This is a genomic window from Streptomyces sp. NPDC001714 (assembly GCF_042892755.1).
Lineage (GTDB): Bacteria > Actinomycetota > Actinomycetes > Streptomycetales > Streptomycetaceae > Streptomyces.
In genome coordinates, this window is the sequence record NZ_JBIAUL010000001.1 from 912222 (window position 1) to 968687 (window position 56466).

The following is a 56466-nucleotide window of genomic DNA, read 5'->3' on the forward strand; positions in this document are numbered from 1 at the left end:
AGTTCACCGGCCGCGATCTCGCCGCCGCGCAGGTCGGTGAGGATCACCGTGCCGGAACGATCCACCAGGATGGCGTCGCCCGCGAGCCTGCGGTGCGCGATCCGGCGCGACTGCAGGGCCTGCACCTGGTGCCAGGTGTGGCGCAGCAGTTCGTCGGTGATCTCCTCGTCGGCCAGCGAGTCGAGGGTGCGGCCGCCGGTGTGCTCGTAGACGAGCATCACGGCGTCGGGGCCCAGCTCGGAGGTGGCGATCAGCTTGGGCGCGTTGGCGCCGGCGGCGATCGCCGCGTACGCCAGCAGGGCCTCCTGCTCCAGGGCCTGGCGCAGGGACTGGAGGCTGGAGCGGGTGGCGAAGCCGCGCAGGGTCAGGTTGCGCCAGGCGCGGTAGAAGAAGCCCTGGGCCTGCTGTTCCCGGTCGACGACCGTGACGTCCAGCGGCGGGCCGTCCTCCAGGGTGACGAAGTAGCGCCGGCCCCGGTCGCCGTTCTCGGTGTCCAGGGCCTCCTCGCGAGCCGCGCCGACCGGGTGGAAGCCGACGTGCCTGAGGCCCGCCAGCAGGGTCCGTCCGGTGGGGCGGACGTTGGGGGAGCCGACGGCGTACAGCGTGCCGTAGGCGACGGTCCAGCCGATCAGCACCGTGAGGATGATCGAGAACGGTGTGGTGTAGCCGGTGACGAGCATGGAGAACGCGTCGAGCAGCAGCACGATCCACAGCACCGCGCGCCATCTCGGCCGCCGGGACATGCCGACGGCCGTCATGTAGGCGATGACGGGTGCGAGATAGCCGTGCACCGGGTCGGTGAGGGCGTGGATGTCGCCGGGGGAGGGCTGGGTGAGCGCCTCCTGGATCGAGCCCGGGGCGGCCCGCGCGACCCACAGGTCGGTGGCGAGGGTCACGCCGTGCGCGAGGACGGCCGCGAGCACACCGTCGGCGATGCGCAGCCCGTCCCGCTTGATCAGCCGCTCGATCGCGAACGCGACCGGCACCAGCAGGATCGCGATGCTGGAGGCCAGCCCCGCGAACCTGATCAGCAGGTCGGGGGCCTGTCCGGTGCCCTTGTTGATGTCCTGTTCGAGCCCGGAGGTGGTGCCGTGCGCGAACGCGGCGATGCCGAGCAGCACGGCGATGGCGAGCACGCCGACCAGGAGCCGCATGAGGTCGGAGGGGCGGTGCACGCGCGCGGGGAGCAGCGGTTCGTCGCCCTCCACCTCGTCGGCGTGCGCCTCGTCGCACCCGTGTTCCGCCTCGGCGGCGTCGGGGTCCGCGGCGTCCGACGGCGTGGTGTCCGGGTGCGCGGGCTCGGATCCGGGCGCGTCCGGGCGTGCGTCGGTGTCAGAGGTGCCCGCCCCGCCCTCGGGGTGCACGCCCTGCTGCTCGGTCGTCTCTTCTTGATCTCGTATCACCAGTCACCGCCCGCACGATGGTGGCATGCTCCGCCGACACCCGGGGGCATCAGGGTGCAGATGCGGGGGCGCACAGTCTGCCGCAAGCGCCGCGAGAGGGCGAGGCGGAGGCCCGCCGCGGACCGCGCCGGTTGTCGGTGGGGTGCGGCAGGATGGGGCGAATGAGCGAGCAGAGCCTTCCCGAGGACACCCGAGAGGGGTACGCGGACGAGCTGCCCGAGTACGCCGAGCGGGTCCTGGAGGTCGCCGAGCGGATCCCGCCCGGGCGCGTGATGACGTACGGCGACGTCGCGGAGTGGCTGGACGAGGGTGGGCCGCGCCAGGTCGGGCGGGTGATGTCCCTCTACGGCGGTGCCGTTCCGTGGTGGCGGGTGGTGCGCGCCGACGGGGTCCTGCTCCCGGGGCACGAGCTGGGGGCACTGGACCACTACCGAGCCGAGGGCACCCCGCTGAAGGAGGCGAGCAAGGCCGCGGAGGGCCATGTGCCGCGGCTCGACATGAAGCGGGCGCGGTGGGACGGCGGCGCGGACGCGGGGGCTCACACCTGACAGCTTCCGCCATCGGAGGCCCTCGGGGGGAACCTGCGGCCCGAACGAGGGACACCGGGGACGTCCGTGGCATGGCGTACGTTCGTGAGATGTGCGGCGCACGTGCCGCGAGCGCCGCACGAGGCGGACGGGAAGAAGCGGAAGCCCTGCTTCCGTCCGGTTCGTCGGCGTAGCGTCGGCTGCGCGTGACCCGCTCACCCCGCGGCCACCCCTGCGCACCCGCGACCGCGCACCGACCAGCACACCCACCAGGACCGGCGAACCACGTGAGCTCCTCTTCCTCCACCAGGCGCCTGCCGCACCTCCAGGTGCGGCAGGGGAACCGTGGCGCTTACCGACTGGTCCGTACCCCGCCGGCCGACGTGGATCCCCCTCGTCTGGACGCCGCACAGCGCGCCGTGGTTGACCACGGGTCCGGCCCGCTCCTCGTCCTCGCGGGTCCCGGCACCGGCAAGACCACCACCCTGGTGGAGTCCGTGGCCGCGCGGATCGCCCGCGGCGCGGACCCCGAGCGGATCCTGGTGCTGACGTTCAGCCGCAAGGCCGCCGTCGAGCTGCGCGACCGCATGGCCCTGCGGGTCGGCGCGGCCCGTGCGCCCCGGGCGACCACCTTCCACTCGTACTGCTACGCGCTGGTCCGCGCCCACCAGGACAGCGGCCTGTTCGTGGACCCGCTGCGGCTGCTGTCGGGCCCAGAGCAGGACGTCGCCGTCCGCGAGCTGCTGGCCGGGCAGCCCGACCTGGAGCGGCTCGGGCTGGACCATGTGCGCTGGCCCGACGAGCTGCGCGCCTGCCTCACCACCCGGGGCTTCGCCGACGAGGTCCGCGCGGTTCTCGCCCGCAGCCGCGAACTGGGCCTGGACCCGGCCGCCCTGGACGCCTTCGCCCGCCGTATCGGCCGCCCCGACTGGCGGGCCGCGGCCGCCTTCCTCGCCGAGTACCTCGACGTCCTCGACCTCCAGGGCGTCCTCGACTACGCCGAACTCGTCCACCGCGCGGTGCTGCTCGCCCACCGCCCCGAGGTCGCCCTGGACCTCGCCGGCCAGCACGACGCCGTGTACGTCGACGAGTACCAGGACACCGACCCGGCCCAGGTGCGCCTGCTGCACGCCCTGGCCGGCGGCGGCCGCACCCTGGTCGCGTTCGGCGACCCGGACCAGTCGATCTACACGTTCCGCGGCGCCGACGTGAACGGCATCCTGGACTTCCCGTCGGCCTTCGCGCGCGCGGACGGCCGTCCCGCCCCGGTGCAGGTGCTGCGCACGTCCCGCCGCTCCGGGGCCGGCCTGCTGGCCGCGACCCGGCTGCTGACCCGGCGGATGCCGCTGACCCGGCTGCCCGCCGACAAGGTGCGCGCGCACCGCGAGCTGACCGCCGCGCGGGACGGCGGCCGCGTCGAGGTCTACACGTACCCGACGTCCGGCACCGAGCTGGACAACATCGCCGACATCCTGCGCCGGGCGCACCTGGAGGACGGCGTCCGCTGGAGCGACATGGCCGTCCTGGTGCGCGCCGGGTCCCACACCATCCCGACGATCCGCCGCGCCCTCACCGCGGCCGGCGTGCCCCTGGACATCGACGGCGACGACGTGCCGCTGCGCCACGAACCGGCGGTGGCGCCCCTGCTGGCGGCGCTGCGGGCGGTGGCGATGGCGGAGGCGACGGGATCCCGGGCGCAAGCCCCTGCGGACAGCCCCGTGGACGCCCGCAGGGAAGCCCCCGGGGAAGCCTCGGGGGGAGCGGCCGGCTGCTGGCTGGACACCGAGACCGCGCTCACCCTGCTCACCTCCCCCCTCGCCGGCATGGACGCGGCCGACCTGCGGCGCCTCGGCCGTGCCCTGCGCGACGAGGAGCGGGCGGCCGGCAACGCTTTCCCGCCGCCGTCGGACGAACTGCTCGCGCGGGCGCTCGCCGAGCCCGAGCGCCTGGCCGTGCACGACCCCGGGTACGCGCGCGGGGCCCAGCGGCTCGGCGCGCTGCTCGGCCGGGCCCGGGAGCGGCTGACGGAGGGCGGTACGGCCGAGGAGGCGTTGTGGGTCCTGTGGAACGGCACGCCCTGGCCCTCCCGCCTGGAGCGCTCCGCCCGGCGCGGCGGCGCCGCCGGCCGCAATGCCGACCGTGACCTGGACGCCGTGTGCGCCCTGTTCGCCACCGCCGCCCGCGCGGAGGAGCGCAGCGGCGGCCGGGGTGCGCTGAACTTCCTCGCGGAGATCGAGGCCGAGGACATCGCCGCCGACACCCTCGCCGGCCGCGCGGTACGCCCCGACGCCGTACGCCTGATGACCGCGCACCGCGCCAAGGGTCTGGAGTGGCGCCTGGTCGTCGTGGCCGGCGTCCAGGAGGGCCTGTGGCCGGACCTGCGCCGTCGCGGCTCGCTCCTGGAAGCGGACCGCATCGGCCGCGACGGACTCGCCGAACCGCTCACCCCGGGCGCGCTGCTCGCCGAGGAGCGCCGGCTGTTCTACGTCGCGGCCACGCGCGCGCGTGAACGCCTCGTCGTCACCGCCGTGAAGGCCCCCGCGGACGACGGCGACCAGCCCTCCCGGTTCCTCACCGAACTGGGCGTCGAACCCCAGGACGTCACCGGCCGGCCCCGCCGCCCGCTCGCGGTGGCCGCCCTGGTCGCCGAGCTGCGCGCGACCACCGTCGACCCGCGTGCGTCCGACGCGCTGCGGGAGGCCGCCGCCCGCCGCCTGGCCCGGCTGGCCGCGCTCGCCGACGAGGACGGCCGCCCCCTGGTGCCGTCCGCCCACCCCTACCGCTGGTGGGGCATGTTCGAGCCGACCGAGAGCAAGGTGCCGCTGCGCGACCGCGACCAGCCCGTCGTGCTCTCCGGCAGCGCCCTCGACCAGCTCGCCAACACCTGCTCCCTCCAGTGGTTCCTGGGCCGCGAGGTGAAGGCCGACGCGCCCGCCACCACCGCGCAGGGCTTCGGGAACGTCGTGCACGTCCTCGCCGACGAGGTCGCCTCCGGACGCACGCCCGCCGACCTCGCCGTCCTCATGGAGCGGCTGGACTCGGTGTGGAACGCGCTCGCCTTCGACGCGCCCTGGAAGTCGGCGCAGGAGAAGGACAACGCGCGGGTGGCGCTCGAACGCTTCCTGAAGTGGCACGTCCTGGACCGCACCGCACGCACCCCGGTCGCCAGTGAGCAGGACTTCGACGTCACCCTCGAAGCGGGCGACTACGAGGTACGGATCCGCGGCCAGATGGACCGCGTGGAGGCGGACGGCGAGGGCCGCGCGTACGTCGTCGACTTCAAGACCGGCAAACAGGCACCCAGCTCGGCCGAGGTGGCCCGGCACCCGCAGCTCGCCGTCTACCAGCTCGCGGTTCGCGAGGGCGCCGTCGACGACGCCTTCGACGGCGTACGGCCCGAGCCCGGCGGCGCCGAACTGGTCCACCTCAGGCAGGGCGCCGCCCAGCGCGACGGCGGCGAGACCCTGCCCAAGGTGCAGGCACAGGAGCCGCTGGAGGGGGAGTGGGTCGGAGAACTGCTGGCCTCCGCCGCCGGCAAGGTCCTCGACGAGCGGTTCGCGCCGACCACCGGCCAGCACTGCACCCACTGCGCGTTCCGCGCCTCGTGCAGCGCGCGGCCGGAGGGGCGGCACGTGGTGGAGTGAGCGCGTGGAGTGACCGCGTGTTGTGAGTGCTGTGTCCGTGTTGTGAGCGCTGTGTCATCGGTTGCGCTGTTTCACCGAGTGCCAGTGGTTTTATCGATTGTCAGTGCCCGCCGCTAGCCTCTTTCCTCATGTCCGCCCGTATCACCGACCCCGAGCAGCTCAAGGAGCTCCTGGGCATCCCGTTCACCCCGGAGCAGACGGCCTGCATCACCGCGCCGCCCGCCCCGCAGGTGATCGTGGCCGGGGCCGGCTCGGGGAAGACGACGGTGATGGCGGCCCGCGTGGTCTGGCTGGTCGGCACCGGGCAGGTGGCCCCGGAGCAGGTCCTCGGCCTGACCTTCACCAACAAGGCGGCCGGCGAACTCGCCGAACGCGTCCGCAAGGCACTCGTCAGGGCCGGCGTCACCGACCCCGACGTCATCGACCCCGACCACCCGCCCGGCGAGCCGGTCATCTCCACCTATCACGCCTTCGCGGGCCGGCTGCTGACCGACCACGGCCTGCGCATCGGCCTGGAGCCGACCTCCCGGCTGCTCGCCGACGCCACCCGCTACCAGCTGGCCGCGCGCGTGCTGCGCGAGGCCCCCGGCCCCTACCCGGCCCTCACCCGCTCCTTCGCCGACCTGGTCAGCGACCTGCTCACCCTCGACTCCGAGCTCGCCGAACACCTGGTACGCCCCGAGGACCTGCGGGCCTGGGACGCCGGACTGCTGAACACCCTGGCAGGCGTGAAGCTCGGCAACGCCGACCTGCGCAAGGTCCCCGAGGCGGCCGCCGCGCGCCGCGAACTGGCCGAGCTGGTCGTCCGCTACCGGGCCGCCAAGCGGGAGCGGGACCTGCTCGACTTCGGCGACCAGATCGCGCTGTCCGCGGCGCTGGCCGGCATCGCCGAGGTGGGCAGACAGTTGCGCGACGAGTTCCGGGTCGTCCTCCTCGACGAGTACCAGGACACCTCTGTCGCCCAACGCGTGCTCCTGGCGGGCCTGTTCGGCGCCGGCACCGGCCACCCCGTGACCGCGGTCGGCGATCCCTGCCAGGCCATCTACGGCTGGCGCGGCGCCTCCGTCGCCAACCTGGACGACTTCCCCGAGCACTTCGCGCACGCCGACGGCCGCCCCGCCACCCGCCGGGCGCTCAGCGAGAACCGCCGCAGCGGCGGCCGCCTCCTCGACCTCGCCAACGGCCTCGCCGAGCCGCTGCGCGCCCTGCACGCGGGCGTGGAGGCCCTCCGCCCCGCCCCGGGCGCCGAGCGGGACGGCACGGTCCGCTGCGCCCTGCTGCGCACCCACGCCGAGGAGATGGACTGGATCGCCGACTCGGTCGCCCACCTCGTCCGCACCGGCACGGCGCCCGGCGAGATCGCGGTCCTGTGCCGTACGGCGACCGACTTCGCGGAGATCCAGGGCGCCCTCGTCGCCCGTGACGTCCCCGTCGAGGTCGTCGGCCTCTCCGGGCTGCTGCACCTGCCCGAGGTCGCCGACCTCGTCGCCGTCTGCGAGGTGCTCCAGGATCCCGGCGCCAACGCCTCCCTGGTCCGGCTGCTGACCGGCCCGCGCTGGCGCATCGGCCCCCGCGACCTCGCCCTCCTCGGCCGCCGCGCCCGGCGGCTGGTGGCCCACGCGCGCGTGGGCGACGCCGACGACCCGGACCGCAGGCTCGCCGAGGCCGTCGAAGGGGTCGACCCCGCCGAGGTGATATCCCTCGCGGACGCCCTGGACACGTTCCTGGAGCTGCCGTTCGACGGGGACCGGCCCGGACAGGGGGACGACGGGCTGCCGTTCTCGCCGGACGCGCGCGTGCGCTTCGCCCGCCTCGCCACCGAACTGCGCGAGCTGCGCCGCTCCCTGTCCGACCCGCTGATGGACGTCCTGCACCGCGTCCTCGCCGTCACGGGCCTGGAGGTGGAGCTGTCCGCATCCCCGCACGCGCTGGCCGCCCGCCGCCGCGAGACGCTCTCCAACTTCCTGGACGTCGCCGCCTCCTTCGCGGCCGGCGACCAGGAGGCGACCCTGCTCGCCTTCCTCGGCTTCCTGCGCACCGCCGCCCAGTACGAGAAGGGCCTCGACAACGCCCTGCCCGGCGGCGAGAACACCGTCAAGGTGCTCACCGCGCACAAGTCCAAGGGCCTGGAGTGGGACGTCGTCGCCGTCCCCGGACTGGTCAAGGGCACCTTCCCGAGCAGCCAGGGCCGCGAGAAGTGGACCGCCCAGGCGAAGGTGCTCCCGCACGCCCTGCGCGGCGACACCGCCACCCTGCCCGACGTCGAGGCCTGGGACTCGCGGGGTATGAAGGCCTTCCACGAGGCCATGAAGGACCATCAGCACACCGAGGAGCTCCGCCTCGGCTACGTCACCTTCACCCGCCCCCGCTCCCTGCTCCTCGGCTCCGGCCACTGGTGGGGGCCCAGCCAGAAGAAGCCGCGCGGCCCCTCCGACTTCCTGCAGGCCCTCCACGACCACTGCGCCACCGGGCACGGCGAGATCGAGGCCTGGGCCGACGAACCCGGGGAGGACGAGGAGAACCCGGCCCTGCACACGGCGAGCGCCGACCAGGTCTGGCCGCTGCCCCTGGACACGGCCGCCCTGGCCCGCCGCCGCGCGGCCGCCGAGATCGTCCTCGCTCACCTGGACGCCCTCACCTCCGAAACCGACGGAGGCGCTCCCGCCGACCACGATGCCATCGCCGTCGACGACCCGGACTGGCCACCGCCGCCCGAGGACGAGGAACCCGACCCCTACGGAGACGCCTTCCCGGACGCGGACTCCGCCGACTGGGACTCCTGGAGCACCGACCGCCCCACCGTCCCGCACCAGGCCGCGCCCGCCGACCCCACGCCCCCGCGCACGCCGGCGCACGAGCGCGCCCCGGAACCTGAGCACATCCTCCCGGCCCCCGAGGAAGTCCCCCTCACCGCCGAGGAAGCCCGCCTGACCCCCGAGGAAGCCCGCGCCATCGCCTCCTGGGACCGTGACCTCGACGCGCTCACCGGCGAGTTGCTGCGCGCCCGGCGGAACGTCACCGACGTCCCCCTCCCCGCCACACTCTCCGCGACCCAGCTGATGAGGCTGGCCGAGGACCCGGACGGGCTGGCACAGGAACTCGCGCGCCCCATGCCACGCCCCCCGCAGCCGGCCGCACGCCGTGGGACCCGGTTCCACGCCTGGGTCGAGGCGCGCTTCGAGGAGCTCACGCTGCCCATGCTGGAGCCCGACGAGCTGCCCGGCAGCGACGCCGAGATCGCCGACGAACGCGACCTCGAAGCCCTCAAGGAGGCCTTCGAGCGCACCGAGTACGCGCACCGCACGCCCTACCGCGTCGAGGCCCCCTTCCAGCTCGCCCTCGCGGGCCGGGTCGTCAGAGGCCGTATCGACGCCGTCTACCGGACGGACCACGGTGACGGGGCGACGTACGGGACGACCTACGAGATCGTCGACTGGAAGACCAGCCGCACCCGCCCCGCCGACCCGCTCCAGCTGGCGATCTACCGGATCGGCTGGGCCGAGCAGCAGGGCGTGCCGCCCGAGTCGGTCACGGCCGCGTTCGTGCACGTACGCACGGGCGAGGTCGAACGACCGGACGGCCTGCCGGACCGGGCCGCCCTGGAAAGGCTGATCGTCGGACAAGCTGAGTGTGACGAACAGCCCGCCGAGGATGTCGGTCCGGGCCGATAGGCTCGTGACCATGAGCCAGACCCCGGACAGCGCCGTCCGTACGTACATCGAGCAGCACCGCGCCGCTTTCCTCGCCGACCTCGCCGAATGGCTGCGCATCCCCTCCGTGTCGGCCCAGCCCGACCACGCTCCCGATGTACGCCGCAGCGCCGACTGGCTCGCCGCCAGACTGACGGAGACCGGCTTCCCGACCGCCGAGGTCTGGGAGACACCGGGCGCCCCGGCCGTCTTCGCCGAGTGGCCCGCGGGCGACCCGGACGCGCCCACGGTCCTCGTCTACGGCCATCACGACGTGCAGCCCGCCGCCCGCGAGGACGGCTGGGACAGCGAGCCCTTCGAGCCGGTCGTCCGGGACAACCGGCTCTACGCCCGCGGGGCGGCCGACGACAAGGGCCAGGTGTTCTTCCACACGCTCGGCGTCCGCGCCCACCTCGCCGCCACCGGCCGCACCGCACCCGCCGTGCACCTCAAGCTGCTGATCGAGGGCGAGGAGGAGTCCGGCTCGCCGCACTTCCGGGCCCTGGTCGAGCAGCACGCCGAGCGGCTCGCCGCAGACGCCGTGATCGTCTCCGACACCGGCATGTGGTCCGAGGACACCCCCACGGTGTGCACGGGCATGCGCGGGCTCGCCGAGTGCCAGATCGTCCTGCACGGCCCCGACCAGGACATCCACTCCGGTGCCTTCGGCGGTGCCGTCCCCAACCCCGCCACCGTCGCCGCCCGCCTGGTCGCCGCCCTGCACGACGAGCACGCGCGCGTGGCGATCCCCGGCTTCTACGACGGCATCGTCGAGCCCAGCGACCGTGAGCGGCAGCTGTGGGCCGAGCTGCCGTTCGACGAGGAGAGCTGGCTGCGCGAAGCGCATTCGTACGCCACCGAGGGCGAGGCCGGGCACACCACCCTGGAGCGCGTCTGGGCCCGTCCCACCGCCGAGGTCAACGGCATCGGCGGCGGCTACCAGGGCCCCGGCAGCAAGACGATCATCCCGTCCTCGGCCCTGCTGAAGCTGTCGTTCCGGCTGGTCGCCGGGCAGGAACCCGAGCACATCGAGAAGGTCGTCCGGGCCTGGGCCACCGAGCGGATCCCCGCCGGGATCCGCGCCGAGATCACCTTCCTGCCCGCCACGCGCCCGTGCCTGACCCCCCTCGACCACCCCGGCCTCCAGTCGCTCGCCCGCGCCATGGGCCGGGCCTTCGAGGGACCGATCCGGTTCACACGTTCAGGTGGCTCGGGGCCCGCCGCGGACCTCCAGGACGTCCTCGGCGCACCCGTCCTCTTCCTCGGCATCTCCGTCCCCTCCGACGGCTGGCACGCCCCGAACGAGAAGGTCGAGGTGGACCTCCTCCTCAAGGGTGTCGAGACCAGCGCCTACCTGTGGGGCGACCTCGCCGAGAACTGGCGCCGTGCCCCCTGACCCACCGACGCCGGAGCGGCACCGCCGGCGGGGCACACTGGAAGGGCCGCCCCGCCCGCCCCGCCCCCGCCCCACCCGTTCTCCTCCCGCCCTTCGTCCCGCTGAACCGCCCGCTGAAACATCCGTTGCACTGGGGGAGTTGGAAGCACCCGTGACCACCTGGACCGACCACACCGCCGACCGACCCATCTCGCTCACCGCCCCGAGCGGCATCGACCGCGCCGCCCACCACCGGCTCGACGAAGCCTGGCTCGCGGCGGCGTGGAGCCACCCCGACACCCGTTGCTTCGTGGTCTCCGGCGGCCAGGTCCTCATCGACGAGACGCCCGACGGCCGCACCGAACTCGTCATGACGCCCTCCTTCGAGGCCCCCCTCACCGAGGCGCACCGCTACTTCCTGGGCACCGACGAGGACGGCGTCAGCTACTTCGCCCTCCAGAAGGACGCTCTGCCCGGCCGCATCGACCAGTCCGCACGCGCCGCCGGCCTGCGCGAGGCCGGACTCCTGCTGTCCCCCCGGGACACCGGCCTGATGGTGCACGCGGTCGGTCTGGAGAACTGGCAGCGCACCCACCGCTTCTGCTCCCGTTGCGGCGAGCGCACGGTCATCGCCGCCGCCGGTCACATCCGCCGCTGCCCCGCCTGCGGCGCGGAGCACTACCCGCGCACCGACCCCGCCGTGATCATGGCCGTCACCGACGAGGACGACCGCATCCTGCTCGGCCGCCAGGTCCACTGGCCCGAGGGCCGCTTCTCCACGCTCGCCGGCTTCGTGGAGCCCGGCGAGTCCATCGAGCAGGCGGTGCGCCGTGAGGTCTTCGAGGAGGTCGGCGTCACCGTCGGCCCGGTCGAGTACGTCGCCAGCCAGCCCTGGCCGTTCCCGTCCAGCCTCATGCTCGGCTTCATGGCCCGCGCGACCTCGACCGAGATCAACGTCGACGGCGACGAGATCCACGAGGCCCGCTGGTTCTCCCGCGACGAACTGGGCGCCGCCTTCGACTCCGGCGACGTCCTGCCGCCGTACGGCATCTCGATCGCCGCCCGCCTGATCGAGATGTGGTACGGCAAGCCGCTGCCGACGAGGAGCTTCGTCTGAGACGGCCGTCATGACCGCAGAGGGGTACTGGAACCACAACGTCCACTACCACCCCGTGGTAGTGGACGCGGTGCCGGACGGCTGCCGCACCGCCCTGGACGTCGGCTGCGGCGACGGCCTGCTCGCCGCCAAGCTCGCGACCAGGGCGGAGTCGGTGACCGGCGTGGACCGGTCGGCGGAGATGATCAGGCAGGCGCAGAAGCGGGACGCGGAAAACGTCACCTTCCTCGAAGGTGACTACCTCGACGGTGCCCTCCTTGACGAGGGGGCTTACGACTTCGTGAGCGCGGTCGCCGTCATCCACCACGCCCCCTTCGACGACGCGATCGAACGGCTGGTGGGGCTGCTCGCGCCCGGCGGCCGGCTGGTCGTCGTCGGCATGGCCTACAACCGCACCCTCCTGGACTGGGTGATCAGCGGCTGCGGAGTCCCGGCGAGCCTGGTGACCGCGCGCCTGCGCGGCGGCAAGCGGGCCCCGTCCGGGATGCCCGTCGAGGACTCGATCATGAACTGGGGAGAGGTCCGGCAAGCCACCGCACACCTGCTCCCCGGCCGCCGCTACCGGCGGCGGCTGCTGTGGCGCTACACACTGGTATGGGACAAGCCGGTCTGAACATGCGAAAGCGGCCCCTAAAACGAGTCAGGGGCCGCCGCGTGCCGGGAGACCTACGCGCTGATCTTCTGCTTGACCTGGGCCAGCGACGGGTTCGTCAGCGTCGAGCCGTCGGCGAAGAGCACCGTGGGGACCGTCTGGTTTCCGCCATTCGCCTTCTCCACGAATGCGGCCGAATCCGGGTCCTGCTCGATGTTGATCTCGGTGTACGCGATGCCCTCGCGGTCCAGCTGGCTCTTCAGCCGGCGGCAGTAGCCGCACCACGTGGTGCTGTACATCGTCACAGTGCCCTGCATCTCGCTCGCACTCCTTCGGCAGGTCGGGGAAGGTCGTCCAGGAGGGGAACGTACGCGACCCGCTCGCCATTCCCGCGGCACGGGCCCCGAGCGACGCCTGCCGCATTAGTACGACTGCACGGGGCCGCCTGTGGACAACCGGCACAGCCGTCTCCGGCGACCTGGCAGCATGGCCATGTGACAGCAGCAACGCACTCCTCCCTCTTCCCGCCGGTACCGGACTCTGCCGACGCGGTGCTCGAAGGGCTCGACCCCGAGCAGCGCGCGGTGGCGACCGCCCTGCACGGGCCGGTGTGCGTGCTGGCCGGAGCCGGTACCGGCAAGACCCGGGCGATCACCCACCGGATCGCCTACGGGGTGCGGGCCGGGATCCTCCAGCCCTCCAGCGTGCTCGCCGTCACCTTCACCAACCGGGCCGCCGGGGAGATGCGCGGCCGGCTGCGGCAGCTCGGCGCCCAGGGGGTGCAGGCCCGCACCTTCCACTCGGCGGCCCTGCGCCAGCTCCAGTTCTTCTGGCCGAAAGCGATCGGTGGCTCCCTGCCCCGGCTCGTCGACCGCAAGATCCAGCTCGTTGCCGACGCGGCCGCCGCCTGCCGCATCCGCCTCGACCGGGGCGAGTTGCGGGACGTCACCGCCGAGATCGAGTGGTCCAAGGTCACCCAGACCGTTCCCGCCGACTACCCGCTGGCAGCCGTGAAGGCCGGCCGCGAGGCCCCCCGCGACCCCGCCGAGATCGCCCAGCTCTACTCGGTATACGAGGACCTCAAACGCGACCGCACGGTCATCGACTTCGAGGACGTCCTGCTGCTGACCGTCGGCATCCTGCAGGACCGGCACGACATCGCCGACCAGGTCCGCGCCCAGTACCAGCACTTCGTCGTCGACGAGTACCAGGACGTCAGCCCGCTCCAGCAGCGGCTGCTGGAACTGTGGCTCGGCGACCGCGAGAGCCTGTGCGTCGTCGGCGACGCCAGCCAGACCATCTACTCGTTCACAGGAGCAACCCCCGACCATCTGCTCGACTTCCGCACCCGCCACCCCGGGGCGACCGTGGTCAAGCTGGTCCGCGACTACCGTTCCACACCCCAGGTCGTCCACCTCGCCAACGGCCTGCTGGCCCAGGCCCGCGGCCGGGCCGCCGACCACCGCCTGGAGCTGATCTCCCAGCGCCCTGCCGGGCCCGAGCCCGTCTACACCGAGTACACCGACGAGCCCGCCGAGGCCGAGGGCGCCGCCCGCCGCATCCGGGAGCTGGTCGACGCCGGGGTTCCGGCGGCCGAGATCGCCATCCTCTTCCGGACGAACTCCCAGTCCGAGACCTACGAACAGGCTCTCGCCGACGCCGGGGTGCCCTACCAGTTGCGTGGTGCAGAGCGGTTCTTCGACCGGCCCGAGGTGCGCAAGGCGGGTGTGGCCCTGCGCGCGGCAGCCCGCTTCGGTGGCAACGACGCGCTGCTCGACGACACCGTGGACCTGCCCTCACAGGTGCGCGCGGTCCTCTCCGGAGAGGGCTGGACCACCGAGCCGCCGGCCGGCTCCGGTGCGGTCCGGGAGCGCTGGGAGTCACTGGCTGCCCTGGTCAACCTCGCCCACGACGTCGCCGCCGCCCGGCCCGCCGCCACCCTCGCCGACTTCGTCGCCGAACTCGACGAGCGCGCGGGCGCCCAGCACGCCCCGACCGTCCAGGGCGTCACCCTCGCCTCCCTGCACGCGGCGAAGGGCCTGGAGTGGGACGTCGTCTTCCTGGTCGGCGTCGCCGAGGGCATGGTGCCGATCACCTATGCGAAGACCGACGAACAGATCGAGGAGGAACGCCGTCTCCTCTACGTCGGCGTGACCCGCGCCAGGGAACGGCTCCATCTCTCCTGGTCCCTCTCCCGTACCCCCGGCGGCAGACCCGGCCGCAGGCCCAGCCATTTCCTGGACGGTCTGCGCCCGGGCTCCACCGGCACCGTCGGCCGTGGCGGCGCCGGTGGCGGCGGTGTCGAACGCGGCTTCACCGGCGCCCCCGTGGCCGCACCCCGGCGCACACAGCGCACCCCCGCCCGCTGCCGGGTCTGCGGACGCACGCTGACCGACGCCGGCGAGATGAAGCTGATGCGCTGCGACGGCTGCCCGTCCGACATGGACGAGGGCCTCTACGAGCGGCTGCGCGAATGGCGCGCCGACCAGGCCCGGCTCAGCGGCCAGCCCGCCTTCTGCGTCTTCACCGACAGGACGTTGATGGCCATCGCCGAGAGCGCTCCGGACGACGACCGCGAGCTGGCCCGCATCCCCGGTGTCGGCATGCGCAAGCTCAACCGTTACGGCGCCGATGTTCTGGCCATCTGCGCAGGCCAGGAGCCCGAGGGAGAAGAAGCGCGGGACTGATGCGAACTCGTCGAAAAAATAGTTTGCGCATGCCCCAGCAATCCCCATAGGTTCTAGGCACGGAAGCGGCGGCCTTCTCGAAGGCCGCGTTCCGTGTTGTACTTGCATATCCGAGTGGATCGGCTCAACACCGGTCCCCTAGACGCCGAGAGGAGGCGAGTCCAGTGATCAGCATCAAGACCAGCATCATCAGCGCGGCCAAAATGACCGATCTCTCGGCCGTCTCCGTGTGCATGCTCGGCGTCTCGAACCTGGGCACCGGTCTGTCCGGCATTCCTGCCGTGCGTCCGGCGTCCTCCGTTTCTCTCGCGGGTCTTCCCGTCCGTGAGCGCAATGAGCGACCGACGAAGGCACTGGAAGCAGTAGCGGCACGGGCCCAGGCCTATGCCTTTACGGCAGCCGGTGCCGGAAGCCGGAAGCAGACGACGCAGCACCACCTGATGTGGGCCTTCCGTGGGCCAGAACCCTGGAGTGATCCAGCCTGATCTATCAGGCCGGCGCCTTCAGGGCCGCGGAACCCCATCCGGGATCCGCGGCCCTTCTGTTTTCCCCGAACGGGGAGAGCGGACCGAAGGGGCCTCGGGACAAGAGCAGAACCCGGTACCAGCCGCCAACCGGTCCAACCCGACCGGCACGACCAGACGAGGAAGAACAGCCGTGCAACTCGAAGCGCACGCCCCGTCCGTACCGCCTTCCGAAACGATCCCCCCGCCCGGCCTCACGGAGGACTCCACCTTGATCCCGCTCACCGCGCTCACCGCGCTCGACGACGCCATCGAGAACCTCGGTGTACCCGTCCCCTGCCGCTCCTACGACCCGGAGGTCTTCTTCGCCGAGTCGCCGGCGGACGTCGAGTACGCCAAGTCCCTCTGCCGTACCTGCCCGCTGATCGAGGCCTGCCTCGCCGGGGCCAAGGAGCGGCGTGAGCCCTGGGGCGTCTGGGGTGGCGAGCTGTTCGTCCAGGGCGTCGTCGTCGCCCGGAAGCGGCCGCGTGGCCGCCCGCGCAAGAACCCGGTCACGGCATGAACATCCACGGAACGATCGACCGCCCCCTCACGCACGATCCCAAGAAGCAGGCCCCGATGAAGCCGTCCACCAGCGAGCCCGCAGGCTCCGCGATTCCAGACTTCACCACCGCCGGTACCGCCACCGGCTCGCGTCAGAACAGGACCCGAGAGATGCAACTCATCCCAGAAGCCCTGGCTCGTGCGCATATGCACGAGCGACTGCACGAGGCCGAGCAGGAACGCCGGGCCGTGCGCCTGGCGACCGCTCGCCGGATGCAGCGCCGGGCCGAGCGCGCCTCGATGCGTGCCCGCCGTGCGCTCGCCATCGCCGTGATGCAGTAACCCAGTACACCTGAAGCGGTGGTCTCCCGGCCTCGGGAGGCGAAAGCTCCCCGCGGGGGCCGGTCCGGCCGAACGGACCGGCCCCCGCGGTGCGTTGCGCCCGCTGATCCACCCGCGGCGGAGTTATCGTCACCAGGTGACGAGTCTTCCCGGAGGCAGTGATCACGGCGGCTCCGCCACGGAGCCCCGGCCGCTCGTGTGCGCCCGCTGCGGCACCCCGGCCGACGGCCCCCCGCCCGTCACCTGGACCTGCTCCGTGGAGAACGGCGTCCGCCAGTTCTTCTGCGATGCCTGCTCCAGGGACAACCTCAGAGCGATCGAGGGCCGGCTCGACTCGTCCTGGTGGTGAACACCGCCCCTACTGCGCCTCCACGGCCGCCTCGGCCGCTTCCACTTCCCCGGGTTCTTCGCCCGCCACGGCCTTTTCGACGTCGGCGACCTCGGCGAGCTCATCGAGTTCTTCGAGCTCATCGAGCTCCTCGGTTACGAACCCGGGCAGCCATGCCTCGAGTTCCTCCCGCAACCGTACCGTCGCGCCCAGCTGGCACAGCACGCCGATGGTGCTCAGGGTCACCCGGTGTATCAGGAGGTAGGCCGGCGGCAGGTTGAGCTGCTTGCCCAGCTGGTGGGCGGGGTTGCGGGGGTCTGCGATGCGGGCCGCCTGGCTGCGCATCCAGTTGCGGGTGAAGGTGAACTCGTCGACCTGGGCCGGTTCGATGATCGGCAGCAGGTAGTCCAGGACGGCGTCGGGGTCCAGCTCTATGGACTCCTTGACGAACCCCTCCGCGCACAGCAGCTCGTAGACCGCTTCGGCGTCACCGTCCAGCGTCATCCGCAGGGAGTCGCCGATCGGGCTGGGCAGGCCGCCGGAGAGACGGTCGACGGTGCCGAAGTCCAGCACACCGAGGCGCCACTCCTCCTCGTCCTCCGGCTCACCTGGCAGCAGGCGGAAATTGCCGGGGTGCGGGTCGGCGTGCAGCAGACCGGTGCGGGCCGGGCCCGAGAACAGGAAGCGGGCCAGGAGCTGACCGGCCCGGTCGCGCTGCTCCTGCGTACCCCCCGAGATGATCTCGGAGAGCGGTATCCCGTCGATCCACTCCGTGACCAGCACCTGGTCGCACTGGTGCACCACCGCCGGCACCACCACGTCGGGGTCGCCCTCGAACTCCTCCGCGTGCGCCGCCTGGGCCTGCGCCTCCAGGGAGTAGTCCAGTTCCTCGGAGACCCGGTCGCGCAGCTCCGCGATCAGCGGCTTGATGTCCATACCGGGGATCAGCGGCCCCAACAGGCGGGCGAAGCGACTCAGTTGGCTCAGGTCGGACAGCAGGGCCTCGCCGGCTCCCGGGTACTGCACCTTGACCGCCACCGCCCGGCCGTCCTGCCACACGGCCCGGTGCACCTGACCGATCGAGGCCGCCGCCGCGGGCTTGTCCTCGAACTCCAGGAACAGCTCCCGCCAGTCCTCCCCGAGACGCTCGGTGAGTACCGCGTGCACGGTCCGGGTCGGCATCGGCGGCGCGGCGTCCTGGAGTTTGGTGAGGGCCGCCCGGTAGGGGCCGGCGATCTCCTCCGGGAGAGCCGACTCGAAGACGGACAGCGCCTGCCCGAACTTCATCGCCCCTCCCTTCAACTCGCCCAGGACCTTGAACAGTTGCTCCGCCGTGCGCTGTTGGAGCTCCCGGCTGACGATCTCCGCGGACTCGCCCACGATGCGCTTGCCCAGACCCCAGGTCGCCCGGCCGGCGAAGCCGAGCGGGAGCGCGGCGAGCTTGGCGGTCCGGGTGACCGCCTTCCGGGGAAGATCAGACATGCGCCCTCCAAGTCCCAGTCGGCCGTGCCGCGTCCGCGTGCTCTCGTCGCTCCGCCGACGGCCGTTGCACCACCATTGTCGCGTGTGGATCCCCGTTGGTTGAGGAGTGTTCCCCCTTAGCTTTCTCCGCCGCTCCGCACGGGCATGCGGGGTGCGGCCAGACCGGCCGCGCGTGCCAGTGCAGAACCGGCACGGACGCCTCCCAGCGCGCCCCCGTGCCGGCCGGCGACTCCCCGTCGAGGAAGGCCAGGGCGTGCGCGGCGGCCAGCCCGGCCACGGCCGCCGCCAGCGTCAGATCACAGGCGCCCACCCGGCGGGCCTGCCCTGACCGCCACTGGGTGATCAGGCGCGGCCAGGCCGGATCCCGGTCCGTGCGGTGCTCGTGCAGGCAGCCGGCGCAGCCCGTCCCACCGGGCAGGACGAGGGGGCCGACCACGCCCGTGCCCTCCACGACACCCGCGTAGACATGAGGGGTCCCCGAGGCCATGAGCGGCTCGGCGGCACGCGCGTCCGGGGCGTGCACCAGGACGTCGTCGCGCGGGGCGATGATCACCAGTGCCAGGCCGGGCTCCTGCGCGGCCGGGTCCGGTCGGCGGGGCGGGCGGTCCGGGGCCGCCCGGCGGACGACGCCGCGCGCGGCGTCGGCGCGGCGCTCGCCGACCGCCTCCGCGGGCAGCCCGCCGGGCGCCACGTCCCATGGCTGGACGCGGCCCACGTCCCGCACGTCGACCTCGCCGACGCCCGCGCCCGACAGCAGTGCGGCCAGTGTCACACCGACCCGGCCCGCGCCCTCCACCCGCACCCGCAGCGCCCGCCGGGCCGCCAGCCGGTCGATCGCGCCGCCCGGCTCCGGAGTGATCAGGGAGAGCGAGGCGAGATCGGGACGCAACCGCTCCACCACCTCCTGCTTCTCGCGCAACGCCTGTGACGCCGGCCCGCCGCCCTGTGCGTCGTCGACCAGCCCGGCCCGGGACAGCCGCTCCACCAGGGCGTCGACATGGCCGTCCGGCAGGTCCATGCGGCGCCCCTCTTCACGCAGCAGCTCAAGCCCCCGCGCGCCGTTGAGCAGGTCCAGGAAGCTCCCGGTCGCGGTGTCCATCGGGCCCAGTGTCATCGCGTGCGCGGGAGTCATCCCGAACTGCACGGTGTTGAGATCGCGCCAGCCGCGCCGCAGCGCGGGCTTCACCAACGGATGCATGACAGGCCCCCGTAGCTGTCGAAAGGTCACAGAACGTCCCCGTGCGTCGGTGGAGCCGGTCCTGCTCCGCCGACGAGTGCCAGCATGCCCGGGCCGCCCGGCGGGCGCCGAAAGTTGTCCACAGGCGGTGGGTATTCGTCGTACAAATCAGACGCATGGTGGGGGATCGGCATCGAACCGTCCCGGACCCGGGACTTCCTCCGTGTGCAGCGGGTAACGTCGGGGCGTGCCCGCCGACCCACTGCACCGCGCCGGAAAGCCACAGCGCAGCACGACGAGCCAGCCGCCCAGCGGCTTGGGGGCGAGCGCGATCGAGGTTCGCAGGAGCACCCGGCGCCGCCGGACCGTTTCTGCGTACCGCGAGGGCGATCGCACCGTCGTGCTGATCCCCGCCCGGATGTCCGAGGCGGAGGAGAAACGCTGGGTGACCGTCATGCTCAACAAACTCGCTGCCCAGGAGAGCAAGCGAGTGCTGGGCGACGCCGAACTGGCCGAGCGCGCCGAGCGGCTGTCTGCCCAGTACTTCGGCGGCCGGGCCCGCCCCGTCTCGGTGCGCTGGGTCACCAACCAGAACACCCGCTGGGGCTCGTGCACCCCCTCCGAGGGCAGCATCCGCCTCTCACACCGGCTCCAGGGCATGCCCGAGTACGTCGTCGACTACGTGCTCTGCCATGAACTGGCGCATCTGCTGGTGCCGGGGCACGGCCCCCGGTTCTGGCGGTTGCTGGAGTCGTATCCGCGGACCGAGCGCGCCCGCGGCTACCTCGAAGGGGTGGTCGCCGCCGACCGGCTGCCCCACGTGCCCGGCGCGCGCGATGAGTGACGCACCCCGGGAGCGCTCCCTCCGGGGGCGCCGAGCGCGGTTGTGTACCGGGTCTGTACCGACTTCTTCCGATGTCCGAGTTAGCCGTTAGCCTGGCGCGACGCACTCACATTCGGGATGGGGGACGGTCGTAACGCATGGCCAGGGAATTCCAACGCGGCCACAAGGCCAGGATCAGTGACCTCACGGCCGGCACGGATCTGTACGTAGGCGTGCAGATCTCCGGCCCCGGACTGACCTTCGACATCAGCTGCTTCGGCCTCGACGCCGACGAACGGCTGTCGGACGACCGCTACTTCGTCTTCTTCAACCAGCCGAAGTCGCCTGAGGAGTCCATCCAGCTGCTGGGTACGCAGGCGGGTGACACGGAGTCCTTCCGGGTCACACTGGACCGGATCCCGCCGCAGATCCAGAAGCTGGCGTTCACGGCGACCATCGACGGCGCCGGGCAGATGTCGCAGGTGGCCCCCGGATACATCCGGATCGTCGCGGGCGGCGAGGAGGTGGCCCGGTACTCCTTCAACGGCTCGGAGTTCTCCACCGAGCGCGCCGTCATGCTCGGTGACTTCTACCTGAAGGACGTGTGGCGCTTCGCCGCCGTCGGCCAGGGATTCGACGGTGGTCTGGAGGCGCTGCTGAAGAACTTCGGCGGCGAGGTGATGGAGGAGGAGCCGCCCGCCGCGCCGGAACCGCAGCAGCCGCAGACCGGGTCCGCGCCCGGCTTCGCGCCGCCCGCGTTCGGGGTTCCCTCCGCGCCCGCGCCCACCCCGCCGCCGGCTCCCGCGCCCGCCCCCCAGGGCTTCACCCCGCCGCCGGCCCCCGGTCCGGTGCCGGGTTCGAATGTGCACCATGCGCCCACCGTCATCGCCCCGTTGACCCCGCCGGCGCCCGGCATGGTGCCGCCTCCGTCCCCGGCGCCCGCGCCCTACGGTCAGCCACCCGCACCGGGTGCGCCCATGCCGCCGCCCGGCTACGGCCGGCCCCCGGCGCCCCCGCAGGCTCCGGGCCCGCCGCCCGGATACCCGCAGGCGCCCCAGGCCCCGACCCCGCCCCCGGGCTACGGTCAGCAGCCGCCGTTCGGTCAGGTCCCCGGGCAGCAGAGCTACGCGGTCCCCCAGGGCGCCCCCCAGGGTGGTGCCGGGGTCGGCGCCGCGCTCCAGAAGTTCAAGGAGACGCCCACCGGGCAGCGCTGGACCCCGCAGAACAGCAAGCTCATCCGCGCCGACCTGGGGATGGGCGGGCAGCCGGTGCTGGCCAGGCAGGGCAGCATGGTGCTGTACCAGGGCAAGGTCGACTTCAGCTACAAGGGCGCCGGGTTCGCCGGCCGGATCGTCGGCAACGCCACCGGCCAGGAGATGCAGCTGATGCGCTGCACCGGCAACGGCCAGGTTTTCCTCGCCGAGAACTCCGCCCATCTGCACCCCATCGAGCTCCAGGGCGACGCCATCTGCGTCTCCGCCGAGAGCGTCCTCGCCTTCGACGAGAGCCTCCAGTACGAGGTCCGCCGGATCGAGGGGCACGGCATCCCCGGCGGCGCGCTGTTCACGATGCAGTTCCAGGGCACCGGCACGCTCGTCGTCAAGACGCACGGCACACCCGTCGTGCTGCCCGTCACGCCGACGACGTTCGCCGACTGCAACGCCGTGGTCGCCTGGTCGGCGGCCTCCCAGGTGATCGTCTCCAGCCAGGTGCGGATGCGCCGCAACGCCTATCCGGGCGACACCGGCGAGAGCGTCAACCTGCAGTTCCGGGGCGCGCCCGGCAACTTCATCGTCGTCCAGCCGTACGAGGTCTGAGGGAGCCCGTCATGAACCAGCCGCTCGCGGGCTACGCCCCCGCACCCGTCACCGCCCGCATGGAGAACCACGGCGACCACATGCTGAAGGTCGCCATGCAGACCGGGAACGACCTCCTCGCGCGCGTGGGGTCGATGGTCGCCTACGAGGGCTTCGTCCAGTACGAGCCCAACCCGCCGGCCGTGCGCCAGATCGCCCGGGACTGGATGACCGGCGAAGGCGCGCCGCTGATGAAGTGCTCCGGCGACGGTCTGCTCTACCTCGCCGACTACGGCGCGAACGTCGTCGTCATCAACCTCAACGGCGACGGCATCTCCGTGAACGCCACCAACCTGCTCGCCTTCGACGCCCATCTGACGTGGGGCGTGGAGCGGGTCAAGGGCCTGGCGAAGTTCGCCGGTCAGGGCCTGTGGAACACCAAGATCTCCGGGCAGGGCTGGGTCGCGCTGACCTCCCGGGGCAAGCCGATCGTCGTCGACTGCGGCGGCGGCGAGGACGAGACGTACGTCGACCCGGACGCACTGGTCGCCTGGTCCCCGAACCTCAAGGTGAAGGGCAAGCGCAGCTTCAAGGCGCAGTCGCTGATCGGCCGGGGCAGCGGAGAGGCCTTCCAGATGGCCTTCTCCGGTCAGGGCATCGTCGTCGTCCAGCCCAGCGAGGACAGCACCGACCGCCTCCGGTTCCGGGGCTGAGGGGGAGTCAGGAAACCATGCAGAGCCCGCTTTTCGCCTTCAACGACTCCCAGGCCCGGGACCGCTACAGCCTCCAGAACAAGCAGATGCTGCGGGTCGTCCTGGAGGGCCACGACGACATCCTCGCCCGCAAGGGCACGATGGTCGCCTACCAGGGACTCGTCGAGTTCGACGCCGAGTACCAGGGCCACAACCAGGCACGCGCGCGTGCGTACACCGGCGAGGGCCTGGACCTGATGCGCTGCCACGGGCAGGGCACGGTCTACTTCGCCAACCTCGCCCAGCACATCCACGTCCTGGACGTCGAGCAGGACGGCCTGACCGTGGACAGCGGCTACGTCCTCGCCATGGACTCCTCGCTGCACTACGAGGTCGTCGCCGTCGACAGCCTCTACGGCATCTCCGGTTCGGGGAAGTACCAGCTCAACATCACCGGACGCGGCCAGGTCGCCCTCATGACCTCCGGCGCGCCGCTGCTGATGCAGGTCACGCCCGACAAATACGTCAACTGCGACGCCGACGCGATCGTCGCCTGGTCCACCGGGCTGCGCGTCCAGATGCAGGCCCAGACGCATTCCTCGGGTGTGTGGCGGCGCCGCGGCAGCACCGGGGAGGGCTGGGAGCTGAGTTTCATGGGAAGTGGCTTCGCGTTGGTCCAGCCGAGTGAACTGCTGCCGCCGCAGCACGCCCAGATCGGCCAGGGCGTCGCCGCCCAGTTCGGCATGGGCCAGCAGGGCGCGCGCGGGATGAACCAGGGCAACGTCTGGAGCTGAGGGCCACGACGGCCCGCAAAGTAAGGGGCGCCCGCCCTGGCGGACGCCCCTTACGCATGCGTCGGTATCTCTGAGATCCCAGGTCAGAGCCGCGCGCGGGTCCTTTCCAGCAGCCGTACGACCGAGTCGTCGGCGACCGCCGGCACCTCGTCGTAGGCGAACCAGCGCAGGTCGAGGGACTCGTCGCTGATCGCGTGGGCGGCGCCGCGCGGGGCGAGGGCCGCGTACTGGACGTCGAAGTGCCAGTGGCACGGCGCCGGGATCGGGTGCCGGTCCAGGCGGACCGGGCCGCCCGGCAGCAGTGTCAGCCCGGGGATGCCGGACTCCTCGGTCGCCTCCCGCAGGGCCGCGGCCGCCAGCGTGGCGTCGTCCGGCTCGCAGTGGCCGCCCATCTGCAGCCACATCCGGAGCTTCCTGTGCAGGGTCAGCAGCACCCGCCCGTGCTCGGGGTCGACGACCAGCGCACTGGCCGTGACATGACCGGCGTGACAGGCCTTCCACATGCCGTCCGGGTGCGCCGCGAGGTGGTCCAGGTAGGCCTGGCGCAGCTCGTCCTGGTCCTCGTACCCCTTGAGGACGAGGACCGCGTCGTCGTACAGGCTCACTCGGTGTCGTCGCCCTTGTCCTGGTCGCCGACCTGGTCGTCCTTCTTGCGCAGGTCGGGCTTCTCCGCGGCCTCGCCGAGCATCTTGTCCAGCTCGGAGAAGTCCAGCTGCTCGCGGTGGACGAAGCCGTCCGGGTCGTCCAGGTCGGACGCCGTCGGCAGCATGTCCGGGTGGGCCCAGAGGGCGTCCCGGCCGTCGACACCGCGCGCGTCGGTGAGCGAGGCCCACAGGCGGGAGGCGTCGCGCAGCCGGCGCGGGCGCAGCTCCAGGCCGATCAGGGTGGCGAAGGTCTGCTCCGCGGGGCCGCCCGTGGCACGGCGGCGGCGCAGGGTCTCGCGCAGCGCGTCGGCGGACGACAGGCGCGGCTTGGCGGCCGCGTGGACCACCGCGTCGACCCAGCCCTCGACGAGCGCCAGAGCGGTCTCCAGACGGGCCAGGGCAGCCTTCTGCTCGGGCGTGTCCTCCGGCTGGAACATGCCCTGCTGAAGGGCGTCCTGCAGCTGCTCGGGGTTCTGCGGGTCGAACTGGCCGACCACGTCCTCCAGCTTGGCCGTGTCGACCTTGATGCCGCGCGCGTACCCGTCGACCGCGCCGAACAGGTGCGAGCGCAGCCACGGCACGTGCGAGAAGAGCCGCTGGTGGGCCGCCTCGCGCAGCGCCAGGTACAGCCGCACCTCCTCCTTCGGCACACCGAGGTCCTTGCCGAACGCCTCGATGTTCACCGGCAGCAGCGCGGCCTTGCCGGCCGGGCTCAGCGGCAGGCCGATGTCGGTCGAGCCGACGACCTCGCCCGCGAGCACCCCGACGGCCTGCCCGATCTGGGTGCCGAACATGGCGCCGCCCATCGAGCGCATCATGCCGATCAGCGGGCCCGCCATGGCCTGCATCTCCTCCGGCAGGACATCGCCCATCGCGGCGCCGACCCGCTCGGCGACCGGGTCGACCAGCTCCTGCCAGGCGGGCAGCGTGGCCTCGACCCACTCCGCGCGGGACCACGCGACGGCCGAACCGGAACCGGACGGCAGCGACGTCGCGTCGTCCAGCCACAGGTCGGCCAGCCGGACCGCCTCCTGGACCGCGGTGCGCTCGGCGGGGCCGACGCTCGCGTCCTTGACGCCGTCCGAGGTGCCCTGGGAGACCGTCTGGCGGGCGATCTGCTTGGCCATGTCCCAGTTCACCGGGCCGCCCTCGTACGAGAGCATCTGGCCCAGCTGCTGGAAGGCCGCGCCCAGGTCGGTGGGGTTCAGCGAACCGAACATGGCAGCGAACGGATTGTCGGCGCCGGGGCCGCCGAAGCCGCCGGCACCGGGTGTGCCGAAACCGAACGGGTTGACCGGTCCCTGCCCACCACCGCTCTGCTGGTCCTTCTTCTTGCCCTCGTCGCCGTCTTCCGGCTCCTCCGGCGGAAGGCCGAAACCGAATGGGGTGTCACTCACGGGAATCCTCGGCTGGTAAGGCCACCGGTTCTCTCCGGCGGCGCGGCTGCCCGACAACACCACCCAGCGTAGACACCCCGACCCGATCGGGCCTCGGTGCTTCGCCGACAGTCGGCCTGCGGCAGGATGGATGCCACCTGGTACGTACGCGTCACTCACGCTCGTACTGAAGACAACCGCTGGAGACGCCCGGTGAGTTCCCCAGATCCGCAGGTTCGCGCAGCGCGAAACCACTCAACCCCTCCCGCGGTGCGCGGGCCCGTCGTCGCCGTCACCGGCGCCGCGACCGGGGTCGGCGCGCTGCTCACCGAGCGGCTGGCCGCGTCCGGGGAGATCAAGCAGGTCATCGCCATCGACGAGCGGCGCGGGGAGTGCGCGGGCGCCCAGTGGCACATCCTCGACGTACGGGATCCGGCCATCGCGGACAAGCTCCGCGGGGCCGACGTGGTGGTGCACCTCGCGCTCGACCTGGACCTGGAGACCGATCCGGCGGCGCGCACCGCGTACAACGTGCGGGGGACGCAGACCGTGCTGACCGCGGCGGCCGCGGCCGGCGTGCACCGCGTGGTGCTGTGCACGTCCGCGATGGTCTACGGCGCGCTTCCGGACAACGAGCTGCCGTTGTCGGAGGACGCGGAGCTGCGCGCCACGGCGGAGGCGACCGGTGTGGGCGACCTGCTGGAGATCGAGCGGCTCGCGCGCCGGGCGCCCCGCGCGCATCCTGGGCTCAATGTCACCGTCGTGCGCCCCGCGGTGCTGGTCGGGGGCACGGACACCGCGCTGACCAGGTACTTCGAGTCGCCTCGGCTGCTTGTCGTCGCCGGGTCGCGGCCCGCCTGGCAGTTCTGTCACGTCGAGGATCTGTGCAGTGCGCTGGAGTACGCCGTCCTGGAGAAGGTCGAGGGGGAACTCGCCGTCGGGTGCGACGGGTGGCTGGAGCAGGAGGAGGTCGAGGAGCTCAGCGGGACGCGGCGGATGGAACTGCCGTCGGCGGTCGCGCTGGGGGCGGCTGCCCGGCTGCACCGGATCGGGCTGACGCCGTCGCCGGCCGGGGATCTCGCGTACACGATGTATCCGTGGGTGGTGAGCGGGAGCCGGCTGCATGACGCCGGGTGGCGGCCGGGGTGGACGAACGAGGAGGTGCTGGCCGAATTGCTGGAGGAGGTGGCTGGGCGGCACACGGTGGTGGGGCGGCGGTTGGGGCGCAAGGACGCGACGGCGGCGGGGGCCGCGGGGGCGACGGTGGCGTTGCTGGGGGCGGCGGCTGTGGTGCGGCGGGCGCGGAAGGCTCGGCGGCGGATCTGAGGGCGGGTTCTCGCCCCCGCCGCCCCTACCCGTCCCGTCCTCCAGGGGGTGGCCCCCCTTCGACCGCCCGTTCCGGGGGCTGCCGCCCCCGCACCCCCGCATCGGCCTGAAGGGCCTCGTCCTCAGACGCCGGACGGGCTGGGGGGGGTGGGGGCGCGGGCCGGTCTTCGTCCTCAGACGCCGGACGGGCTGGGGGTGGGGGCGCGGGCCGGTCTTCGTCCTCAGACGCCGGGCGGGCTGAGATGTGGTGCCGGCCGGTTGTCGCTCTCAGGCGTCGGACGGGCTGGAGAGTGAGGGGGCGGGTCGGCCCGTGTCCTCAAGAGGCGCTGTAGGAGTCTCCGAAGTCGCACGCGCGTGTGCCTGGTGTTGGTCGTATTCCGTGTGGTCCTGGGCTTGCGGCAGGATGGGGGTATGGCTGCTGTGAGTGATCATCCTGGGGAGCGGGGCGCTGACGATCCCGTGAAGCTGATCGGGATTCGGGAGAGTGCGCTCTCCGTGGACGAGGTCTTCGCGGCCGTGGGGGACGACGCGGCCGGGGGGATCGCGCTGTTCGTGGGGACGGTGCGGAATCACGACGGGGGTGCCGACGTGGACGCGCTCGGGTATTCGTGTCACCCCAGTGCCGAGAGCGAGATGCGGCGGATCGCCGAGAAGGTCGTCGCCGAGTACCCGGTGCGGGCGCTGGCCGCAGTGCATCGGGTGGGGGACCTGCGGGTGGGTGATCTCGCCGTGGTCGTCGGTGTGTCGTGTCCGCATCGGGGGGACGCCTTTGAAGCTTGTCGAAAGCTGATCGACGACCTCAAGCACGAGGTGCCCATCTGGAAGCACCAGAAGTTCTCGGATGGGACGGAGGAATGGGTCGGGGCCTGCTGAAGGCGCCCTGTCCGGCCTCCGCTTGCGTAACCGTACCCCTCGCGTGAGCGTTGTCAGTGCGGGTGATTAATCTGCTGATCAGTCAGTCGCGGACGCTCATGGGGTTGGGAGGTCGGCATGGCGGCGCTCGTCTGGTTGGTGATTCCGCTTGTGGCGGCGGTCGGTGCCGGTCTGTGGGGCAGCTGGGCCAACCGGACCAGGAGAGCGCGCAGCGACGGGCCGGAACTCGACGGGTACGCACGCTTCCGCGAGGCCATGGAGAAGTCCCGCTCGGGCAGCTGAGACGGGTGCGACAGGTGGCCCTGACGGTGCGCTGACAGACCCGTCCCGTACTGTCTTCGCATGCCACGCCGCACCGCGACGATGCTCGCCTCCACTCTGATGCTGATCGCGCTCCTGTGCGCCGGAGTGCTCATCAACGTTCCGTACTCGGAGATGTCTCCCGGCCCGACCGTGAACACGCTCGGGGACCACGACGGCGAGCCGGTGCTGCAGATCTCCGGTCACAAGACCTATGCGACCTCCGGGCATCTGAACATGACCACGGTGAGGGTCACCAGTGCCGACTACAAGATGAACCTCGTCGAGGCCGTCTACGGGTGGCTCTCGCACGACACCAAGGTCGTGCCGCACGACACGCTCTACCCGGACGGAAAGACGGAGCAGCAGTCCACCCAGGAGAACGCCGAGGAGTTCAGCCAGTCCCAGGAGAGCGCGAAGGTCGCCGCCCTGAAGGAGCTGGGCGTCCCGGTGAAGTCCTGGGTGATCGTCTCCACGGTCCTCAAGGGTTCGCCGGCCGAGGGCAAGCTGCACGCCGGTGACGTGATCAAGGCCGTCGACGGCACGGTGGTCAAGCAGCCGACCGACGTCGCCACCCTGGTGACCAAGCACAAGCCCGGCCAGGACGTCGTCTTCACCGTGGTGCCCGCCAAGGAGCAGGCCGCCGCCGAGAAGGCGAACAAGACGGCCACCAAGACGGAGAAGGTCACCGTCACCACGACCACCTCCGACGACAGCGGCGAGAAGCGCGCCATCGTCGGGATCTCCGCCGGGACCGATCACACGTTCCCGTTCTCCATCGACATCAAGCTCGCCGATGTCGGCGGACCGAGCGCGGGGCTGATGTTCTCGCTCGGGATCTACGACAAGCTCACCCCGGGCAGCCTCACCGGCGGCAAGTTCGTCGCCGGCACCGGCACGATCGACGACGACGGCACGGTCGGCCCGATCGGCGGCATCTCGATGAAGACCATCGGCGCGCGCAGCAAGGGCGCCCAGTACTTCCTGACCCCGGCCGACAACTGCGCCGAGGCGGCCAAGGGCACCCCGAGCGGGCTCACCCTCGTCAAGGTGAAGACCATCGACGACGCCCTCGGCGCCCTCAAGGACATCCGCAGCGGAGACACCGGCGCCCTGCCGAAGTGCACCACCAAGGGCTGAGACGGCGTACACGGCCGGGGGCGCCCTTCCTGACGAGGGGCGCCCCCGGTGCCGTCCGGTGCGCCTTCCGGTGAGCCGTCCGGTGTGACGTCCGCGGCCGTCGGCCGCGGACGAGGCGGTCTCAGTCCTCGAACGTCGCCTTCAGCGCGTCCGCCAGGCCCGGCACCAGGTCGGGGCCGGTGAGGACCTCCGTCGGCGAGTCCTTCTCGCGCAGCCGTACCGCCGAGTCGCGGCTGCCGTCGCGCAGCACGGCGACCGTCATCCGGACCTCCTGACGGTCGGGATGGCTCGCCACCCACTTGGCCAGCCTGGCCTCGCTCAGCCCCTCGGGGACCTGGGACTCGGCGGACGGCGGCAGCATCAGCCGCTCCACCGTGAGCGCGCAGCCGACCACCGCGTCCGGCCAGGCGATGGTGCCCAGGAACTCGTCCAGCGCCTTGTCCGTTGGCACTTCGTCCTGCTCGATCGGGGTGAGACCGGTGGTCGCGGGCTCGTCCTCCAGACCGAGCTGGGCGGCGAGAGCCGGTTCCTGGGTCCGCAGCCGTGCGGTGTCGACGAGGGCGAAGAGGCGAGCGGGCTGGTCCCAGCCGAGGCCGGAGGTGTACTCGTCGATCTCGAGCACGGCCCGGGTGAGCGGGTTCGCTGCCATGGGAGTGTTGGACATGGTCACAATCCTGCCTCGTTCATGGCCGGAACCGGGAACCGAGTAAGCCGTGAGTAAGTTGCATAGGTGTGGCCCCGCGATCACGGGGGACATGTCCGGCCCGCGAACAAGAGGGCCTGACGCAACAACAGCGGATCAACAGCGGATCAAACAGCGAACTTCGAGGTGCGCACCTTGGCTTTCCAGATGCCGGACCGCGGCGGAGGCCCGACGGGGCCACGGATCAGAGCGACCGGACGTCCGTCCCGGCGGGTCCGGACCCTGCTCCTGACACTGGGCATCCTTGCCGTGCTCGGTATGGCGTTCACCATGTTCGCGGGATTCTGGACGGACTGGCTCTGGTACCGGTCGGTGCACTACTCCTCGGTGTTCACCACCACCCTGTGGACCAAGATCGGGCTGTTCTTCGTCTTCGGTCTGCTGATGGCCGCCGCCGTGGGCTTCAACATCTGGCTGGCGCACCGGCTGCGCCCCCCGCTGAGCGCCATGTCCATGGAGCAGCAGAGCCTCGACCGCTACCGGATGGGCATCGCGCCGTACAAGAAGTGGCTGCTGCTCGCGGTCACGGCGCTGGTCGGACTGATCGCCGGCGCGTCCGCGGCCGGCCAGTGGCGCACCTGGCTGATGTGGGTCAACGGCGTGCCCTTCCACCAGAAGGACCCGCAGTTCCACCTCGACGTCTCCTTCTACGCCTTCGACCTGCCCTGGTACCGCTTCCTGCTGGGCTTCGGCTTCGCCACCGCGATCCTCTCCCTGATCGCCGCCGCGCTCACCCACTACCTGTACGGCGGGCTGCGCGTCACCAGCCCCGGCGCGCGCGCCACCGGTGCCGCGACCGGCCACCTCTCGGTGCTGCTCGGCATCTTCGTCGCCCTCAAGGCGGTCGCCTACTGGCTCGACCGGTACGGACTGGCGGTGAAGTCCAGCGACTTCAAGGCCACCGACAACTGGACCGGCCTGAGATACGTCGACGCGAACGCGTATCTGCCGGCCAAGACGATCCTGTTCTGCATCGCGGTCATCTGCGCCCTGCTGTTCTTCGCCACCCTGTGGCGGCGCACCTGGCAGCTGCCCGTCATCGGCTTCGGCCTGATGGTCCTGTCCGCGATCCTCATCGGCGGCCTCTACCCGGCGATCGTCCAGAAGTTCCAGGTCCAGCCCAACGAGCAGGCCAAGGAAGCCCCGTACGTCCAGAAGAACCTCAAGGCGACCCGCGAGGCGTACGGCATCGACGACACCCAGGTCACCGAGTACACGGGCAAGAGCACCGCCACGGACAAGACCAAGCTCCGCGACGACGTCGACTCCACGGCGAGCATCCGGATCATGGACCCGAACATCGTGTCGCCCACGTTCCAGCAGCTCCAGCAGATGCGGAACTACTACGCTTTCCCGACCAATCTGGACGTTGACCGCTACACCAAGGACGGCAAGGCCCAGGACACCGTCATCGGGCTGCGCGAGCTGAACCTGGCCGGCATCCCGAAGAACAACTGGATCAACGACCACTTCCGCTACACCCACGGCTACGGCGTGGTCGCCGCCAAGGGCACCGAGGCCGACAACCAGGGCCAGCCGGTCTTCACCGAGTCCGACCTGCCGTCCTCGGGCGACCTGGGCACGTACCAGCAGCGCGTCTACTACGGCGAGAAGACGACCACGTACTCGATCGTCGGCGGTCCCCAGAAGGAGATCGACTACTCCGACAACAGCGGGGAGGAGACCACCAGCTACCAGGGCAAGAGCGGGGTCAGCCTCTCCAGCCCGATCAACCGGGCCGCGTACGCGGTGGCGTTCAACGAGCCGCAGATCCTCTACTCCGGCGCGATCGGCAAGGGCTCGCGGATCCTGTACAACCGCACGCCCAAGGAGCGCGTCGAGGCGGTCGCCCCCTGGCTGACCATCGACGGCGACGCCTACCCGGCCGTGGTGAAGGGCCGCATCCAGTGGATCGTCGACGCCTACACGACGTCGAACGGCTATCCCTACGCCTCCCGTACGACCCTCGGTGACACGACGGCCGACTCGCTGACCGCGACCAACAACTCCCGCGCCGTGGTCGCCCAGCAGAACCAGGTCAACTACATCCGCAACTCGGTGAAGGCGACCGTCGACGCGTACACCGGCGAGGTCAAGCTCTATCAGTGGGACACCGAGGACCCGGTGCTGAAGACCTGGATGAAGGCCTTCCCCGGCACGGTGCAGCCGAGGAGCGCCATCTCGCAGGACCTGATGGACCATCTCCGGTACCCGCAGGACCTGTTCAAGGTGCAGCGCGAGTTGCTCACCCGCTACCACGTGACGGACGCCCAGACGTTCCTGACCGGCAGCGAGGTGTGGCAGGTGCCCGACGACCCGACCAACAACTCGGGCGACGCGGTGCCGCCGTACTACCTGAGCATGAAGATGCCCGACCAGAGCGCGCAGGCGTTCTCGCTGTCGACGACGTTCACGCCCAACGGCCGGGACAACCTCAGTGCGTTCATGTCGGTCGACTCCGAGGCCGGTTCCAAGGACTACGGCAAGATCAGGATCCTGAGACTGCCGACCAGTACGACCGTCGACGGACCCAAACAGGTCCAGGGCAAGTTCAACTCCGAACAGGACATCGCCGCCGCCATCAAACTCCTCAAGGGCGGGGACTCCGACGTCGAGTACGGCAATCTGCTGACCGTGCCACTGGACGGGGGCCTGCTGTACGCGGAACCGGTCTACGTACGCGGTGCCGGGGTCAAGTACCCGTTCCTGCGCAAGGTGCTGGTGACCTACGAGGGCAGGACCGCCTTCGAGAACACCCTCGACGAGGCGCTGAACAAGGTGTTCGGGACGACCAGTTCGGACACGGGGTCCTCGGACACCGGGACGACCTCGCCGCCGACGTCGTCCGGCAACCCCACCGTCCAGGAGGCGCTGGACGATGCCCAGAAGGCCTTCGAGGCGGGCCAGGAGGCTCTGAAGAAGGGCGACTGGACGGCGTACGGCAAGGCGCAGGACGAGCTGCAGGACGCGCTCAAGCGGGCCGAGGAGGCGCAGTCCAAGGCCGGCAGGACCAGCGGCGGCGGCGCGACGGCGAGCAGCAGCCCGAGTCCGAGCCCGAGTGCGAGCGGCAGTCCGAGTCCCAGCGGGAGCTCCAGCCCGAGCGGATGACGCCAAGCTGGTGATCAAGCCCGCCCGCGCCGTGATACGGTTTCAACACAACGGCGCGGGGTGGAGCAGCTCGGTAGCTCGCTGGGCTCATAACCCAGAGGTCGCAGGTTCAAATCCTGTCCCCGCTACTGAAGTCGAAGGCCCGGATCCTCTTTGGATCCGGGCCTTCGCGTGTGTGGGCGGACGGATGGCCGGACCGCCCGCGGTGTCCGGACGGGCGGCGAACGCATGTACCGATGGACCGGGCCGCCGTGCCGCTGTGGGGAGTTGGCAGGGATGTGTTTGACTTGTCGTTCTGTGGGCATGTCGACAAAACGCTGAAGTGACCTCACGGTCTGCGGTATACGTGGTGTACCCAGGTTGCAGGTGGTGCGACGATGAACGTTATGGGGGACAAGGCAACTCTGTTCGAGACAGGGCGATTTGTGCAGCCTTCGGGCGAGGAGCCGACCCGCGACGAGGCCGCCGAGGCCGCTGAGGAGGCACGTCACCGGCTCCAGGCCGAGGCCGGTGACGTCGAGTCGATGAGTGTGCTCGGTGCCATGCTGCTGCGCCGTGGCGACCTCGACGGAGCCGAGCCGCGGCTGCGCGCGGCCACCGCCGCCGGTGACCGGGCCGCCGCCAACAACCTCGGTGTCCTGCTGCACCAGCGCGGCTACCCCGAGGAGGCCGCCGGCTGGTGGCGGATCGCCGCCGTCGCCGGATCCGCGGCCGCCGCCCACGCGCTGGGCCGCCACCACCGCGAACGCGGCGACGAACCCGCGGCCGAGTACTGGCTGCGCCAGTCCGCCGAACAGGGCCACGCGCTGGGCGCCTACGCACTGGCCGACCTGCTGGAGCACCGGGGGGACACGGACGCCGGACAGTGGATGCGGGCCGCGGCCGAGCGGGGGCACCGCGAGGCGGCGTACCGGCTGGCGCGCGCGCTCGACCGCAGAGCGGCCGTGAGCGAGGGCGAGACCGGGTCCGGCAACGGTGTCGACACGGAGAGCTCGGCCGGGTCGGCCCCGGACGCCGACGAGGCCGAGCAGTGGTACCGGCAGGCCGCCGCCCGTGGCCACCGGCGGGCCGCGCTGCACCTCGGCGCGATCCTGGAGAAGCGCGGCGAGCTCAAGGAGGCCGGGCGCTGGTACCTGACCTCCGCCAAGGACGGCGAGGCCCGGGCCGCCTGCGCGCTGGGCTTCCTGCTGCGCGACGCCGGTGACACCGAGAGCGCCGCCGTGTGGTGGCTGCGGGCCGCGCAGGACGGCGACGGCAACGCGGCCAACGCGCTCGGCGCGCTGCACGCCGAGCGCGGCGAGACGCAGACCGCCGAGCGCTGGTACCGGGCGGCGATGGACGCCGGTGACGACAACGGGGCGTACAACCTCGGGCTGCTCTGCGCCGAGCAGGGGCGGACCGCGCAGGCCGAGCAGTGGTACCGGCGGGCCGCGTACGCCGGGCACCGCGAGGCCGCGAACGCGCTCGCCATCCTGCTGCTCCAGGTCGGCGACACGAGCGGCGCCGAGCCGTGGTTCTCCAAGGCCGCGGAGGCGGGGAGCGTGGACGCCGCCTTCAACCTCGGGATCCTCTACGCCGGACGTGGCGAGGACCGGGTCGCGCTGCGCTGCTACGAGCAGGCGGCCGCCGCCGGGCACACGGAGGCGGCTCTGCAGGTGGGCATCGCACGCCTCCGGGAGGGCGACGAGGCGGCCGCCGAGCGCCATCTGCGGTGCGCGGCGGGCGGAGGCAGTGCCGAGGCCGCCTACCGGCTCGCCGCCGTGCTGGACGCGCGCCGGCCGGCGGTGTCCGAGCACGAGCTCGGGGAGTCGTCCCTGAACGTGAAGACCGAGTGCGAGGAGTGGTACGAGCGGGCCGCCACGCAGGGGCACCGGCGCGCCCAGGTGCGGGTCGGGATGCTGGCCGCCGCACGCGGCGACGTGGTGGAGGCGGCGCGCTGGTACCGGACGGCGGCCGAGGCCGGGTCGCGCAACGGCGCGTTCAATCTCGGGCTGCTGCTGGCCCGGGAGGGCAGCGAGCCGGAGGCGGCCGTGTGGTGGGAGCGGGCCGCCGACGCGGGGCACGGACGGGCGGCGTTGCGGCTCGCCCTGGTCTACGCGCGTCGGGGCGAGCTGGCGGTGGGACAGCGGTGGGCCGACCGGGCGGTGGCGCTGGGTCCTGCGGAGGTGACCGAGCGGGCGGGACGGCTCCGGGACGCCCTGCGGGAGGAGCTGTCGGCGTAGGCCGATGCGTTTCCGCAGGTCAGGGCGGCTGATCGGTATTGATTTGCTTCTGCGCGCGTCCCTCACGTAATGTTGCGTTCATCGACGCGGGGTGGAGCAGCTCGGTAGCTCGCTGGGCTCATAACCCAGAGGTCGCAGGTTCAAATCCTGTCCCCGCTACTGAAGGCCGAGGGCCGGAGTCCGGAAAACGGACTCCGGCCCTCGGTGTTTGCGTCCGGGTGTCCCGGAAGCCCGCAGGGCAAGACGTAGGCCCCGGCACTCATCAAGAGTGCCGGGGCCTACGGGAACGTTCGTTCGTCAGACGGCCGCCGCGCAGTCCGGGCAGAGGCCGCGGTACGTCACCTCGACGTCGGAGACCGTGAAGCCGAACCGCTCCGAGGTGGGCAGGTCGGCCATCGGGTTGCCGGTCGGGTGGACGTCGCGGATCGAGCCGCAGCGGGCGCAGACCAGGTGATGGTGCGGCCGGTGCGCGTTCGGGTCGTACCGCTTGGCGCGCTTGTCCGTCGAGACCTCGAGGACCTCGCCGAGCGAGACCAGCTCACCCAGCGTGTTGTAGACGGTCGCCCGGGAGATCTCGGGCAGCTTGACGACGGCCCTGGCGTGGACCTCGTCGGCCGTCAGATGGACGTGCTCGCCGTCGAGTACCTCGGCCACGACGCGTCGCTGCGCGGTCATCCGCCATCCGCGTCCACGCAGCCGTTCCAGAAGGTCACTCATGGCATTCAGCCTAACAGCAGGGGCCCCCTTTTCCGAACAGGTGTGACTTTGGAACCCTGCTCGACTTGGACTTAGTCCAACGTGGGATCGAGTTCGGGGCCGGCAAAGCGACAGGAATAGTGGGTATGGCGCAGGAGACAGGTGTGGCGCAGGGGCCGCTGACCGCGGAGGCGGGCGCGCCGGTGGCCGAGCAGGAGCGGCTGATCGAGAACCTGGCCGGCTTCATCGCCAGGGTGTCGCGCGACGACATCGCCGAGCGCGCGATCGGCACCTTCCGTTAGGCCGACGAAGACTTCGGCAAGCGGCTGGAGGCCCGCAGTCCAGGCCCTCCGTGGCTGACCGTCCAGTACCCGTACCGGACCGCTTGTCGTGGGTGGGCGGGCCGGATCCCCGGGAGGTCGGGGTCCGGCCCGTTCGGCTTGTCCGGAGACGCTAGACGGGTTCCGGCGCGCGGGCCGGGGCCCAGCAGCGGATGATGTCGCGGACCGAGACGATGCCGGCCGGTTCGCCGCCGTCCAGGACGATCAGATGACGGAAGCCGCCGTGGGCCATCGCCCGGGCCGCCTCCTCCAGCGTCCAGGTCGGGGTGGCGAACACGACGTCGTTGGTGGTGTGGGCGTGGATGGGCTCCGTGTCCGGGTTCTGGCCGAGGCCCACGGAGTTGAGGATGTCGCGTTCGGTGAGGATCCCGATGCCGCCTGCGTCCGGGTCGTGGACGATCGCCGCGCCCACGCGGCGCGCGGACATCAGGGCGGCTGCCTGGCGGAGGGTGTGGGCGGGGCCGACGGTGAGGACCACCGTGCTCATGGCGTCACGGACGAGCATGAAAGTGCCACCTCCTAGGGAAATCGCCGGGATAGTTCAGCGATTCACAAATGCACAAGTGAGGGTTCTCTCAGGGTGGCAGGTAAAGCAGGGGTCAACAAGGGGGTGCGTGCAGCCAATTGAGGGCGCACGCGCTCATATGTGAGGGTGGCTGTGAGTCTGTTCGGGCCCGTTGTGCCTCAGAAGACCGTTTCAGTAACGCTGGGTGAGGTACGACAGCAGCTCGTCGTGGAGCAGGCCGTTGGACGCGGCCGCGTTGCCGCTGTGCGGGCCCGGACGGCCGTCGAGACCGGTGAAGGTGCCGCCGGCCTCCGTCACCACGATCGCGTTGGCCGCCATGTCCCACAGGGACAGCTCCGGCTCGGCGCAGATGTCCACGGACCCTTCGGCGACCATCATGTACGGCCAGAAGTCGCCGTACGCGCGCGTGCGCCACACCTCGCGGGTGAGGTCCAGGAAGCCGTTCAGCTGCCCGCGCTCCTCCCAGCCGCTGAGCGAGGAGTACGCGAAGGACGCATCGGCCAGTTTCGAGACCTTGGAGACGTGCAGGCGGGTCGCCGAGGACAGGCTGCGGCCGGTGAAGGCGCCGTGGCCCTTCGCGGCCCACCAGCGGCGGCCGAGCGCGGGGGCCGAGACCAGGCCGACGACCGGCTGGTAGCCGCCCTCGGCCGCCTCCGTCAGGGAGATCAGGGTCGCCCAGACCGGGACGCCGCGTACGTAGTTCTTGGTGCCGTCGATCGGGTCGACCACCCAGCGGCGCGGGCCGGTGCCCTCGATGCCGTACTCCTCGCCGAGGATCGCGTCCCGCGGGCGGGCGCGCTGCAACTGCCCGCGGATCAGCTCCTCGGCGGCCTTGTCCGCCTCGCTCACCGGGGTCATGTCCGGTTTCGTCTCGACCTTGAGATCGAGAGCCTTGAAGCGGGCCATGGTCACGGCGTCGGCCGCGTCCGCGAGCACGTGGGCGAGACGCAGGTCATCGTGGTAGTCCGGCATGTGACGAACGGTATCTGCAGGGGTGGGGGCGGGGCTACAAGGGGAGGCCGGGCGATGCCGGCAAGTGATCGGGCGGTGACCTCCGTTGCTCTGCGGTACGCCCGTGGCACGCCCGCGCGTGTTGGCCGAAGGGCGCCCCCCAGTGCCTTCGCGAACCCTTGACAGTCGATTCGTGCGCGTCAAATCTGGGCGCAGAGTCGCTCGCCCCAGGGAGGCGATGATGCCTGCAGCCCGGGAATCCCTTCTGGACGCCGCGTACGCGGCGCTCGCGCGTCGGCCGTGGGCTGCCGTGCGGATGGTCGACGTGGCCGCGGCGGCCGGGGTGTCCCGGCAGACGCTGTACAACGAGTTCGGCAGCAAGGAAGGCCTGGCGCGGGCGCTGGTGCGCAGGGAGGCCGACGGCTATCTCGCCGGGGTGGAGCGGGCGTTGGCGAGCCATGCCGAGGTGCGGGAGCGCCTTACGGCGACGGCCGAGTGGATGGCGGTGGCGGCTCGGGACAACGTGCTGGTGCGGGCGATGCTCACGGGGTGCTGGAGCGAGCGCTTGCCGTCGCCGACGTTGTCCGCGGTGCCGTCCTCCTCGGCGGTGCCGGCGCAGCGGAGGGCGGACGGGCCGTTGCCTTCTCCCGGGGACTTCGTGCAGATCGTGCGGGATCGGGCGGTGACGGTGCTTTCCGGGGCGGGGGCCGTGAGGGGGAACGGTGAGCTGGCCCGGTCGTGCGAGCTGGTGGTGCGGCTCGCGTTGTCGTGTGTCGCGGCGCCGCCGGGGGAGGGTGGGGTGGCGGAGCTGGTGCGCGGGGCGCTTTATCGGCAGCCGGTGTGAAGGAGACAGGGGTGGTGCGGGTCGTGGGTATCCGCGGGCGGGTGGTGGCGGGTCGCGCAGTTCCTCCCCCAGCCTTCGGCCGGGGGTACCCCCAGCGCCCCCTCGGGGCGCGTTTCAGTGGGCGGAGCCCGACAGCTGAAGGCCGATCACGCCCGCGATCACCAGGCTGATGGAGATGATCTTCAGGGTGGAGACCAGGTCGCCGAGGAAGACCATGCCGTAGATCGCCGTGCCCGCCGCGCCGATTCCGGTCCAGACCGCGTAGGCCGGGCCCACGTCCAGCTTCTTCAGGGACAGGGTCAGCAGGCCGAAGCTGCCCAGGGCGAAGGACGCGAAGGCTATCGTCGGCCATAGTCGCGTGAAGCCGTGGGAGAGCTTGAGGCACACGGCGAAGCCGGTCTCCAGGATCCCGGCCACGATCACCAGCAGCCACGCCATGTGCTGTCCTCCCGTATGTCCAGCTCGGTGCGATTATGCACTTACCGAACTCCGGTCATGACAAACACCCCGGTGGTCAGTCGCCCTCCTTGCGGTCCCGGGTCGCCAGCAGCCGCCGCAGCGAGTAGAGGCGGGCCGGGTCCGCGTGGCCCTCGGCGACCCACTCGTCCAGCGCGCAGTCCGGCTCGTCGTGGCTGCACGCGCGCGGGCAGTTCGCGGTGCCGGGCTCCAGGTCGGGGAAGGCGTGGATCACGCGGGACGGGTCGATGTGGGCCAGCCCGAAGGAGCGGACGCCCGGGGTGTCGACGACCCAGCCCTTGTCGTCGGGGAGCGGGAGGGCCAGGGCCGACGTCGTGGTGTGGCGGCCGCGGCCGGTCACCGCGTTGACGTGACCGGTCGTACGCCGGCGGTCCGCCGCGACCAGTGCGTTCACCAGCGTGGTCTTGCCGACGCCCGAGTGGCCGACGAACGCCGTGATCTTGCCGTCGAGATGGTCCTGGACCCGGCGGACCGCCTCCCCCGCCGCCAGCTCCTCGCGGCTCGTGACCACGTACGGGATCTCCAGGTCGCCGTACAGCTCCAGAAGCTTGTCCGGCGGGGCCAGGTCCGACTTGGTCATGACCAGCAGGGGGGTGAGACCGCCGTCGTAGGCCGCCACCAGGCAGCGGTCGATCAGGCGGGGGCGGGGCTCGGGGTCGGCCAGGGCGGTGACGATGGCCAGCTGGTCGGCGTTGGCGACGACCACGCGCTCGAACGGGTCGTCGTCATCGGCGGTGCGCCGGAGCACGGACGAGCGGCCCTCGATGCGCACGATCCGGGCGAGGGTGTCCTTCTTGCCGGACAGGTCGCCGACCAGGGCCACCCGGTCACCGACCACCGCCGCCTTGCGGCCCAGCTCGCGGGCCTTCATCGCCAGGATCGTCCGGTCCTCGACCAGACAGGTCAGCCGCCCCCGGTCGACGGTGAGGACCATCCCCTCGGCCGCGTCCTCGTGCTTGGGGCGGATGTTGGTCCGCGGCCGGTTGCCCTTGCGGTTGGGGCGGGCGCGGATGTCGTCCTCGTCGGTGTGCTTGCCGTAGCGGCGCATGTCGTACGCCCCTACGCCCCGTCGCTCTCGAGCATCCCGGTCCACAGGTCGGGGAAGTCCGGCAGGGTTTTCGCCGTCGTCGCCACGTTCTCGATCTGTACGTCGGCCACGGCGAGGCCGATGATCGCGCCGGCCGTCGCCATGCGGTGGTCGTCATAGGTGTGGAAGACGCCGCCGTGCAGTGGGCGCGGGCGGATGCGCAGGCCGTCGGCGGTCTCCGTGACGTCGCCGCCGAGCTCGTTGATCTCCTTGGTGAGCGCGGCCAGCCGGTCCGTCTCGTGCAGCCGCAGGTGGGCGACCCCGCGCAGGGTGGAGGGGGTGTCCGCGAGGGCGGCGACCGCCGCGATGCCGGGGGTCAGCTCGCCGACGTCACCCAGGTCGACATCGATGCCGTGGATCCGGCCGGAACCGGTGAACTCCAGGCCGTACTCGGTCAGTTCGCAGGAACCGCCCATCTCGGTGAAGATCTCGCGCAGCCGGTCACCCGGCTGGGTCGTCCGGGACGGCCAGTCCGGGATCACGACCCGGCCGCCCGTCACCAGGGCCGCGGCGAGGAAGGGCTGGGCGTTCGACAGGTCCGGCTCGACGGTCAGGTCGCGGCCCAGCAGGGCGCCGGGCGTCACCCGCCAGACGTTCGGCTCGCCGCCCGACTCCGGGGTGTCCACCTGGGCGCCGACCGCGCGCAGCATGTCCACCGTCATGCGGATGTGCGGAAGGGAGGGGAGGGTCGCCCCGGTGTGGCGGACCTCCACGCCCTGGTTGAAGCGCGGGCCGGACAGGAGGAGGGCCGACACGAACTGGGAGGACGAGGAGGCGTCGACGGCCACCGTGCCGCCGTCCAGGGCACCGCTGCCGTGGACGGTGAGGGGGAGCGCGCCGCGGCCGTCGTCGTCGATGCGGGCGCCGAGGACGCGCAGGGCGTCGATCACACCGTGCAGGGGGCGCTCGTACGAACGGGGGTCGCCGTCGAAGCGGATGTCGCCTGCGGCGAGGGTGGCGACGGGCGGGAGGAACCGCATCACGGTGCCGGCGTTGCCGACGTCGACGGTGGCGGGGCCGCGGAAACCTGCGGGGAGCACCCGCCAGGCCTCGCCGGAGCCGTCGGGGCCGACGCCCTCGTCGATGCCGACGCCCATCGCGCGCAGGGCGCCGGCCATCAGCAGGGTGTCGCGGGAACGGAGGGGTCGGCGCAGCCAGCCGGGTTCGGAGGCGAGGGCGGCGAGGACGAGGGCGCGGTTGGTGACCGACTTGGACCCGGGCACGTGAACCGTCGCGTCGACGGCTCCGCGCGCGTGGGGGGCGGGCCAGAGGGCGGTTGGTGCGGTGGGGTTTGCGGCCATGGGGTCACTTTAGTGGCAGGGGGAGGTATCAGCCGGTGGGCGGGCGGCCCGGTGGGCGGGCGCGGCGCCGCTTCGCGGAGAGGCCGGTGGGCGGGTGCGGCGCCGTGGGGACTGGTCGCGCCCGCGCGGCGGAGCCGCACATCGGACACAGCCCCGCGCCCCTGACGCCTGTCCCTTCGGAGCGCGTCATACCTCCAGCAGCCAGCGCCCCCCGCCGATCAGGGAGCACAGTGACACCGTGTGGAACAGGAACAGCCATACGCCCGCCGGGAGATGGGTCAGTCTCGACAATTGGTCCGCGTCCGAGTCGCCCGCGCCGCCCCGGGAGCGCTTCGCCTGGAGTTCGAAGGCCGGGCGGACTCCGCCGAGCAGCAGGAACCACACGACGGCGTACGCGAACGCCGCCTGCACCTGCGGTCCGGCCAGCCAGGACACCAGCAGGAACGTGCCGCCGGTCAGGAACACCGTCAGGACGCCGTACGCGTTGCGGATCATCACCAGCATCACGACGAGCAGGGCCGTGGCCAGCCAGAGCAGAAGGGTGATGCGGCCGGCGCCGAGGAGGGCCGCGCCGCCGAGGCCCAGCAGCGGGGGAGCCGTGTAGCCGGCCGCCGCCGTGAGGATCATGCCGATGCCGTGCGGCTTGCCCCGGCTGAGCGTGAGGCCGCTGGTGTCGGAGTGCAGCCGGATGCCGGTCAGCCGGCGGCCGGTGAGCAGGGCGGTCAGGCCGTGGCCGCCCTCGTGGGCGATGGTGATGGCGTTGCGGGATATCCGCCACAGGTTGTGCGGGACGACCACCGCGAGCGCGGCGGCCAGGGTCGCGAGCACCACCCACAGATCGGGATCGGACTGGGTGCCCGTCAGACGGTCCCAGAGGTCGGGCAGCGCGAGGGCGGCGGTGCTGTCCATGGTCTGGCGGTTACTCCCTCTGCTCTGTCGAAAAGGTGTCCGTCGCCGGCGGGTGGTGGTCGGGCGGCGGGCGGGCCTGGCAGTGTTGCACGTATGTGCGGACGGTATGCATCGAGTCGTGGGCCCGAGGATCTCGCAGGAATCTTTGAAATAGAGAAGTGGGAGCCCGAGGAGACCCTGGAGCCCGACTACAACGTGGCTCCGACCAAGGAGGTCTACGCCGTCCTCGACCGTCCGGTGAAAGACGCCGACGACCCCCGTCCGGTTCGCCAGCTGCGCAAGCTGAAGTGGGGGCTCGTGCCCTCCTGGGCCAAGACGCCCGAGGGCGGCGCCCGGATGATCAACGCGCGGGCCGAGACCGTGCACGAGAAGCCGTCGTACCGCCGTGCCTTCGCCGCCCGCCGCTGCATCCTGCCCGCCGACGGCTACTACGAGTGGGTCACCGCCCCGGAGGAGCGGGACCTGGAGGTCGAGGGGAAGAAGAAGCGGCCGCGCAAGCAGCCGTACTTCGTGCTCCCCGCCGACGGCTCGGTGTTCGCGATGGCCGGGCTGTACGAGTTCTGGCGGGACCGGACGCTGCCCGACGAGCATCCGCTGGCCTGGTGGGTGACGTGCTCGGTGATCACCACGGAGGCGGAGACCTCGCCGCTGGCCGTGGCGCCCGCCGAGGGGCCGCGGTCGCTGCACGACATCCATCCCCGGATGCCGCTGATGCTGACGCCCGACCGGTGGGACGCCTGGCTCGACCCGGCCCGGACGGACGTCGAGGACCTGCGCTCGCTGCTGGCCCCGCCGCCGGAGGGCCTGATGCGGGCCTACCCGGTCTCCACGGCGGTCAGCAACGTCCGCAACAACAGCCCGGAGCTGCTGAAGGAGCTGGAGGGGCCCGAGGAGGGCACACTCTTCTAACCTTCTGGCGTGACTACGTCGAAGATCGTCGGTACGGAGGCGGGGAACGCCCGCATCACCTGGCACGAGGCGGACAAGGCGCGGCTCGTGCTCGCCGTAGGCCATGGGGCGGGCGGGGGCGTCGAGGCGCGGGATCTGCAGGCGATCGCGGCGGTCCTGCCGGAGCACGGCGTGACCGTCGCACTCGTCGAGCAGCCCTGGCGGGTCGCCGGGAAGAAGGTCGCGCCCGCACCGAAGACGCTCGACGTCGGTTGGCGCGGGGTGTGGCCCGCGCTCGCCGCGCCGGGGCTGCCGGTGGTGTCCGGCGGGCGCAGCGCCGGGGCCCGGGTCGCCTGCCGTACGGCGACGGAGCTGGGGGCGGTCGGCGTCCTGGCGCTGAGCTTTCCGCTGCACCCGCCGGGGAAGCCGGAGAAGTCGCGGGCCGGGGAACTGCTCGGGGCCGGGGTGCCCACGCTCGTCGTGCAGGGCGGGAACGACCCGTTCGGGAAGCCGGCCGAGTTCCCGGAGGGGGAGTACGAACTCGTCGAGGTGCCGGGCGCCGATCACGGGTTCGCGGTGCCCAAAAGGGCGGAGATGGATCCGGAACAGGCAGTGACCATCATCACGGACGCGGTCGCCGCATGGACCGCGGCACTCGGGTGACGGCCGGGAATGTTGCGCGACGGACCACTGTTGAGGCGGACAGAAGTGCTGGGACACCAGCGCCGACGCCGAAGGAGAGGAAGTCCGCCGCATGGGTTCGACCATCTGCCCGAGCCGTAGCAGCAGCGCTGACCTGGACTGGACGGTGCTGCACGCGGCCAAGACCGCTCCTATTCGAGCGGCGGCAGGCACGGGTCGTGTTCTATCCTCCGAGACGAGTGGGATCGGCTTTGGTCCTGCCCGGGATCTTGAGGAGGTGGGTCCGGTCACCGGTACCGACGCAGGGACCGACAACGGCCAGGCGGAGCTGCCCGAGGGCCAGGGCGTCAGCGCGGAGTCGACCTCGGAGCGCACCGCGCGCTTCGAGCGGGACGCGCTCGAATTCCTCGACCAGATGTACTCGGCCGCGCTGCGCATGACGCGCAACCCCGCCGACGCCGAGGACCTGGTGCAGGAGACGTACGCCAAGGCGTACGCGTCCTTCCACCAGTTCCGTGAGGGCACCAACCTCAAGGCCTGGCTGTACCGCATTCTCACCAACACCTTCATCAACTCGTACCGCAAGAAGCAGCGCGAACCCCAGCGCTCCGCGGCCGAGGAGATCGAGGACTGGCAGCTCGCCCGCGCCGAGTCGCACATGTCGACCGGTCTGCGTTCCGCGGAGTCGCAGGCGCTCGACCACCTGCCCGACTCGGACGTGAAGGAAGCGCTGCAGGCGATCCCCGAGGAATTCCGCATCGCCGTCTACCTCGCCGACGTAGAGGGCTTTGCCTACAAGGAGATCGCGGACATCATGGGGACACCCATCGGTACGGTGATGTCCCGGCTGCACCGGGGCCGCCGTCAACTGCGCGGCATGCTGGAGGACTACGCGCGCGAGCGCGGGCTCGTCCCGGCCGGCGCCGGAGAGTCGAACGAAGCGAAAGGCTCGGGCTCATGAGCTGCGGAGAGCCGCACGAGACGGACTGCAGTGAGGTACTCGATCATCTGTACGAGTTCCTCGACAGCGAGGTGCCGGACGTCGATCGCGTCAAGTTCAAGCAGCACTTCGACGAGTGCTCCCCCTGCCTGGAGAAGTACGGGCTGGAGGAGGCTGTGAAGAAGCTGGTCAAGCGGTGCTGCGGGCATGACGACGTGCCCACCGACCTGCGGGCCAAGGTGCTGGGGAGGCTTGACCTGATCCGCTCCGGCCAGGCCGTCCCGGACCGCGACGTCACGGCTGTCCGGGCCGCCCAGCCCGCACAGGTCACGCCGGAGAGCTGACCGCGGCGGCGCCGCCCGCAGGCGGCGCCGAATCGTCCCGCCCCGGTGTCCCGTCACCCGAACGTGCTAATCCTCCGGTCATAAGCCCCGGGACCCGCCGATTCCCGCTCTAGGCTCCGGAGCCTGGACAGGCATGGTCGGGGGAGGGGCGAGATGGAGGCGGTCCCGGTACGGGTACGCGCGTACGTGACCTGCGTCGCCCTCGCCGCCCTGCTGTGTCTGCTGCCGCTGCCCGGTCCGTGTACGCCCTGGTGGGCCGTCGCCCTCCTCGCCGCGCTGTACGCGGCCTGCGAGCACGTCGTACGGCGCCGGCTCGGTGGCACCTTCTACCCGGTGCTGCTCGCCGGTGCCTTCCTGCTGCCGCCGGCGGCCGCCGCGCTCGTAGCGCTGCCGGGTGCGCTGCTCTTACGTGCCGAGCAACGCCCGCAGGCGCTGCGCAGGACCTGGCGGGCCGCCGAGCTGGCGCTCGCCGTGTGGGGCGCGGGGCGTGTGCACGGGGCGCTGGGCGGGCGGGACTCGGTGGTGGGCTGCGACTTCCCGTACGCGCTGCTGCCCTGCGGCGCCGCCGTGCTGGCCTTCTGCGCGGTTCTCGCCCTGCTGGACGGCGGGATCCTCGCGGTCGCCATGGGGGCACCTGCCACGCCTTTCGGGCAGCGGGGGAGGGTTCCGGTACGCCGGGCCTGGCGCGGCCTGCTGTCCCGCTCCCTCGCCCCGGTCGGGGTGCACGGGCTGGCCGGGCTGATGATGGCCGTGCTCTGGCGCAGCCCCTACGGTCCCGTCGCCGCCCTGCTCGTCCTGCTGCCGATGTGCGTGTCCTGGTGGGTGTTCGCCCAGTACCACCGCGAGCGCGCCGCCCACCAGGCCACCATCCGCGCGCTCGTCCAGGCCGTCGACATCAAGGACGGGTACACCCGCGGGCACAGCGAGCGGGTCGGACAGGCCTCCGTGCTGATCGCGCGTGAACTGGGCATGGACGACGACCGGGTGGAGGTGCTCCGCTTCGCCGGCATCCTCCACGACGTCGGAAAGCTGGGCGTCCCCACCCGGCTCCTCCGCAAGAACGGGCCGCTGACCCCGGAGGAACGGCGGATCATCGAACTGCACCCCGAGTACGGCCACGAGATGGTGCGCGGGATCTCCTTCCTGGGGGAGGCCCGCGCGGCGATCCTCCACCACCACGAGCGCATCGACGGCAGCGGCTACCCCTACGGACTGGCGGGCAGCCAGATCCCGGAGTCCGCCCGCGTGGTGGCCGTCGCCGACGCCTTCGACGCGATGACGTCGACGCGCTCCTACAGCCGGGCCAGACCGGTGGCGGTCGCCGTGGCGGAGTTACGGCGGTGCGCGGGGCGGCACTTCGACGCGGGGATCGTCGACGCCCTGGCGCGGGCGCTGGCCAGAGACGGCTGGCACCCCGCGGTCACCGCCGACGTCCAGCCGGCGGACCCGGCCGATCCGGCCGATCCGGTGGACCCGGTGGACCCGGCCGACCCGGTGGGCCCGGTGGGCCCGGCCGACCCGGCAGCCTCCGGCCCGCCGAGCGGGGACCGCGAGAGCATCGGGCGAGGTGCCCGGTGACGTCCGGGGCTCCGGCGTTCGCCCCGGAAGGACCGGCGGGCAGCGGCAACGCGAGCGGCAGCGCAAGCGGCTTCGCCGCTCCGGCGGCGGCCCTTCGCTCCCGCCGCCCCGCCGCGCTCGGCTGCATCCGTCTCGCCGCCCTGCTGCTCGCCCTCGGCTGTTTCGCCGGCACCCTCTGGGAAGGCCTCGACGACCGTGGCGTCGCCCTCGCCTTCGGCGTGCTCGTCGGCATCGGGGAGTGGGCCCGGTGGACCGGCGCCGAGGTGCGGGAGGCCGCCCCGCTCGGGGCCGCCGGCGGGCTCGCCTACGCCCTGCTCGGCGCCGATGCCGGGGCCGCAACGCACGACGGGGCCTTCCAGGTCGTCACCGTCGTCTGCGCGGCCTCGCTGCTCGGCAACGTCCCGCACATAGCCGACGGACGGCGGCCCACCCTCGACCACCTCACCCGCCGCGTCCTCACCGTCGGCTTCGCCGCCGTCTGCTTCCAACCCCTCTACAGCAGGGGCGCGTTGGAGCAGTTGGGCGGACCGGCGTACGCGCTGCTGCTCGTCGCGCTCCTCGTGCTCACCGCGCTGTGCGACGCCGTGCTCGCCGCCGCGCAGGCCCACTCGAGGACAGGCTGGCCGTTCGGGCCGCTGCTGCGGGACGAGCTGCGCGGGCTGCTCGGCATCGGGTCCGCCGTCTGCGCCACCGGGGCCGTGATGGCGCTGGCCGTCGCCGTCGTCGGGCTGTGGGCGCTGCCCGTGTTCTGCCTGCCCCTCCTCCTCACCCAGCTGTCCCTGCGCCGGTACGCGGCCGTCCGGGCCACCTACCGGCAGACCATCGCCTCCCTCGCCCGCGCCACCGAGATAGCGGGGTACACGCCCGCCGGGCACGCCCGCCGGGTCGCCACGCTGAGCCAGGCCGTCGGGCGGGACCTGGGGCTGTCCGCGACGGAGCTCACCGTGCTGGGGTACGCGGCGCTCATGCACGACATCGGCCAGCTCAGCCTCGTCGACCCGGTGCCCGCCGGTGCCACCGCCGGACTGCCGGTGGCGGAGCAGCGGCGGATAGCCCTGCTCGGCGGGGCCGTCGTACGGCAGACCGGGGTGGACGCGGCGGTCGCCGTGATCGTGGAGCGGCAGGCCGACCCGTACCGGGAGCAGCCGGTCGCCGCGCGGATCGTGCGGGCCGTCAACGCGTACGAGGAGAAGACCCGGGATTCCGGGCCCGGCGGGCCGCTGACGGCGCTGGAGGAGTTACGGCTGGCCACCGCCGGGGACTACGCTCCGGAGGTTGTGGAGTCCCTGGCCCGCGTGCTCTCCAGAGACTGTCTGACCTTGCGCGCGGCTGGGTAACCCATGGGTAATGAGCGGCCCTCCCGTCGTACGTGGTTGGATGCGAGGGAGAGGGTGATGTCCGGGGGCACAAGCCAGCCCACTGTGCGGAACTGGAACTGGCAGGCGGGAATCGTGAGGATCTTCGGCAAGGGACGGCACCGGCCCTCCGCCTCCTGGCGGCAGGCCACCGACCGCGCGTTCACGCTGATCGGCGACGGCCGGTACGAGGACGCGGGCGAGCTGCTGACGCGCGCCGCCGACCTGGAACCCTGGCTGTCGGAGTCCTGGTTCAACCTCGCCCTGCTGCACAAGTTCCGGCACGACTGGGAGCAGGCGCGGGCGGCCGGGCTGCGGGCGGTGGCCCTCCTCGACCGGGAGACCGGGGCGCCCGACTGGTGGAACGTGGGCATCGCGGCGACCGCGCTGCAGGACTGGCCGCTGGCCCGGCGGGCCTGGCAGGCGTACGGGCTGCGGGTGCCGGGCGGCGCCACCGTCTCCGGTGAGCCGGACGGCATGGACCTGGGCAGTGCCGCCGTACGGCTGTCCCCGGAGGGGGAGGCCGAGGTGGTGTGGGGGCGGCGCCTTGACCCCGCCCGGATCGAGGTGCAGTCCATTCCGCTTCCCTCGTCCGGGCGGCGCTGGGGCGAGGTCGTGCTCCACGACGGGGTGCCGCACGGCGAGCGGACCACGGCGACCGGGCACGCGTACCCCGTCTTCGACGAGATCGAGCTGTGGGCGCCGTCGCCGGTGCCGACCTGGGTGGTGCTGCTGGAGGCGGCGACGGAGGCGGACCGGGACGCGCTGGAGCAGCTGGCGGGGGACGCCGGGTTCGCGGCGGAGGACTGGTCGTCCTCGGTGCGGTTGCTGTGCCGGATGTGCTCCGAGTCGCGGATGCCGTCGGACGAGGGCGACGGGGTGCATCTCGATCCCCACGACCACAGTGAGCCGGGGCATCCGGGGCCGCTCGGGCACCGGACCGACGGGCAGCTGTGGGTGCCGGAGCGGGAGTGCGGGGTGGCTGCGCCGGCTTCGCTGGTGAGGGGGTTGCTGGACGGGTGGGTTGCGGACAGCCCTGATTCCAGGGATTGGCGGGATTTGGAAGAGGTCTGCTGAGCGCCGTTCGTCGGGTGCGGGCCGGTGGGGGCTTGTCGCGTAGTTCCCCGCGCCCCTGAAGGGGCGCGTCCACGTACCCTGTATCAGCAACATCAACCCCGTTTTACCTAGGAAGGCTTACCGCGGTCATGGCCCAGCAGGACACCGATCAGCAGCACGCGGGCGTGCTCCCCGTGGATGACGAGGGGTTCGTCGTCGACACCGAGGGGACCGAGGAGCGCGAGAACGCCTGGCGTGAGCGGGGGACGTCGCGGCCCATCACCGTCGTCGGGAACCCGGTGCTGCACAAGGAGTGCAGGGACGTCACCGAGTTCGGGGCGGAGCTGGACCAGCTCGTCGCCGACATGTTCGCGAGCCAGCGGACCGCCGAGGGCGTCGGCCTCGCCGCCAACCAGATCGGTGTCGACCTGAAGGTCTTCGTCTACGACTGCCAGGACGACGAGGGCGTCCGGCACGTCGGTGTGGTGTGCAACCCGAAGCTGGTCGACCTGCCCGCCGACAAGCGGCGGCTGGACGACAGCAACGAGGGGTGCCTGTCGGTGCCCACCGCCTACGCCCCGCTCGCCCGGCCCGACTACGCCGAGGTCACCGGGCAGGACGAGAAGGGCAACCCGATCAAGGTGCGCGGCACCGGCTACTTCGCCCGGTGTTTGCAGCACGAGACCGACCACCTGTACGGCTACCTGTACATCGACCGGCTCTCCAAGCGCGAGCGCAAGGACGCGCTGCGGCAGATGGCGGAGAACGAGCCACGCTACCCCGTGGTCGCCAACGACTGATACCCAGGGAACGCTGCAGGACAGTTGTGACGCCTGGTCGGGCCCGCCCCGACCAGGCGTTCGTCATGTTCGGTCAGACTCGCTCGTCTGTGCGTCGTACATTCGATCCTTTGTGCACCCCTAGCGATCCTTAATCAGTCACGCAAGGGGAGATTCTCGGCACTGTGGGGTAGTGAGTGAAGCAAATCCGTTCCCAGACCGGTCAGTTGTGGTGCTGAATGGGGACTGCGGGGATACGCAACGGCGCACGCCCGGCACAGCGGGAGGGGCGTGCGCACCTGGCTCGGCTGAGAGGGGTTTGTTCGTGCATGCTTTCTCACACAGCACCACATCGACGCCGACGGCGGTCGCGGTTCCACCGCAACTCGCCCTCCCGGTGATCGAGGCCGAGTTTCCCCGGCAACTGCATCCGTATTGGCCACGGCTACAGGAGAAGACCCGCCTCTGGCTGCTGGAAAAGCGGCTGATGCCGGCGGACAAGGTGCGGGAATATGCCGATGGTCTTTGCTACACCGACCTCATGGCGGGGTACTACCTGGGCGCCTCCGACGAGGTCATCCAGGCGATATGCGACTACAGCGCCTGGTTCTTCGTCTGGGACGACCGGCACGACCGTGACGTCGTGCACGGCAGGTCGGCCCAGTGGCGGCGGCTGCGGTTCCGGCTGCACGCGGCCCTCGACGCGCCCCTGCACCATCTGCACCACCCGGACACCTTGGTCGCGGGGTTCGCGGACAGCATCGCGCGGCTGTACACGTTCCTGCCGGCGACCTGGAGCCGGCGGTTCGCCCGGCACTTCCACGAGGTGATCGAGGCCTACGACCGCGAGTTCCGCAACCGCACCTCGGGATACGTTCCCGGGGTCGAGGAATACCTGGCCCTGCGGCGCCTCACCTTCGCCCACTGGATATGGACGGACCTGCTGGAACCGAGCGCGGGAACCGAACTCCCGGACGCCGTGAGGGAAAACCCGGCATACCGCCGGCCGGCGCTGCTCAGCCAGGAATTCGCCGCCTGGTACAATGACCTCTGCTCGCTGCCGAAGGAAATAGCGGGCGACGAGGTGCACAATCTCGGAATCAGTCTCGTCACCCATGAGGGAATGAGCCTGGAACAGGCCGTCGAGGAAGTCAGGCGACGCGTCGAGGAATGCGTCAGCGAATTCCTGGTCGCCGAGCGGACCGCACTGCGGTTCGCCGACGAACTCGACGACGGCACCGTGCGCGGAAAAGAACTCGGCGCCGCCGTCACGGCCTGCGTCGGCAATATGCGGAACTGGTTCAGCTCGGTCTACTGGTTCCACCACGAATCCGGCCGTTACATGGTCGACAGCTGGGACGACCGGTCCACGCCCCCGTACGTCAACAACGAAGCGGCAGGTGAGAAATGACCGTCGAGTCCGTGAAGCCCGCGACCGCGGAGGCTTCCGAACACACCGAACTGCGCGTACCGCCCCTGGCCGGCGGCGGGGTGCCGATACTCGGGCACGGCTGGCGGCTGGTCCGCGACCCGCTGGCCTTCATGTCCCGACTGCGCGCCCACGGCGACGTGGTGCGCCTCAGGCTCGGCCCCAAGGAGGTGTACGCCGTCACCACCCCGGAGCTCACCGGCGCGCTCGCCCTGAACCCCGACTTCATCATCGCCGGCCCGCTGTGGGAGTCCCTGGAAGGACTGCTCGGCAAGGAGGGCGTCGCCACCGCCAACGGCCCCCGTCACCGGCGCCAACGCCGCACCATCCAGCCCGCGTTCAACCTCTCCGCGATCCCCGACTACGGGCCGGTCATGGAGGAGGAGGCCCATGCGCTGACCGAACGCTGGCAGCCCGGTGCCACCGTCGACTGCACCTCGGAGTCCTTCCGGGTCGCCGTCCGCATCGCCGCCCGCTGCCTGCTGCGCGGCGAGTACATGGACGAGCGCGCGGAGCGGCTCAGCGTCGACCTCGCGAGCGTCTTCCGCGGTATGTACCGGCGGATGGTCGTACCACTCGGCCCGCTGTACCGGCTGCCGTTGCCGGCCAACCGCGAATTCAACCGGGCGCTGGCCGATTTGCATCTCCTCGTCGACGAGATCGTCGCCGAGCGCCGGGCATCTGGTCAAAAGCCGGACGATTTGCTGACGGCATTGCTCGCGGCGCAGGACGAGAATGGCGACCCCATCGGGGAACAGGAGATCCACGACCAGGTGGTCGCGATACTGACCCCCGGCAGCGAAACAGTCGCCTCCACGATCATGTGGCTGCTCCAGGTCCTCGCCGAACACCCGGAACACGCCGAGAAGGTACGGACCGAGGTCGAATCCGTGACAGGTGGTCAGCCGGTTGGTTTTGAGCACGTGCGCCGGCTCACGCACACCAACAATGTCGTCGTCGAGGCGATGCGTTTGCGGCCGGCCGTATGGATATTGACGCGGCGGGCCAAGGCCGACACCGAGCTCGGCGGCTATCGCATTCCCGCCGGGGCCGACATCGTCTACAGCCCCTACGCCATCCAGCGCGATCCCCACTCGTACCCGGGGCACCTCGACTTCGACCCGGACCGCTGGCTGCCGGAGCGGGCGAAGGACGTGCCCAAGTACGCCATGAGCCCCTTCAGCGTCGGCAACCGCAAGTGCCCCAGCGACCACTTCTCCATGGCGCAGCTCAGCCTGATCACGGCGGCGCTGTGCGCCAAGTACCGCTTCGAACAGGTCGCCGGGTCGGACGACACCACCCGGGTGGGCATCACCCTGCGCCCGCACCGGCTGCTGCTCGCACCCGTGCCCTGGTGACCTGCCGACCGGTGGGTCACGCCTGATACCGGCGCGCGCTCAGGCGGCCTCCGGGCCCCGGAACGCGCGCCGGTAGGCGTTCGGCGTCGTCCCCAGCGACTTGACGAACTGGTGCCGCAGCGCGGCCGCCGTCCCGAACCCGGTCCGGCCGGCGATGGCGTCCATCGTCTCGTCCGTCCCCTCCAGCAACTCCTGTGCCAGCAGCACCCGTTGCCGCAGGATCCAGCGGTACGGCGTGGTGCCGGTCTCCTGCTGGAAGCGGCGGGCGAAGGTGCGCGGGGCCATCAGGGCGCGGGCGGCCAGCTGCTCGACGGTGACCTCCTCGTCGAGGTGCTCCGTCATCCAGGCCAGCACCCCGCCGACCGTGTCGCAGGGGCCCTCCGGCAGCGGGCGCTCGATGTACTGGGCCTGACCGCCGTCCCGGTGCGGGGGCACCACCATCCGCCGGGCGATCTTCGTGGCGACCTCCGGGCCCTGCTCCTTGCGCACGATGTGCAGGCAGGCGTCGATGCCGGCCGAGGTACCCGCCGAGGTGATCACCGGGTCCTCGTCGACGTACAGCACGTCCGGCTCGACCCGGGTCCGCGGGAAGCGGCGGGCCAGCAGGTCCGCGTGCCGCCAGTGCACGGCGCACCGGCGTCCGTCCAGCAGCCCGGCGGCGCCTAGCACGAAGACGCCGGAGCAGACGCTGAGCACCCTGGCCCCCCGGTCCACCGCCCGGCGGAGGGCGGCGAGCAACTCAGGGGGATACTCCCGCGCGATGTTGGCGTCCGAGGCCGGCACCGCGATCAGATCGGCCTCCTCCAGGCGGTCGATGCCGTACGGGGTGGAGACGGTGAGCCCGGGCACGTGGGTGCCGAGTGCCGGTCCCTCCGCCGAGACCACCGCGAAGTCGTACACCGGGAGCCCCTCGTCGGAGCGGTCGAGGCCGAAGACCTCGCAGACCACCCCGAGCTCGAAGGGGTGCACACCGTCGAGAAGCACCGTGGCCACGTTCGTCAGCATGCTGCCAGTGTGCCTCGCCGCTGGCAGTAATTCGAGGGTGTGTGGCAGTGCTGCCACTCACGGTAAGGAGTATCGAGCGCCACAGTGGTGTCATGAACGGAAACCAGATCGAAGGTCTCATCGGAATGGTCCTGGTCCTCGGCATCCTGGTCCTCATGGCCCTCCCGTCCGTGCTCGGCATCCTGCGCGACAGGCGCGTCGACCGGCAGATCAGGGAGGCGCGGCGGACCGCGGAAGCCGGCCGCGGCCGGGAAGCCCACCGCCGCGGAAGGTCCCTGATCGCTTAGCCTCTCCTGGTATGCGCACGACAAGGGGAGGAACATGAGAGGCAGAACGGCCTGGGCCGCGGCCGGCGGGGCGGCGGCCCTGGTCCTGACGACGGCGACCGGAGCGCACGCGGAGGGGCGGGGCGACATCCGGGTGGTGAAGACCGTCGTCAACGGCGGCGCCAATGTCATCGTGGGGACGTCGCAGACGATCCGGTACCCGATCGACATCACCGTCAGGGACGACTCGGGGGTGAAGAAGCTCACGGACGTCTTCACCTTCAACAAGACGAACGCCTACACCTTCGCGACCTGGAACGACGACTCGTCCTGCACGAAGAAGAGCGCGACCACCTCGGTGTGCCGGGCCACGATGACCATCGACCCGAGCTGGATCCCGGACAGCGACGACATAAACACCAACAGGGTCGCCGGCGTCTGGCGGGTCGACGCCACCGTCAAGGCGAACGACGGCGACTACTGGATCTCCGACGACATCGCCGAGTACAAGGTCAAGCGGGCCGCCCGGCTCACCACGGTGATCGCGCCCGAGAAGGTCGCCAAGGGCGCCACGGCGACCGTCACCGGCAGGCTGACGCGGGCCGACTGGGAGGACCTGAAGTACCACGGGTTCACCGGTCAGCAGGTCAAGCTCCAGTTCCGGAAGAAGGGCGCCGCCCACTACGGCACGGTCCGGACCGTGACCACGGGCGACGCCGGAAAGCTGAGCACCAGGGTGACCGTCACCTCGGCGGGCAGCTGGCGCTGGTACTTCCCCGGCACGACGACCACCTCGCGGAAGGTGTCGGCCGGGGACGTACTCGACCTGAAGTAGCCGGCGGACGGCGGCTCAGAAGTCCTCGTCCAGGTCGACGGTGCCCTCCACCGCCACCTGGTACGCGGACGGCCGCCGCTCGAAGAAGTTCGTCAGCTCCTGGACGCCCTGCAGCTCCATGAAGGAGAACGGGTTCTCCGAGCCGTACACCGGGGCGAAGCCCAGGCGGCCGAGCCGCTGGTCGGCTACGCACTCCAGGTACTGACGCATCGAGTCCGTGTTCATGCCCGGCAGACCGTCACCGCAGAGGTCCCGGGCGAACTGCAGCTCCGCCTCGACGGCCTCCCGCAGCATGTCGGTGACCTGCTGCCGGAGCTCGTCGTCGAAGAGCTCCGGCTCCTCCTTGCGGACGGTGTCGACGACGTCGAACGCGAAGCTCATGTGCATCGTCTCGTCACGGAACACCCAGTTGGTGCCGGTGGCGAGACCGTGCAGCAGGCCCCGGCTGCGGAACCAGTAGACGTACGCGAAGGCGCCGTAGAAGAACAGGCCCTCGATGCAGGCGGCGAAGCAGATCAGGTTGAGCAGGAAGCGGCGGCGGTCGGCCTTCGACTCCAGGCGGTCCAGGTTGTCCACCGAGTCCATCCACCTGAAGCAGAACTCCGCCTTCTCGCGGATGGAAGGGATGTTCTCCACGGCGGCGAACGCGGCGGCGCGGTCGTCCGGGTCGGGGAGGTAGGTGTCCAGCAGGGTCAGATAGAACTGGACGTGCACCGCTTCCTCGAAGAGCTGGCGCGACAGGTACAGGCGCGCCTCCGGGGAGTTGATGTGCCTGTACAGCGTCAGCACCAGGTTGTTCGCCACGATCGAGTCGCCCGTCGCGAAGAAGGCGACCAGACGGCCGATCATGTGCTGCTCGGCGGGCGTGAGCTTCGCGAGGTCGGCCACGTCCGAGTGGAGGTCGACCTCCTCCACGGTCCAGGTGTTCTTGATGGCGTCCCGGTAGCGCTCGTAGAAGTCCGGGTAGCGCATGGGGCGGAGAGTCAGCTCGAAGCCGGGGTCGAGAAGATTCTGGTTACGGGCGGACATCACTGGCAGGCCTCGCAGGACTCGGGGTTTTCCAGGGAGCAGGCGACGGCGTCCTCGGGAGCCGTCTGCTGCGCGGGGACAGTGGCCTGCGCCGCGCGGGCGATCCGGGTCGCCGGGCGCGAGCGCAGGTAGTACGTCGTCTTCAGGCCCGACTTCCAGGCGTACGCGTACATCGAGGAGAGCTTGCCGATGGTCGGTGTCTCCAGGAAGAGGTTCAGGGACTGGGCCTGGTCCAGGTACGGGGTGCGGGCGGCGGCCATGTCGATCAGTCCGCGCTGCGGGATCTCCCACGCCGTGCGGTAGAGCCGTCGTACGTCCTCGGGGATCCAGGCGAAGTCCTGCACCGAGCCGTTGGCCTCGCGCAGCGCCTCACGGGTGCGGGCGTCCCAGACGCCGAGGCCCTTGAGGTCCTGCACCAGGTAGGAGTTGACCTGGAGGAACTCGCCGGAGAGCGTCTCGCGCTTGAAGAGGTTCGAGACCTGCGGCTCGATGCACTCGTAGACACCGGCGATCGACGCGATGGTGGCCGTCGGCGCGATGGCGAGCAGCAGGCTGTTGCGCAGGCCCGTCGTAGCGATGCGGGCGCGCAGCGCCGTCCAGCGCTCCGGCCAGGTGAACTCGACGCCGTAGTGGTCGGGGTGCAGCACGCCCTGCGCGGTACGG

Annotated in this window: 52 protein-coding genes and 2 tRNA genes (2 of these 54 running past the window's edge); 37 read left to right on the top strand and 17 right to left on the bottom strand. The window is 71.5% G+C overall.

Annotation, left to right across the window (positions count from 1 at the left end; genetic code table 11):
• Positions 1–1403 carry the 5' portion of a lysylphosphatidylglycerol synthase domain-containing protein gene (locus tag ACFY0P_RS04240; RefSeq protein WP_388907123.1) on the bottom strand. Its footprint begins 1348 nt before the window's first position, so only the first 1403 of its 2751 coding nucleotides appear in the window; the start codon lies at positions 1401–1403; its stop codon lies off the left edge, out of view.
• Positions 1404–1564: 161 nt separating this feature from the next.
• On the opposite strand from ACFY0P_RS04240, the gene ACFY0P_RS04245 reads away from it, so the two are divergent.
• The 6 genes from ACFY0P_RS04245 to ACFY0P_RS04270 all read left to right on the top strand — a co-directional run bounded on the left by ACFY0P_RS04245 (position 1565) and on the right by ACFY0P_RS04270 (position 12368).
• Positions 1565–1951, top strand: coding sequence for an MGMT family protein (locus ACFY0P_RS04245; RefSeq protein ID WP_388907125.1), 387 nt, complete (start codon positions 1565–1567; stop codon positions 1949–1951).
• 266 nt (positions 1952–2217) lie between these two features.
• Positions 2218–5574: an ATP-dependent helicase gene (locus tag ACFY0P_RS04250; protein ID WP_388907129.1), complete on the top strand. Its 3357-nt coding sequence runs from the start codon at positions 2218–2220 to the stop codon at positions 5572–5574.
• Between the two features lie 128 nt (positions 5575–5702).
• Positions 5703–9245, top strand: coding sequence for a UvrD-helicase domain-containing protein (locus ACFY0P_RS04255; protein ID WP_388907132.1), 3543 nt, complete (start codon positions 5703–5705; stop codon positions 9243–9245).
• A gap of 10 nt (positions 9246–9255) precedes the next feature.
• Positions 9256–10659 carry a dipeptidase gene (locus ACFY0P_RS04260; protein ID WP_388907135.1) on the top strand — a complete coding sequence of 468 codons (1404 nt, stop codon included), beginning with the start codon at positions 9256–9258 and terminating at the stop codon, positions 10657–10659.
• A gap of 151 nt (positions 10660–10810) precedes the next feature.
• Positions 10811–11755: an NAD(+) diphosphatase gene (nudC, locus tag ACFY0P_RS04265; RefSeq protein ID WP_388907138.1), complete on the top strand. Its 945-nt coding sequence runs from the start codon at positions 10811–10813 to the stop codon at positions 11753–11755.
• 10 nt (positions 11756–11765) lie between these two features.
• Positions 11766–12368 carry a class I SAM-dependent methyltransferase gene (locus tag ACFY0P_RS04270; RefSeq protein ID WP_388907142.1) on the top strand — a complete coding sequence of 201 codons (603 nt, stop codon included), beginning with the start codon at positions 11766–11768 and terminating at the stop codon, positions 12366–12368.
• Positions 12369–12421: 53 nt separating this feature from the next.
• Here the strand turns inward: ACFY0P_RS04270 and ACFY0P_RS04275 are convergent, their stop codons facing one another.
• A complete protein-coding gene (locus ACFY0P_RS04275; RefSeq protein WP_388907145.1) occupies positions 12422–12664 on the bottom strand; it encodes a mycoredoxin in 243 nt (80 codons plus the stop codon).
• Positions 12665–12841: 177 nt separating this feature from the next.
• On the opposite strand from ACFY0P_RS04275, the gene ACFY0P_RS04280 reads away from it, so the two are divergent.
• The 5 genes from ACFY0P_RS04280 to ACFY0P_RS04300 all read left to right on the top strand — a co-directional run bounded on the left by ACFY0P_RS04280 (position 12842) and on the right by ACFY0P_RS04300 (position 16732).
• Positions 12842–15034, top strand: a complete 2193-nt coding sequence (locus ACFY0P_RS04280; RefSeq protein WP_388907147.1) for an ATP-dependent DNA helicase UvrD2 — start codon at positions 12842–12844, stop codon at positions 15032–15034.
• Between the two features lie 164 nt (positions 15035–15198).
• Complete coding sequence (locus tag ACFY0P_RS04285; RefSeq protein ID WP_388907149.1) at positions 15199–15519, top strand: hypothetical protein; 321 nt, start codon at positions 15199–15201, stop codon at positions 15517–15519.
• Positions 15520–15691: 172 nt separating this feature from the next.
• A complete protein-coding gene (locus tag ACFY0P_RS04290) occupies positions 15692–16060 on the top strand; it encodes a WhiB family transcriptional regulator (protein WP_010984500.1) in 369 nt (122 codons plus the stop codon).
• The gene (locus tag ACFY0P_RS04295; protein WP_388907151.1) at positions 16057–16383 is read left to right on the top strand and encodes a hypothetical protein; all 327 of its coding nucleotides are present in this window, start codon (positions 16057–16059) and stop codon (positions 16381–16383) included. Before ACFY0P_RS04290 ends, ACFY0P_RS04295 begins: the two co-directional genes overlap by 4 nt.
• A gap of 136 nt (positions 16384–16519) precedes the next feature.
• A complete protein-coding gene (locus ACFY0P_RS04300) occupies positions 16520–16732 on the top strand; it encodes a hypothetical protein (RefSeq protein WP_388907153.1) in 213 nt (70 codons plus the stop codon).
• Positions 16733–16741: 9 nt separating this feature from the next.
• On the opposite strand, the gene ACFY0P_RS04305 is transcribed toward ACFY0P_RS04300, so the two are convergent.
• Positions 16742–18193 carry an ABC1 kinase family protein gene (locus tag ACFY0P_RS04305; protein WP_388907155.1) on the bottom strand — a complete coding sequence of 484 codons (1452 nt, stop codon included), beginning with the start codon at positions 18191–18193 and terminating at the stop codon, positions 16742–16744.
• On the bottom strand, positions 18186–19391 hold the full coding sequence (locus ACFY0P_RS04310) for a TOMM precursor leader peptide-binding protein (RefSeq protein ID WP_388907157.1): 1206 nt from the start codon (positions 19389–19391) through the stop codon (positions 18186–18188). Before ACFY0P_RS04310 ends, ACFY0P_RS04305 begins: the two co-directional genes overlap by 8 nt.
• 226 nt (positions 19392–19617) lie before the next feature.
• Between ACFY0P_RS04310 and ACFY0P_RS04315 the strand changes: the two genes are divergently transcribed.
• The 4 genes from ACFY0P_RS04315 (at position 19618) to ACFY0P_RS04330 (ending at position 23475) form a co-directional block, all read left to right on the top strand.
• Positions 19618–20214 carry a M48 family metallopeptidase gene (locus ACFY0P_RS04315; protein WP_388907160.1) on the top strand — a complete coding sequence of 199 codons (597 nt, stop codon included), beginning with the start codon at positions 19618–19620 and terminating at the stop codon, positions 20212–20214.
• 137 nt (positions 20215–20351) lie between these two features.
• On the top strand, positions 20352–22010 hold the full coding sequence (locus tag ACFY0P_RS04320) for a TerD family protein (RefSeq protein ID WP_388907162.1): 1659 nt from the start codon (positions 20352–20354) through the stop codon (positions 22008–22010).
• A gap of 11 nt (positions 22011–22021) precedes the next feature.
• The gene (locus tag ACFY0P_RS04325) at positions 22022–22702 is read left to right on the top strand and encodes an AIM24 family protein (RefSeq protein WP_067248146.1); all 681 of its coding nucleotides are present in this window, start codon (positions 22022–22024) and stop codon (positions 22700–22702) included.
• Positions 22703–22719: 17 nt separating this feature from the next.
• A complete protein-coding gene (locus tag ACFY0P_RS04330; RefSeq protein WP_351711029.1) occupies positions 22720–23475 on the top strand; it encodes an AIM24 family protein in 756 nt (251 codons plus the stop codon).
• An 83-nt stretch (positions 23476–23558) separates the two neighbouring features.
• Here the strand turns inward: ACFY0P_RS04330 and ACFY0P_RS04335 are convergent, their stop codons facing one another.
• Entirely contained in the window at positions 23559–24080 is a 522-nt protein-coding gene (locus tag ACFY0P_RS04335; protein ID WP_388907166.1) for an NUDIX hydrolase, read from the bottom strand.
• Entirely contained in the window at positions 24077–25516 is a 1440-nt protein-coding gene (locus ACFY0P_RS04340) for a zinc-dependent metalloprotease (protein ID WP_388907168.1), read from the bottom strand. Before ACFY0P_RS04340 ends, ACFY0P_RS04335 begins: the two co-directional genes overlap by 4 nt.
• A gap of 192 nt (positions 25517–25708) precedes the next feature.
• On the opposite strand from ACFY0P_RS04340, the gene ACFY0P_RS04345 reads away from it, so the two are divergent.
• The 4 genes from ACFY0P_RS04345 (at position 25709) to ACFY0P_RS04360 (ending at position 29134) form a co-directional block, all read left to right on the top strand.
• The gene (locus tag ACFY0P_RS04345; protein WP_388907171.1) at positions 25709–26821 is read left to right on the top strand and encodes an SDR family oxidoreductase; all 1113 of its coding nucleotides are present in this window, start codon (positions 25709–25711) and stop codon (positions 26819–26821) included.
• Positions 26822–27232: 411 nt separating this feature from the next.
• A complete protein-coding gene (locus tag ACFY0P_RS04350) occupies positions 27233–27694 on the top strand; it encodes a molybdenum cofactor biosynthesis protein MoaE (RefSeq protein ID WP_388907174.1) in 462 nt (153 codons plus the stop codon).
• Positions 27695–27811: 117 nt separating this feature from the next.
• Entirely contained in the window at positions 27812–27976 is a 165-nt protein-coding gene (locus ACFY0P_RS04355) for a hypothetical protein (protein WP_388907176.1), read from the top strand.
• Positions 27977–28036: 60 nt separating this feature from the next.
• Entirely contained in the window at positions 28037–29134 is a 1098-nt protein-coding gene (locus tag ACFY0P_RS04360) for a PDZ domain-containing protein (RefSeq protein ID WP_388907178.1), read from the top strand.
• 121 nt (positions 29135–29255) lie between these two features.
• Here the strand turns inward: ACFY0P_RS04360 and ACFY0P_RS04365 are convergent, their stop codons facing one another.
• Positions 29256–29798: a PPA1309 family protein gene (locus tag ACFY0P_RS04365; RefSeq protein WP_388907181.1), complete on the bottom strand. Its 543-nt coding sequence runs from the start codon at positions 29796–29798 to the stop codon at positions 29256–29258.
• A gap of 186 nt (positions 29799–29984) precedes the next feature.
• On the opposite strand from ACFY0P_RS04365, the gene ACFY0P_RS04370 reads away from it, so the two are divergent.
• From ACFY0P_RS04370 to ACFY0P_RS04385, 4 genes are all read left to right on the top strand, one after another.
• A complete protein-coding gene (locus ACFY0P_RS04370; RefSeq protein ID WP_388907319.1) occupies positions 29985–32945 on the top strand; it encodes a UPF0182 family protein in 2961 nt (986 codons plus the stop codon).
• A gap of 54 nt (positions 32946–32999) precedes the next feature.
• A tRNA-Met gene (locus tag ACFY0P_RS04375) sits at positions 33000–33073 on the top strand.
• Between the two features lie 249 nt (positions 33074–33322).
• The gene (locus ACFY0P_RS04380) at positions 33323–35167 is read left to right on the top strand and encodes a sel1 repeat family protein (RefSeq protein WP_388907183.1); all 1845 of its coding nucleotides are present in this window, start codon (positions 33323–33325) and stop codon (positions 35165–35167) included.
• Positions 35168–35252: 85 nt separating this feature from the next.
• Positions 35253–35326, top strand: a tRNA-Met gene (locus ACFY0P_RS04385).
• Positions 35327–35464: 138 nt separating this feature from the next.
• On the opposite strand, the gene ACFY0P_RS04390 is transcribed toward ACFY0P_RS04385, so the two are convergent.
• Positions 35465–35884: a Fur family transcriptional regulator gene (locus ACFY0P_RS04390; RefSeq protein ID WP_388907184.1), complete on the bottom strand. Its 420-nt coding sequence runs from the start codon at positions 35882–35884 to the stop codon at positions 35465–35467.
• A gap of 125 nt (positions 35885–36009) precedes the next feature.
• Between ACFY0P_RS04390 and ACFY0P_RS04395 the strand changes: the two genes are divergently transcribed.
• Positions 36010–36165, top strand: a complete 156-nt coding sequence (locus ACFY0P_RS04395) for a hypothetical protein (protein ID WP_388907330.1) — start codon at positions 36010–36012, stop codon at positions 36163–36165.
• A gap of 151 nt (positions 36166–36316) precedes the next feature.
• Here the strand turns inward: ACFY0P_RS04395 and ACFY0P_RS04400 are convergent, their stop codons facing one another.
• Entirely contained in the window at positions 36317–36709 is a 393-nt protein-coding gene (locus ACFY0P_RS04400) for a cyclic nucleotide-binding/CBS domain-containing protein (RefSeq protein ID WP_294008774.1), read from the bottom strand.
• A gap of 192 nt (positions 36710–36901) precedes the next feature.
• Entirely contained in the window at positions 36902–37702 is an 801-nt protein-coding gene (hisN, locus tag ACFY0P_RS04405) for a histidinol-phosphatase (protein ID WP_388907188.1), read from the bottom strand.
• A gap of 220 nt (positions 37703–37922) precedes the next feature.
• Between hisN and ACFY0P_RS04410 the strand changes: the two genes are divergently transcribed.
• Positions 37923–38525, top strand: coding sequence for a TetR/AcrR family transcriptional regulator (locus ACFY0P_RS04410; protein WP_388907321.1), 603 nt, complete (start codon positions 37923–37925; stop codon positions 38523–38525).
• Positions 38526–38639: 114 nt separating this feature from the next.
• Here ACFY0P_RS04410 and ACFY0P_RS04415 read toward each other — a convergent pair whose 3' ends face one another.
• The 4 genes from ACFY0P_RS04415 to ACFY0P_RS04430 form a co-directional block, all read right to left on the bottom strand.
• The gene (locus tag ACFY0P_RS04415; RefSeq protein ID WP_093499187.1) at positions 38640–38963 is read right to left on the bottom strand and encodes a multidrug efflux SMR transporter; all 324 of its coding nucleotides are present in this window, start codon (positions 38961–38963) and stop codon (positions 38640–38642) included.
• A 76-nt stretch (positions 38964–39039) separates the two neighbouring features.
• Positions 39040–40050 (bottom strand): ribosome small subunit-dependent GTPase A, encoded by a 1011-nt coding sequence (rsgA, locus tag ACFY0P_RS04420; RefSeq protein ID WP_388907191.1) that lies wholly within the window; start codon positions 40048–40050, stop codon positions 39040–39042.
• A gap of 11 nt (positions 40051–40061) precedes the next feature.
• Positions 40062–41390 carry a 3-phosphoshikimate 1-carboxyvinyltransferase gene (gene aroA / locus ACFY0P_RS04425; RefSeq protein ID WP_388907194.1) on the bottom strand — a complete coding sequence of 443 codons (1329 nt, stop codon included), beginning with the start codon at positions 41388–41390 and terminating at the stop codon, positions 40062–40064.
• A 186-nt stretch (positions 41391–41576) separates the two neighbouring features.
• Positions 41577–42299: a M50 family metallopeptidase gene (locus ACFY0P_RS04430; protein ID WP_388907196.1), complete on the bottom strand. Its 723-nt coding sequence runs from the start codon at positions 42297–42299 to the stop codon at positions 41577–41579.
• A gap of 93 nt (positions 42300–42392) precedes the next feature.
• Here ACFY0P_RS04430 and ACFY0P_RS04435 point away from each other — a divergent pair, with 93 nt between their 5' ends.
• From ACFY0P_RS04435 to ACFY0P_RS04480, 10 genes are all read left to right on the top strand, one after another.
• Entirely contained in the window at positions 42393–43208 is an 816-nt protein-coding gene (locus ACFY0P_RS04435) for an SOS response-associated peptidase (protein WP_388907198.1), read from the top strand.
• Between the two features lie 9 nt (positions 43209–43217).
• Entirely contained in the window at positions 43218–43850 is a 633-nt protein-coding gene (locus tag ACFY0P_RS04440; RefSeq protein ID WP_388907201.1) for an alpha/beta family hydrolase, read from the top strand.
• 256 nt (positions 43851–44106) lie between these two features.
• Positions 44107–44790 carry an RNA polymerase sigma factor SigR gene (gene sigR, locus ACFY0P_RS04445; RefSeq protein ID WP_189267612.1) on the top strand — a complete coding sequence of 228 codons (684 nt, stop codon included), beginning with the start codon at positions 44107–44109 and terminating at the stop codon, positions 44788–44790.
• Positions 44787–45113 carry a mycothiol system anti-sigma-R factor gene (gene rsrA / locus ACFY0P_RS04450; RefSeq protein ID WP_388907204.1) on the top strand — a complete coding sequence of 109 codons (327 nt, stop codon included), beginning with the start codon at positions 44787–44789 and terminating at the stop codon, positions 45111–45113. Before sigR ends, rsrA begins: the two co-directional genes overlap by 4 nt.
• A 153-nt stretch (positions 45114–45266) precedes the next feature.
• Positions 45267–46691 carry an HD-GYP domain-containing protein gene (locus tag ACFY0P_RS04455; protein ID WP_388907206.1) on the top strand — a complete coding sequence of 475 codons (1425 nt, stop codon included), beginning with the start codon at positions 45267–45269 and terminating at the stop codon, positions 46689–46691.
• A gap of 125 nt (positions 46692–46816) precedes the next feature.
• A complete protein-coding gene (locus ACFY0P_RS04460; protein ID WP_388907323.1) occupies positions 46817–48028 on the top strand; it encodes an HD-GYP domain-containing protein in 1212 nt (403 codons plus the stop codon).
• 114 nt (positions 48029–48142) lie between these two features.
• Positions 48143–49123, top strand: a complete 981-nt coding sequence (locus ACFY0P_RS04465) for a tetratricopeptide repeat protein (RefSeq protein WP_388907326.1) — start codon at positions 48143–48145, stop codon at positions 49121–49123.
• Positions 49124–49251: 128 nt separating this feature from the next.
• Positions 49252–49902 carry a peptide deformylase gene (def, locus tag ACFY0P_RS04470; protein ID WP_388907208.1) on the top strand — a complete coding sequence of 217 codons (651 nt, stop codon included), beginning with the start codon at positions 49252–49254 and terminating at the stop codon, positions 49900–49902.
• A 304-nt stretch (positions 49903–50206) separates the two neighbouring features.
• Positions 50207–51292, top strand: a complete 1086-nt coding sequence (gene cyc1 / locus ACFY0P_RS04475; protein ID WP_388907328.1) for an epi-isozizaene synthase — start codon at positions 50207–50209, stop codon at positions 51290–51292.
• Positions 51289–52668, top strand: coding sequence for a cytochrome P450 (locus tag ACFY0P_RS04480; RefSeq protein ID WP_388907210.1), 1380 nt, complete (start codon positions 51289–51291; stop codon positions 52666–52668). Before cyc1 ends, ACFY0P_RS04480 begins: the two co-directional genes overlap by 4 nt.
• A gap of 39 nt (positions 52669–52707) precedes the next feature.
• Here the strand turns inward: ACFY0P_RS04480 and ACFY0P_RS04485 are convergent, their stop codons facing one another.
• Positions 52708–53673 carry a helix-turn-helix domain-containing protein gene (locus tag ACFY0P_RS04485; protein WP_388907212.1) on the bottom strand — a complete coding sequence of 322 codons (966 nt, stop codon included), beginning with the start codon at positions 53671–53673 and terminating at the stop codon, positions 52708–52710.
• Between the two features lie 92 nt (positions 53674–53765).
• Here ACFY0P_RS04485 and ACFY0P_RS04490 point away from each other — a divergent pair, with 92 nt between their 5' ends.
• Together ACFY0P_RS04490 and ACFY0P_RS04495 are read left to right on the top strand one after the other, a co-directional pair.
• Complete coding sequence (locus ACFY0P_RS04490) at positions 53766–53960, top strand: hypothetical protein (RefSeq protein WP_388907215.1); 195 nt, start codon at positions 53766–53768, stop codon at positions 53958–53960.
• Positions 53961–53994: 34 nt separating this feature from the next.
• The gene (locus tag ACFY0P_RS04495; protein WP_388907217.1) at positions 53995–54774 is read left to right on the top strand and encodes a hypothetical protein; all 780 of its coding nucleotides are present in this window, start codon (positions 53995–53997) and stop codon (positions 54772–54774) included.
• Between the two features lie 15 nt (positions 54775–54789).
• On the opposite strand, the gene ACFY0P_RS04500 is transcribed toward ACFY0P_RS04495, so the two are convergent.
• Together ACFY0P_RS04500 and ACFY0P_RS04505 are read right to left on the bottom strand one after the other, a co-directional pair.
• Entirely contained in the window at positions 54790–55803 is a 1014-nt protein-coding gene (locus ACFY0P_RS04500; protein ID WP_388907219.1) for a ribonucleotide-diphosphate reductase subunit beta, read from the bottom strand.
• Positions 55803–56466, bottom strand: partial view of a ribonucleoside-diphosphate reductase subunit alpha gene (locus tag ACFY0P_RS04505; RefSeq protein WP_388907221.1) — the end only. 1706 nt of this gene lie beyond the right edge of the window; only the last 664 of its 2370 coding nucleotides appear in the window; its start codon lies off the right edge, out of view; it ends in the stop codon at positions 55803–55805. The genes ACFY0P_RS04500 and ACFY0P_RS04505 overlap by 1 nt, the downstream gene beginning before the upstream one ends.

Coding starts and splice junctions, on each gene's coding strand:
- ACFY0P_RS04305 (WP_388907155.1), bottom strand. CDS start 18,193: ATGTCTGATCTTCCCCGGAAGGCGGTCACCCGGACCGCCAAGCTCGCC.
- ACFY0P_RS04270 (WP_388907142.1), top strand. CDS start 11,766: ATGACCGCAGAGGGGTACTGGAACCACAACGTCCACTACCACCCCGTG.
- ACFY0P_RS04455 (WP_388907206.1), top strand. CDS start 45,267: ATGGAGGCGGTCCCGGTACGGGTACGCGCGTACGTGACCTGCGTCGCC.
- aroA (WP_388907194.1), bottom strand. CDS start 41,390: ATGGCCGCAAACCCCACCGCACCAACCGCCCTCTGGCCCGCCCCCCAC.
- ACFY0P_RS04325 (WP_067248146.1), top strand. CDS start 22,022: ATGAACCAGCCGCTCGCGGGCTACGCCCCCGCACCCGTCACCGCCCGC.
- ACFY0P_RS04260 (WP_388907135.1), top strand. CDS start 9,256: ATGAGCCAGACCCCGGACAGCGCCGTCCGTACGTACATCGAGCAGCAC.
- ACFY0P_RS04380 (WP_388907183.1), top strand. CDS start 33,323: ATGAACGTTATGGGGGACAAGGCAACTCTGTTCGAGACAGGGCGATTT.
- ACFY0P_RS04310 (WP_388907157.1), bottom strand. CDS start 19,391: ATGCATCCGTTGGTGAAGCCCGCGCTGCGGCGCGGCTGGCGCGATCTC.
- ACFY0P_RS04245 (WP_388907125.1), top strand. CDS start 1,565: ATGAGCGAGCAGAGCCTTCCCGAGGACACCCGAGAGGGGTACGCGGAC.
- ACFY0P_RS04495 (WP_388907217.1), top strand. CDS start 53,995: ATGAGAGGCAGAACGGCCTGGGCCGCGGCCGGCGGGGCGGCGGCCCTG.
- ACFY0P_RS04360 (WP_388907178.1), top strand. CDS start 28,037: ATGCCACGCCGCACCGCGACGATGCTCGCCTCCACTCTGATGCTGATC.
- ACFY0P_RS04295 (WP_388907151.1), top strand. CDS start 16,057: ATGAACATCCACGGAACGATCGACCGCCCCCTCACGCACGATCCCAAG.
- ACFY0P_RS04350 (WP_388907174.1), top strand. CDS start 27,233: ATGGCTGCTGTGAGTGATCATCCTGGGGAGCGGGGCGCTGACGATCCC.
- ACFY0P_RS04400 (WP_294008774.1), bottom strand. CDS start 36,709: ATGCTCGTCCGTGACGCCATGAGCACGGTGGTCCTCACCGTCGGCCCC.
- ACFY0P_RS04490 (WP_388907215.1), top strand. CDS start 53,766: ATGAACGGAAACCAGATCGAAGGTCTCATCGGAATGGTCCTGGTCCTC.
- ACFY0P_RS04430 (WP_388907196.1), bottom strand. CDS start 42,299: ATGGACAGCACCGCCGCCCTCGCGCTGCCCGACCTCTGGGACCGTCTG.
- ACFY0P_RS04365 (WP_388907181.1), bottom strand. CDS start 29,798: ATGTCCAACACTCCCATGGCAGCGAACCCGCTCACCCGGGCCGTGCTC.
- ACFY0P_RS04320 (WP_388907162.1), top strand. CDS start 20,352: ATGGCCAGGGAATTCCAACGCGGCCACAAGGCCAGGATCAGTGACCTC.
- ACFY0P_RS04415 (WP_093499187.1), bottom strand. CDS start 38,963: ATGGCGTGGCTGCTGGTGATCGTGGCCGGGATCCTGGAGACCGGCTTC.
- rsrA (WP_388907204.1), top strand. CDS start 44,787: ATGAGCTGCGGAGAGCCGCACGAGACGGACTGCAGTGAGGTACTCGAT.
- ACFY0P_RS04255 (WP_388907132.1), top strand. CDS start 5,703: ATGTCCGCCCGTATCACCGACCCCGAGCAGCTCAAGGAGCTCCTGGGC.
- ACFY0P_RS04485 (WP_388907212.1), bottom strand. CDS start 53,673: ATGCTGACGAACGTGGCCACGGTGCTTCTCGACGGTGTGCACCCCTTC.
- ACFY0P_RS04435 (WP_388907198.1), top strand. CDS start 42,393: ATGTGCGGACGGTATGCATCGAGTCGTGGGCCCGAGGATCTCGCAGGA.
- ACFY0P_RS04370 (WP_388907319.1), top strand. CDS start 29,985: ATGCCGGACCGCGGCGGAGGCCCGACGGGGCCACGGATCAGAGCGACC.
- ACFY0P_RS04395 (WP_388907330.1), top strand. CDS start 36,010: ATGGCGCAGGAGACAGGTGTGGCGCAGGGGCCGCTGACCGCGGAGGCG.
- ACFY0P_RS04480 (WP_388907210.1), top strand. CDS start 51,289: ATGACCGTCGAGTCCGTGAAGCCCGCGACCGCGGAGGCTTCCGAACAC.
- def (WP_388907208.1), top strand. CDS start 49,252: ATGGCCCAGCAGGACACCGATCAGCAGCACGCGGGCGTGCTCCCCGTG.
- ACFY0P_RS04500 (WP_388907219.1), bottom strand. CDS start 55,803: ATGTCCGCCCGTAACCAGAATCTTCTCGACCCCGGCTTCGAGCTGACT.
- ACFY0P_RS04390 (WP_388907184.1), bottom strand. CDS start 35,884: ATGAGTGACCTTCTGGAACGGCTGCGTGGACGCGGATGGCGGATGACC.
- hisN (WP_388907188.1), bottom strand. CDS start 37,702: ATGCCGGACTACCACGATGACCTGCGTCTCGCCCACGTGCTCGCGGAC.
- rsgA (WP_388907191.1), bottom strand. CDS start 40,050: ATGCGCCGCTACGGCAAGCACACCGACGAGGACGACATCCGCGCCCGC.
- ACFY0P_RS04330 (WP_351711029.1), top strand. CDS start 22,720: ATGCAGAGCCCGCTTTTCGCCTTCAACGACTCCCAGGCCCGGGACCGC.
- ACFY0P_RS04355 (WP_388907176.1), top strand. CDS start 27,812: ATGGCGGCGCTCGTCTGGTTGGTGATTCCGCTTGTGGCGGCGGTCGGT.
- ACFY0P_RS04410 (WP_388907321.1), top strand. CDS start 37,923: ATGCCTGCAGCCCGGGAATCCCTTCTGGACGCCGCGTACGCGGCGCTC.
- ACFY0P_RS04275 (WP_388907145.1), bottom strand. CDS start 12,664: ATGCAGGGCACTGTGACGATGTACAGCACCACGTGGTGCGGCTACTGC.